Origin of the sequence: Actinomadura syzygii (assembly GCF_008085905.1) — a bacterium.
In the GTDB taxonomy this organism is placed as follows: Bacteria; Actinomycetota; Actinomycetes; order Streptosporangiales; family Streptosporangiaceae; genus Spirillospora; species Spirillospora syzygii.
On record NZ_VSFF01000003.1, the window covers coordinates 503,992 to 560,517 of the forward strand.

Annotated in this window: 55 protein-coding genes (2 of these 55 cut by a window edge); 19 read left to right on the forward strand and 36 right to left on the reverse strand. The window is 73.6% G+C overall.

Annotated features, from left to right (window positions below):
- Together FXF65_RS09525 and FXF65_RS09530 are read left to right on the forward strand one after the other, a co-directional pair.
- A protein-coding gene (locus FXF65_RS09525; RefSeq protein WP_148349329.1) for an SDR family oxidoreductase crosses the window boundary here: on the forward strand, positions 1–39 show its 3' end. 1,470 nt of this gene lie to the left of the window's left edge; 39 of the gene's 1,509 nt are visible here — the last part of the coding sequence; the start codon falls outside the window, past its left edge; its stop codon occupies positions 37–39.
- A gap of 171 nt (positions 40–210) precedes the next feature.
- Positions 211–645, forward strand: a complete 435-nt coding sequence (locus FXF65_RS09530) for a CBS domain-containing protein (RefSeq protein WP_148349330.1) — start codon at positions 211–213, stop codon at positions 643–645.
- Positions 646–692: 47 nt separating this feature from the next.
- Here FXF65_RS09530 and yczR read toward each other — a convergent pair whose 3' ends face one another.
- Positions 693–2,120 (reverse strand): MocR-like transcription factor YczR, encoded by a 1,428-nt coding sequence (gene yczR / locus FXF65_RS09535; RefSeq protein WP_148349502.1) that lies wholly within the window; start codon positions 2,118–2,120, stop codon positions 693–695.
- 143 nt (positions 2,121–2,263) lie between these two features.
- Between yczR and yczE the strand changes: the two genes are divergently transcribed.
- On the forward strand, positions 2,264–2,893 hold the full coding sequence (gene yczE, locus FXF65_RS09540; protein ID WP_148349331.1) for a membrane protein YczE: 630 nt from the start codon (positions 2,264–2,266) through the stop codon (positions 2,891–2,893).
- An 8-nt stretch (positions 2,894–2,901) separates the two neighbouring features.
- Here yczE and FXF65_RS09545 read toward each other — a convergent pair whose 3' ends face one another.
- From FXF65_RS09545 to FXF65_RS09560, 4 genes are all read right to left on the reverse strand, one after another.
- Positions 2,902–4,041 (reverse strand): glycerate kinase, encoded by a 1,140-nt coding sequence (locus FXF65_RS09545; RefSeq protein WP_148349332.1) that lies wholly within the window; start codon positions 4,039–4,041, stop codon positions 2,902–2,904.
- A 10-nt stretch (positions 4,042–4,051) separates the two neighbouring features.
- Positions 4,052–4,963, reverse strand: a complete 912-nt coding sequence (locus FXF65_RS09550; protein ID WP_148349333.1) for a DUF1444 domain-containing protein — start codon at positions 4,961–4,963, stop codon at positions 4,052–4,054.
- Positions 4,960–6,162: a S66 peptidase family protein gene (locus tag FXF65_RS09555; RefSeq protein WP_148349334.1), complete on the reverse strand. Its 1,203-nt coding sequence runs from the start codon at positions 6,160–6,162 to the stop codon at positions 4,960–4,962. Before FXF65_RS09555 ends, FXF65_RS09550 begins: the two co-directional genes overlap by 4 nt.
- A gap of 88 nt (positions 6,163–6,250) precedes the next feature.
- Positions 6,251–7,027 (reverse strand): SIR2 family NAD-dependent protein deacylase, encoded by a 777-nt coding sequence (locus FXF65_RS09560; protein ID WP_148349335.1) that lies wholly within the window; start codon positions 7,025–7,027, stop codon positions 6,251–6,253.
- A 107-nt stretch (positions 7,028–7,134) separates the two neighbouring features.
- Here FXF65_RS09560 and FXF65_RS09565 point away from each other — a divergent pair, with 107 nt between their 5' ends.
- Positions 7,135–8,064: a sulfotransferase family protein gene (locus FXF65_RS09565; protein WP_148349336.1), complete on the forward strand. Its 930-nt coding sequence runs from the start codon at positions 7,135–7,137 to the stop codon at positions 8,062–8,064.
- 45 nt (positions 8,065–8,109) lie between these two features.
- Here FXF65_RS09565 and FXF65_RS09570 read toward each other — a convergent pair whose 3' ends face one another.
- Positions 8,110–10,089 carry an ABC transporter ATP-binding protein gene (locus FXF65_RS09570; protein WP_148349503.1) on the reverse strand — a complete coding sequence of 660 codons (1,980 nt, stop codon included), beginning with the start codon at positions 10,087–10,089 and terminating at the stop codon, positions 8,110–8,112.
- A 288-nt stretch (positions 10,090–10,377) separates the two neighbouring features.
- Between FXF65_RS09570 and FXF65_RS09575 the strand changes: the two genes are divergently transcribed.
- A complete protein-coding gene (locus FXF65_RS09575) occupies positions 10,378–12,315 on the forward strand; it encodes a Xaa-Pro dipeptidyl-peptidase (RefSeq protein WP_246198451.1) in 1,938 nt (645 codons plus the stop codon).
- Positions 12,316–12,357: 42 nt separating this feature from the next.
- On the opposite strand, the gene FXF65_RS09580 is transcribed toward FXF65_RS09575, so the two are convergent.
- From FXF65_RS09580 to FXF65_RS09590, 3 genes are all read right to left on the reverse strand, one after another.
- The gene (locus tag FXF65_RS09580; protein WP_148349337.1) at positions 12,358–13,179 is read right to left on the reverse strand and encodes an enoyl-CoA hydratase/isomerase family protein; all 822 of its coding nucleotides are present in this window, start codon (positions 13,177–13,179) and stop codon (positions 12,358–12,360) included.
- Between the two features lie 150 nt (positions 13,180–13,329).
- A complete protein-coding gene (locus FXF65_RS09585; protein ID WP_067886945.1) occupies positions 13,330–13,542 on the reverse strand; it encodes a helix-turn-helix domain-containing protein in 213 nt (70 codons plus the stop codon).
- Between the two features lie 116 nt (positions 13,543–13,658).
- Positions 13,659–15,257, reverse strand: a complete 1,599-nt coding sequence (locus tag FXF65_RS09590; protein WP_148349338.1) for an ABC-F family ATP-binding cassette domain-containing protein — start codon at positions 15,255–15,257, stop codon at positions 13,659–13,661.
- A 267-nt stretch (positions 15,258–15,524) separates the two neighbouring features.
- On the opposite strand from FXF65_RS09590, the gene FXF65_RS09595 reads away from it, so the two are divergent.
- Positions 15,525–16,316 carry a VOC family protein gene (locus FXF65_RS09595; protein WP_148349339.1) on the forward strand — a complete coding sequence of 264 codons (792 nt, stop codon included), beginning with the start codon at positions 15,525–15,527 and terminating at the stop codon, positions 16,314–16,316.
- A 45-nt stretch (positions 16,317–16,361) separates the two neighbouring features.
- On the opposite strand, the gene FXF65_RS09600 is transcribed toward FXF65_RS09595, so the two are convergent.
- From FXF65_RS09600 to FXF65_RS09610, 3 genes are read right to left on the reverse strand one after another with little or no spacing between them, the layout of a single operon-like run.
- Complete coding sequence (locus tag FXF65_RS09600; RefSeq protein WP_148349340.1) at positions 16,362–17,123, reverse strand: AIM24 family protein; 762 nt, start codon at positions 17,121–17,123, stop codon at positions 16,362–16,364.
- A gap of 2 nt (positions 17,124–17,125) precedes the next feature.
- Positions 17,126–17,779: an AIM24 family protein gene (locus FXF65_RS09605; RefSeq protein ID WP_148349341.1), complete on the reverse strand. Its 654-nt coding sequence runs from the start codon at positions 17,777–17,779 to the stop codon at positions 17,126–17,128.
- Positions 17,779–18,417, reverse strand: coding sequence for an AIM24 family protein (locus tag FXF65_RS09610; RefSeq protein ID WP_246198452.1), 639 nt, complete (start codon positions 18,415–18,417; stop codon positions 17,779–17,781). The genes FXF65_RS09605 and FXF65_RS09610 overlap by 1 nt, the downstream gene beginning before the upstream one ends.
- A gap of 67 nt (positions 18,418–18,484) precedes the next feature.
- On the opposite strand from FXF65_RS09610, the gene FXF65_RS09615 reads away from it, so the two are divergent.
- On the forward strand, positions 18,485–18,880 hold the full coding sequence (locus tag FXF65_RS09615) for an ABC transporter permease (RefSeq protein ID WP_148349343.1): 396 nt from the start codon (positions 18,485–18,487) through the stop codon (positions 18,878–18,880).
- A gap of 72 nt (positions 18,881–18,952) precedes the next feature.
- On the forward strand, positions 18,953–20,089 hold the full coding sequence (locus tag FXF65_RS09620) for an EAL domain-containing protein (RefSeq protein ID WP_246198453.1): 1,137 nt from the start codon (positions 18,953–18,955) through the stop codon (positions 20,087–20,089).
- A gap of 16 nt (positions 20,090–20,105) precedes the next feature.
- Here the strand turns inward: FXF65_RS09620 and FXF65_RS09625 are convergent, their stop codons facing one another.
- Both FXF65_RS09625 and FXF65_RS09630 read right to left on the reverse strand, forming a co-directional pair.
- Positions 20,106–20,780 (reverse strand): response regulator, encoded by a 675-nt coding sequence (locus FXF65_RS09625; RefSeq protein ID WP_222868452.1) that lies wholly within the window; start codon positions 20,778–20,780, stop codon positions 20,106–20,108.
- Positions 20,781–20,853: 73 nt separating this feature from the next.
- Positions 20,854–22,050, reverse strand: a complete 1,197-nt coding sequence (locus FXF65_RS09630; RefSeq protein ID WP_246198454.1) for a sensor histidine kinase — start codon at positions 22,048–22,050, stop codon at positions 20,854–20,856.
- A 149-nt stretch (positions 22,051–22,199) separates the two neighbouring features.
- On the opposite strand from FXF65_RS09630, the gene FXF65_RS09635 reads away from it, so the two are divergent.
- Complete coding sequence (locus FXF65_RS09635) at positions 22,200–22,769, forward strand: hypothetical protein (RefSeq protein WP_148349345.1); 570 nt, start codon at positions 22,200–22,202, stop codon at positions 22,767–22,769.
- Between the two features lie 71 nt (positions 22,770–22,840).
- Here the strand turns inward: FXF65_RS09635 and FXF65_RS09640 are convergent, their stop codons facing one another.
- The 13 genes from FXF65_RS09640 to FXF65_RS09700 all read right to left on the reverse strand — a co-directional run bounded on the left by FXF65_RS09640 (position 22,841) and on the right by FXF65_RS09700 (position 35,294).
- Positions 22,841–23,167 (reverse strand): metal-sulfur cluster assembly factor, encoded by a 327-nt coding sequence (locus FXF65_RS09640; protein WP_148349346.1) that lies wholly within the window; start codon positions 23,165–23,167, stop codon positions 22,841–22,843.
- 6 nt (positions 23,168–23,173) lie between these two features.
- Positions 23,174–23,632 (reverse strand): Fe-S cluster assembly sulfur transfer protein SufU, encoded by a 459-nt coding sequence (sufU, locus tag FXF65_RS09645; RefSeq protein WP_148349347.1) that lies wholly within the window; start codon positions 23,630–23,632, stop codon positions 23,174–23,176.
- 72 nt (positions 23,633–23,704) lie between these two features.
- Positions 23,705–25,024, reverse strand: a complete 1,320-nt coding sequence (locus FXF65_RS09650) for a cysteine desulfurase (RefSeq protein ID WP_148349348.1) — start codon at positions 25,022–25,024, stop codon at positions 23,705–23,707.
- Positions 25,021–25,785, reverse strand: a complete 765-nt coding sequence (gene sufC, locus FXF65_RS09655; protein ID WP_148349349.1) for a Fe-S cluster assembly ATPase SufC — start codon at positions 25,783–25,785, stop codon at positions 25,021–25,023. The genes FXF65_RS09650 and sufC overlap by 4 nt, the downstream gene beginning before the upstream one ends.
- 28 nt (positions 25,786–25,813) lie before the next feature.
- A complete protein-coding gene (locus tag FXF65_RS09660) occupies positions 25,814–26,131 on the reverse strand; it encodes a non-heme iron oxygenase ferredoxin subunit (protein WP_148349350.1) in 318 nt (105 codons plus the stop codon).
- A 73-nt stretch (positions 26,132–26,204) separates the two neighbouring features.
- On the reverse strand, positions 26,205–27,341 hold the full coding sequence (gene sufD / locus FXF65_RS09665) for a Fe-S cluster assembly protein SufD (protein ID WP_148349351.1): 1,137 nt from the start codon (positions 27,339–27,341) through the stop codon (positions 26,205–26,207).
- Positions 27,341–28,753, reverse strand: a complete 1,413-nt coding sequence (gene sufB / locus FXF65_RS09670) for a Fe-S cluster assembly protein SufB (RefSeq protein ID WP_148349352.1) — start codon at positions 28,751–28,753, stop codon at positions 27,341–27,343. The genes sufD and sufB overlap by 1 nt, the downstream gene beginning before the upstream one ends.
- On the reverse strand, positions 28,750–29,565 hold the full coding sequence (locus FXF65_RS09675; protein WP_378231375.1) for a helix-turn-helix transcriptional regulator: 816 nt from the start codon (positions 29,563–29,565) through the stop codon (positions 28,750–28,752). The genes sufB and FXF65_RS09675 overlap by 4 nt, the downstream gene beginning before the upstream one ends.
- 71 nt (positions 29,566–29,636) lie before the next feature.
- Positions 29,637–30,578, reverse strand: coding sequence for a universal stress protein (locus tag FXF65_RS09680; RefSeq protein WP_148349354.1), 942 nt, complete (start codon positions 30,576–30,578; stop codon positions 29,637–29,639).
- Positions 30,575–32,035, reverse strand: coding sequence for an amino acid permease (locus FXF65_RS09685; RefSeq protein WP_222868453.1), 1,461 nt, complete (start codon positions 32,033–32,035; stop codon positions 30,575–30,577). The genes FXF65_RS09680 and FXF65_RS09685 overlap by 4 nt, the downstream gene beginning before the upstream one ends.
- Entirely contained in the window at positions 32,032–32,967 is a 936-nt protein-coding gene (gene arcC, locus FXF65_RS09690) for a carbamate kinase (RefSeq protein WP_148349355.1), read from the reverse strand. Before arcC ends, FXF65_RS09685 begins: the two co-directional genes overlap by 4 nt.
- A 43-nt stretch (positions 32,968–33,010) precedes the next feature.
- Positions 33,011–34,012 carry an ornithine carbamoyltransferase gene (gene argF, locus FXF65_RS09695; RefSeq protein ID WP_148349356.1) on the reverse strand — a complete coding sequence of 334 codons (1,002 nt, stop codon included), beginning with the start codon at positions 34,010–34,012 and terminating at the stop codon, positions 33,011–33,013.
- Positions 34,013–34,052: 40 nt separating this feature from the next.
- Entirely contained in the window at positions 34,053–35,294 is a 1,242-nt protein-coding gene (locus FXF65_RS09700; RefSeq protein ID WP_148349357.1) for an arginine deiminase, read from the reverse strand.
- 198 nt (positions 35,295–35,492) lie between these two features.
- On the opposite strand from FXF65_RS09700, the gene FXF65_RS09705 reads away from it, so the two are divergent.
- Genes FXF65_RS09705 through FXF65_RS09715 form a run of 3 tightly spaced genes read left to right on the forward strand, consistent with a single transcriptional unit; the run spans position 35,493 to position 38,175 of the window.
- Positions 35,493–36,431 (forward strand): ABC transporter ATP-binding protein, encoded by a 939-nt coding sequence (locus tag FXF65_RS09705; protein WP_148349358.1) that lies wholly within the window; start codon positions 35,493–35,495, stop codon positions 36,429–36,431.
- A gap of 50 nt (positions 36,432–36,481) precedes the next feature.
- Positions 36,482–37,198, forward strand: a complete 717-nt coding sequence (locus tag FXF65_RS09710; RefSeq protein WP_148349508.1) for an ABC transporter permease — start codon at positions 36,482–36,484, stop codon at positions 37,196–37,198.
- A gap of 32 nt (positions 37,199–37,230) precedes the next feature.
- A complete protein-coding gene (locus FXF65_RS09715) occupies positions 37,231–38,175 on the forward strand; it encodes an EamA family transporter (protein ID WP_148349359.1) in 945 nt (314 codons plus the stop codon).
- A gap of 34 nt (positions 38,176–38,209) precedes the next feature.
- Here the strand turns inward: FXF65_RS09715 and FXF65_RS09720 are convergent, their stop codons facing one another.
- The 6 genes from FXF65_RS09720 to FXF65_RS43600 form a co-directional block, all read right to left on the reverse strand.
- On the reverse strand, positions 38,210–38,722 hold the full coding sequence (locus FXF65_RS09720) for a S26 family signal peptidase (protein WP_148349360.1): 513 nt from the start codon (positions 38,720–38,722) through the stop codon (positions 38,210–38,212).
- On the reverse strand, positions 38,719–40,572 hold the full coding sequence (locus FXF65_RS09725) for an ABC transporter ATP-binding protein (RefSeq protein WP_148349361.1): 1,854 nt from the start codon (positions 40,570–40,572) through the stop codon (positions 38,719–38,721). Before FXF65_RS09725 ends, FXF65_RS09720 begins: the two co-directional genes overlap by 4 nt.
- On the reverse strand, positions 40,569–41,084 hold the full coding sequence (locus FXF65_RS09730; protein ID WP_148349362.1) for a thioredoxin domain-containing protein: 516 nt from the start codon (positions 41,082–41,084) through the stop codon (positions 40,569–40,571). Before FXF65_RS09730 ends, FXF65_RS09725 begins: the two co-directional genes overlap by 4 nt.
- Positions 41,084–41,593 (reverse strand): MauE/DoxX family redox-associated membrane protein, encoded by a 510-nt coding sequence (locus FXF65_RS09735; RefSeq protein ID WP_148349363.1) that lies wholly within the window; start codon positions 41,591–41,593, stop codon positions 41,084–41,086. Before FXF65_RS09735 ends, FXF65_RS09730 begins: the two co-directional genes overlap by 1 nt.
- 89 nt (positions 41,594–41,682) lie before the next feature.
- A complete protein-coding gene (locus FXF65_RS43595; protein WP_187412186.1) occupies positions 41,683–41,850 on the reverse strand; it encodes a hypothetical protein in 168 nt (55 codons plus the stop codon).
- 72 nt (positions 41,851–41,922) lie between these two features.
- Positions 41,923–42,084 carry a hypothetical protein gene (locus FXF65_RS43600; RefSeq protein ID WP_187412187.1) on the reverse strand — a complete coding sequence of 54 codons (162 nt, stop codon included), beginning with the start codon at positions 42,082–42,084 and terminating at the stop codon, positions 41,923–41,925.
- A gap of 320 nt (positions 42,085–42,404) precedes the next feature.
- On the opposite strand from FXF65_RS43600, the gene prcB reads away from it, so the two are divergent.
- Together prcB and polX are read left to right on the forward strand one after the other, a co-directional pair.
- Entirely contained in the window at positions 42,405–43,214 is an 810-nt protein-coding gene (gene prcB / locus FXF65_RS09740) for a proteasome subunit beta (protein WP_148349509.1), read from the forward strand.
- A gap of 61 nt (positions 43,215–43,275) precedes the next feature.
- Positions 43,276–44,994, forward strand: coding sequence for a DNA polymerase/3'-5' exonuclease PolX (gene polX / locus FXF65_RS09745; RefSeq protein WP_148349364.1), 1,719 nt, complete (start codon positions 43,276–43,278; stop codon positions 44,992–44,994).
- 30 nt (positions 44,995–45,024) lie between these two features.
- Here polX and FXF65_RS09750 read toward each other — a convergent pair whose 3' ends face one another.
- The 3 genes from FXF65_RS09750 to FXF65_RS09760 form a co-directional block, all read right to left on the reverse strand.
- A complete protein-coding gene (locus tag FXF65_RS09750) occupies positions 45,025–46,017 on the reverse strand; it encodes a COX15/CtaA family protein (RefSeq protein ID WP_148349365.1) in 993 nt (330 codons plus the stop codon).
- 87 nt (positions 46,018–46,104) lie between these two features.
- Positions 46,105–47,337: a PrsW family intramembrane metalloprotease gene (locus tag FXF65_RS09755; protein ID WP_148349366.1), complete on the reverse strand. Its 1,233-nt coding sequence runs from the start codon at positions 47,335–47,337 to the stop codon at positions 46,105–46,107.
- Between the two features lie 77 nt (positions 47,338–47,414).
- Positions 47,415–48,407 (reverse strand): heme o synthase, encoded by a 993-nt coding sequence (locus FXF65_RS09760; RefSeq protein WP_378231357.1) that lies wholly within the window; start codon positions 48,405–48,407, stop codon positions 47,415–47,417.
- 536 nt (positions 48,408–48,943) lie between these two features.
- On the opposite strand from FXF65_RS09760, the gene tkt reads away from it, so the two are divergent.
- The 5 genes from tkt to FXF65_RS09785 all read left to right on the forward strand — a co-directional run.
- Complete coding sequence (gene tkt / locus FXF65_RS09765; protein ID WP_246198475.1) at positions 48,944–50,995, forward strand: transketolase; 2,052 nt, start codon at positions 48,944–48,946, stop codon at positions 50,993–50,995.
- A gap of 17 nt (positions 50,996–51,012) precedes the next feature.
- Entirely contained in the window at positions 51,013–52,128 is a 1,116-nt protein-coding gene (gene tal, locus FXF65_RS09770; RefSeq protein WP_148349368.1) for a transaldolase, read from the forward strand.
- Complete coding sequence (locus FXF65_RS09775; RefSeq protein WP_148349369.1) at positions 52,125–53,798, forward strand: glucose-6-phosphate isomerase; 1,674 nt, start codon at positions 52,125–52,127, stop codon at positions 53,796–53,798. Before tal ends, FXF65_RS09775 begins: the two co-directional genes overlap by 4 nt.
- Before the next feature lie 187 nt (positions 53,799–53,985).
- Positions 53,986–55,644, forward strand: coding sequence for a phosphoheptose isomerase (locus tag FXF65_RS09780; RefSeq protein WP_187412188.1), 1,659 nt, complete (start codon positions 53,986–53,988; stop codon positions 55,642–55,644).
- Positions 55,641–56,526: the 5' portion of a glucose-6-phosphate isomerase gene (locus FXF65_RS09785; protein WP_148349370.1), read on the forward strand. 845 nt of this gene lie beyond the right edge of the window; 886 of the gene's 1,731 nt are visible here — the first part of the coding sequence; its start codon is at positions 55,641–55,643; the stop codon falls past the right edge of the window. The genes FXF65_RS09780 and FXF65_RS09785 overlap by 4 nt, the downstream gene beginning before the upstream one ends.

A 56,526-nucleotide genomic window follows, 5' to 3' on the forward strand; every position in this document is an offset into this window, starting at 1 on the left:
CGACTCGGGCGCGTCCTGGCCCGCGCCGGCTCGAACTGACCGCCCCACCGGTCCCCGTTCGGGCGTTTCGCCGGGCAGTGCCGCGGAACGGTTTACCGGCGCGGGGTTCCACCGCGGCCCGGAACATGCGACCTTGGCAGGAACAGGCCCGGGGCCAGGCCCCGGGCGGCCGTCGTCCCACCAGTCCGAACCGGCACCGGAGCGTGAGGCATGCGGATTCGCGACATCCTGCGGAGGAAGGGAGACACGGTGGCCACGGTGCGGCCCGAGGCCACCGTGCGGCAACTGCTCGCCGTCCTGGCCGAGCACAACATCGGAGCGGTGGTGGTCTCGCCGGACGGCGCGTCCATCGCCGGGATCGTGTCCGAGCGCGACGTGGTGCGGCGCATGCACGAGCGCGGCGCCGGGCTGCTCGACCGTCCCGTCTCCGAGATCATGACCGTCGAGGTGCGGAGCTGCGGCCCCGGCGACCTGGTCGAGGACCTGCGCCGCACCATGACCGAGCACCGGTTCCGCCACGTCCCCGTCGTCGAGGACGGGCGCCTGACCGGCATCGTCAGCATCGGCGACGTGGTCAAGAGCGCGATCGACGAGTTGCAGAGCGAACGCGAACACCTCGTCGGCTACATCCAGAACGTCCCCTAGATCACCGGCCGATCCCGGCCCCGCCCGCGAGCCGCGGCGACCGACGCCTAGACGTAGGCGGGGAGCGGGCGGGCGGCCGGGGCCGCCTGCACCTCGTGGAAGGCGACGGCGAGGCGTTCCGCGGCGACCCGGAGCGTGTCCGGCGGCAGGACGTACGGGAGGCGGACGTAGTCCTCCAGGACGCCGTCCACGCCGAACACCGGCCCCGCGACGACCCGGACGCCGAGCCGCTCGGCCGCCTCCGCGAGCGCCGTCGCGACCGGCGCGCCGATCCGCGCCCACAGCGACATGCCGCCGTCCGGGAGCCGGAACTCCCAGTCGGGCAGCAGCTCGCGCAGCGCGGAGGCGAGCGCGTCCCGGCCGCGCAGCAGGGTCTCGGCGCGCTCGGCGCGGACCTCGTCCACCCGCAGCAGCAGCTCCCGGACGATCAACTGGTCGAGCACCGGGCTCGCCATGTCGAACGGCTCGCGGGCGAGGACGAGCCGCCGGGCGAGCGGCGCGGTCGCGCGGATCCAGCCGATCCGCAGCCCGCCCCACAGCAGCTTGGACGCCGACCCGACCGTGACGACCCGCCCGCCGGAGTCGAACGCGGCGAGCGGCGGCACGCGCGGCGCGGCGGGGTCGTGCGCGAGGTCGGCGAACGTCTCGTCGGGGACGAGGAACGCGTCGGCGCGGCGGGCGGCGTCGACGAGCGCGGCCCGGTCGTCCGCCGACATCAGCAGCCCGGTCGGGTTCTGGAAGTCCGGGACCAGGTACGCCATCCGGGCGGCGGCCTGCCGCATCGTGCCCGCGATCAGCTCGACGTCCCAGCCCTCGTTGACGCCGACCGGCACCAGCCGCGCGCCCCGGCGGCGCAGCGCCCCGAGCGCGTGCGGATAGGTCGGCCGCTCCACCATCACCGCGTCGCCCGCCTCGACCAGGACATGGGTGAGCAGCGTGAACGCGTGCTGCGCCCCGGTGGTGACGACGATCTGGTCCGGCCGGGTCGGGACGCCGCGCGCGGTGTAGCCGTCGGCGATGACCTCCCGCAGGCCCGGCAGCCCGGCGGGCTCGTAGCCGGGGCCCGAGCTGTAGCGGGGCAGCTCCGCGACGGCGGCGGCGACGGCCGCGTCGAAGATCGCCGGGGCACCGGGGGTGGCGCAGCCCAGGTCGATGAACGACGGGTCGTCCGGGACCGGGTACACCTTGCCGTACCGCCCGCCGGGCGGCGCGGACCGCTGCTCGGCCGACGACATGCGGACGGGCGGCAGCGCCGTCCAGCTCCCCGCGCCCTGGCGGCTCTCGACGTAGCCCTCGTCGCGGAGCCGGTCGTAGGCCGCGGTGACCGTCGTGCGGCTCACGCCGAGCGCGGCGGCGAGGTCGCGCTCGGCGGGCAGCCGGGTCCGCAGGGCGAGGCGGCCGTCCAGGACGAGGGCGCGCACCGACCGGGCCAGGGAGGCGTAGACGGGGCGCTCCCGCCCGACGTCCCCGAGCATGCGGGCCAGGTTCGGGCCGCTCACATACCGTGTGCTCACCTAAGCCACTTTTCCACATTGGCCCTGTTATCACCAGTCCACTTGCCGGAGAGTGAGGCAGGTTGGTGCGTACTATCGCGTGATATTTGCTTGGAGAGCGAAAAATGGCCTTGCTCGCGCGCCGCCTGGTGCAGCTCTACCTCGGATTGGCCTTGTACGGGCTCGGGATCGCCCTCCAGGTGTCGTCCGGGCTCGGCAACGACCCGTGGGACGTCTTCCACCAGGGGCTGTCCCGGCGGTTCGGCCTGTCGATCGGCGTCTGGATCATCATCGCCGGCGCGCTCGTGATGCTCGCCTGGATCCCGCTCCGGCAGCGGCCCGGGATCGGGACGATCAGCAACGTCGTCCTCGTCGGCGTGTTCGCCGACCTGTTCCTGTGGCTGCTGCCCGCCCCGGACGCGCTCGCCGCCCGCTGGGCGTTCCTGGTCGCCGCCGTGCTCGTCGGCGGGTTCGCGACCGGCTGCTACATCGGCGCGGGGCTCGGCCCCGGCCCCCGCGACGGCCTGATGACCGGGCTCGCCGCGCGCGGCCACTCGATCCGCGTCGTGCGGACCGGCATCGAGCTGAGCGTCCTCGCCGTGGGCTGGCTGCTCGGGGGGACGGTCGGGCTCGGGACCGTCCTCTACGCGGTGGCGATCGGGCCGCTCACGCACGTCCTGCTGCCCGCGCTGACGATCAAGACGCCCGCACCGGCCGCGCGTCTGGAACCTGAGCCGGAACCCGTCCGGGGCTAGCGGGCTGATCAGCGGGCGGAGAAGAGCCGGACGGCCTGCTCGGCGAGCACCTCCAGCAGAGGCGCGGCCTCGGCCTTCAACTCGGGCAGTGCGCGAAGTCCGTCGGCGAGGCTGAACGCGGCGGTGAGGCCGAGCGCGTGCAGGTCGTCCAGGGGTCCGGCGACGCCGCCCGCCAGCGCGACGCACGGGATCCCGCGCTCCTTCGCGAGGGCGGCGACGGCCGAGACGACCTTGCCCGCCGCGCTCTGCGCGTCCACCCGCCCCTCACCGGTGATCACCAGGTCGGCGCCGGTCAGCGCGGCCGGAAGGCCGACCGCCTCCGCGACCAGCGCCGCGCCGTCCGCGGGCAGGGCGCCGAGCAGCCCGGCGAGCCCGCCGCACACGCCGCCCGCCGCGCCCGCGCGGGGCAGGTCGTGCACCCGGACGCCGGTGTGCGCGGCGACGGCGTCGGCGAACGCGGTGAGGGCGGCGTCCAGCTCGCGGACCTGCGCCGGGGACGCGCCCTTCTGCGGGCCGAACACGGCGGCGGCGCCGTCCGGCCCGACGAGCGGGTTCGTCACGTCGCACGCCACCCGGAACCGCGCGGCGCGCACCTCCGCCGGGACGGCGGAGCCGTCGATCCGCGCGAGCCGGGCCAGCGCCGCGCCGCCCGGCGGAAGCTCCGCGCCGGAGGCGTCCAGGAAGCGGAAGCCGAGCGCGCGCAGCAGCCCGGCGCCGCCGTCCGTGCTCGCGCTGCCGCCGACGCAGACGAGGACGTCGCGGGCCCCGCGCCGCACCGCGTCCATGATCAGCTCACCGGTGCCCGCGCTCCCGGCGTTCAACGGATCGGGCGGGACGTCCTCCACCAGCGGAAGCCCGGACGCGGCGGCCAGCTCCACCACCGCCGACCCGCCGTCGCCGGACAGCGCGTACCGGGCCCTGACCGGACGCCCGGCCGGGTCCGTCGCGGAGACCTCGACCGGCTGGCCGGAGCGGGCGCCGAGGAAGCAGTCGAGCGTGCCCTCACCGCCGTCCGCCATCGGCACGGCGACCACGTCGGCACTGGGCACGGCGCGCAGGACGCCCGCCTCGACGGCGGCGCACGCACCGGACGCGGACAGGCTCCCCTTGAACGAGTCGGGCGCGACGACGATCCGCGGGCCCGTCACCGTCCGGAGGTCACCGTTCGGCCGTCAGCGTGGCGAGCACGGCGGAGAACTCCTCCGGCAGCACGAGCGTCGAGCCCTCGTAGCGGGTCTCCAGGTAGGTCAGCTCACCGGCGCGCCACCAGTACAGGTGCGGGCTGAGCGACCCCGGCCCCTCCTCGTACGCGCGGTGCGCCTGGGCCTGCAGCTCGGTGGCGGCGGCGACGGCCGTGCGGTGGCGGGTCCGCGCGTCGCCCTCGGCGACGCGGAGCGGGTGCGCGACGATCAGGCTGCGGTTCGGCGCGATGACGAGCGCGCCGTGCGGGCCGATCTGGAGGTACTCCTCCAGCCAGGCCAGGTGCGTCGCGACGTAGAAGGTCCAGCCGTGCAGGACGGAGACGCGGACGCCGCCGAGGTCCTGCTCGTCCACCTGGAGGGGCCCGTCGGCGCGGACGTTCGAGCGCCCGAGCATGAACAGGGCGTCGCCGGACACCGGCCAGCCGTTCATGTCCATCGTGCTGACCGTCCGCACGGACGTCGGGGTGTCGACGACCACGACCTCGATCAGGCCGGGCGCGAACGGCCGGGACGCGAGCCCGCCGTTGTCGGCCTCGTCGGGGTAGATGCGGGTGCGGAGCAGGTGCTGGGCGAGGTCGAAGTCGTCGAGGTCGAGCGGCTCCTCCATCGACGTGACGATCGTCGTGACGTAGTCGGACACCACGGCCGGCCAGTCGGCTTGCGGGACCAGCCGGGCGAGCTGCCGCACGTCGCGCATGTTCACGGGCAGCCGGCGCGCGGTGATCGGCAGCCGGCGCGGATCCTCCAGCATCACGATCTCGCCGGGACATCGGCGGCAGGTGTAGCCGAGGCTCTCGGCCACCAGCACGAGGAGTGAGTCGAGGGTGCCGTCGTCCGAAGGGACGGGGCGGGCGTGGCGGCCGCTCATCGCGCGCCTCCCGGGAGCGTTTGGAGGGTGAGCGCGCCGGCGTCCGGCACGGCGGGGTCCTGCGGTCGGGCTTCGTGCGTTGGATCTACGTGCGGTGGAGCTTCGTGCGGTGGGGCCTCGTGCGTTGAAGCTTCGTGCGTTCGGGCTTCGTGCGGGTCCGGGACGGCGGGGACGTCCAGGACGGCGGGCGCGCCGAGCTCCAGCGTGCGCTGGCGCGGTCCATGCCCCGCGGGCACGCCCGCGAGGATCGGGACGCCGAGCGGCCCGAGCCGCGCGGCGAAGACGGCGTCGAGCTCGGCGGGGTCGCCGCAGTCGCGCCACGAGCCGAGCGCGAACCCGGCGGCGCCGTCGAGCCAGCCCGCCTGGAGCAGCTGGACGAGCATCCGGTCGATCCGGTAGGGGGCCTCGGTGACGTCCTCAAGGAAGACGACGCGGCCCCTGGCGGGCGGCGGGGCGTACGGGGTGCCGAGCAGCGCGGTGAGGAGCGAGAGGGTGCCGCCGGTCAGCGGGCCCTCGGCGTGCCCCGGCCGCAGCGCGCGGGTGCCGGGCAGCGAGACGGGGCCGCCGAACAGGGCGGCGCGCAGGCCGTCCAGCCGCTCGTCGGACGCGCCGTCCGCGGCGGCGGGGCCGAGGTCGGCGAGGACGCCCGCGGGCATCGGCCCGAAGGACGTGGTGACGCCGAGGCGCGTCCCGAACGCGACGTGCAGCGCGGTGATGTCGCTGGATCCGTGCAGGATCTTCGGCCCGCGGCCGGACGGCGCGCCGGTCGCGGCGTGCAGCGCGTCCCAGTCGAGCAGGTCGAGGACGCGGGTCGCGCCGTAGCCGCCGCGGGCGCAGACCACCGCGCGCACGCGCGGGTCGCACCAGGCTTCCTGCAGGTCGGCGGCCCGGTCGGCGTCGCTTCCGGCGAGCCGGTGCCACTCGCCGCGGACGGGTCCGGGCGCGCCGAGGTTGACACGGTCCAGCGCGTGCTTGCCGACGACGGCGTCGAGGCCGAGGTCGCGCAGCACGGCGCAGCCCGCCTCCAGCCGCGCGGGCTCGGCGGGTCCGCTCGGCGCGACCACGGCGACCCGGTCGCCGCGCCGGAGCCGCTCGTACCTGCGGCGCTCCGGCGTGCACGGCGGACCGCCCGGCGGCCGGGCTGCGGGCGCGTCGGACGGCTCCTCCGCCGCCTTCGCACGGGCGCCCCCGCTGTTCAACCCGATCCCTCCTCGCACCGCGACGGATAGAGCTTGGCAGGATCCGGACGCCAGCGGAAGGGGCGTCCGGTCACGACCCGCCAACAGATCATCTCGGTCGTCCCCCGGCGCCCAGGGCGAGCCCGGCGAGCCGGGGCAGCGTCTCGCCGATCGGCCTGCGCAGGACCGCGTCGGCGATCCCGTCGTAGGGGGTCTCCTCGGCGTTGACGATCACCAGCCGGGCGCCGTGGTCGACCGCCTCCAGGCACAGCCCGGCGGCGGGCTGCACGGTCAGCGACGTCCCCACCGCGAGGAACAGGTCGCACTCGCGGGACGCGATGATCGCCGCGTCGAGGACGTCCTGGTCGAGCGCCTGCCCGAAGGAGATCGTCGCGGACTTCTGGACGCCGCCGCAGTCCGCGCAGGGCGGGTCGTCCTCCCCCGCGGAGACCCTGGCGAGGATCTCGGGCATGGGCGTGCGCAGGCCGCAGGTCAGGCACACGGCCTCCCGCACCGAGCCGTGGATCTCGATGACCTTGGCGTCCGAGGACCCGGCGCGCTGGTGCAGGCCGTCGATGTTCTGGGTGATCAGGGCGCGCAGCCGGCCGGCCCGCTCCAGTTCGGCGAGCGCGGCGTGCGCTTCGTTGGGCTCGGCCTTCCAGACCGGGTCGTCGAGCCTCGCCCGCCAGGCGCGGCGCCGGACGTCGGGGTCGGCGACATAGGAGCCGATGGTGGACAGCGCCTCCGCCGCCGGGTCCTTCGTCCAGACGCCCTGCGGGCCGCGGAAGTCGGGGATGCCGCTGTCGGTGGAGATCCCGGCCCCGGTGAGGACGGTGATCGCCGCTGCCCCGGGCAGGAACTCGGCGAGCGTCTCGGGAGCCTCCATTCGCCCTATGGTAGATCCCGGCGGGGCCCCGCCCGGACTTCGCCGAGGCCGGCTCGGAGCGTCGCGGGCCGGAGCAGCCCGCAAAAGGTGACAAACTTGGGCCCGGTATGAGTTCGACGCCGCACATCCTGGTGGTCAACGGCACCAAGGTCCGCCGCCCGGTGTTCATCCTCGGAGCTCCGCACTCGGGTGTGGAGCCGCTGGCCCGTGCGATGAAACGGTCGCCCGGCTTCCACCTCACGACCGGCCGGCACGGCGTGCTGCGGGTGACCTACGCGTTCGCCCGGCAGCCGGCCATCGCGTCCGAGCGCGGGAAGGGCGCGGCCCGGGTGCTGCGGGACGCCTGCGCCGAGGCGTGGCTCGTGTCCGCGCGGGCCTGCGCCCAGTGCCCGGACGAGTGCCGCGACATGGCCGGGCTCTCCTCGCCCGGCGAGCCGGCCGGGCCCTGCGTCGACCCCGGGCGCATCACCCGCTTCGCCGACGCCTCCCCCGACCTGATCTACAGCGCCGACGTGCTGCTGGACGCCTTCCCCGACGCGCAGCTCGTCCAGGTGATCCGGGACGGCCGGGACGCGGTCGCCGACATGCTGGCCGACGAGCGCTGCCTCGCCTGGTTCAAGCCGGGCCTCGCCAACCTCGACACGGTGTTCCCGAACCCGTTCCTCGGCGTCGAGGACCACACCGAGCGGACCCGGTGGCCGGCCGCCGCGACCGCCGTCAAGTGCGCGCTGCGCTGGCGCGGGTCGGTGCGGCTCAGCGCGCGGCTGCGCCTCCAGGTCCCGGCCGAGCAGCTGCTCACCGTCCGCTACGAGGACCTCGTCGCCGCGCCGCGGCGGGTCGCCGCCGACCTGGCGGAGTACCTGGACACGGCGATCCCGCGGACCGTCCTGTCGGGGCTCGTCCCCGCCGGGACCAGGGACGACGGCGGCGTCGGCGGGTGGCGCGAGCGGCTCACCCCGCGGCAGCTCGCCCAGGTCGAGAAGGTCGCCGGGACGGAGCTGCGGCGGCTCGGCTACCGCCTCGGCTCCGACCGCTGACCGCTGACCGCCTGGCCGTTCCGTCCGGTCGCTGGCCGGAAGCGGCTATTCCGCGCCGAGCGGCTCGGTAGACCGCTCCTCGTCGCGCTGGTGCGCGAACTGGGTGCGGTACAGCTCGGCGTAGAGGCCGCCTTCGAGCAGCAGCTCCTCGTGCCGCCCGCGCTCGGCGACCCTGCCCTCGTCGATCACGAGGATCTGGTCGGCCTCCCGGATCGTGGACAGCCGGTGCGCGATGACCAGCGACGTCCGCCCGGCGAGGGCGGTGCGCAGCGCCCGCTGGACGGCCGCCTCCGACTCCGAGTCGAGGTGCGCGGTGGCCTCGTCCAGGACGACCACCGACGGCGCCTTGAGCAGCAGCCGCGCGATCGCGAGCCGCTGCTTCTCGCCGCCGGACAGCCGGTAGCCGCGGTCGCCGACGACGGTGTCGAGGCCCTCGGGCATGTCCGCGACCAGCGCGCCGACCTGCGCCGCCGCGAGCGCGGCAAGGATCTCCTCGCCGGACGCGTCCGGGCGGGCGTAGCGCATGTTCTCCCCGATCGTGTCGTGGAAGAGGTGCGCGTCCTGGCTGACGACGCCGATCTCGGCGCGCAGCGACTCCAGCGTCACGTCGCGGACGTCGGCGCCGCCGATCCGGACCGCGCCGCCCGACACGTCGTACAGCCGGGACACCAGGTGCGTGATCGTCGACTTGCCCGCGCCGGACGGCCCGACCAGCGCGACGAGCTGCCCCGGCGCGGCGGTGAAGTCGACGTCGTGCAGGACCTCGCGGCCCGGCGCGGTGTCGGTGCGCGCGATCGACTCCAGCGAGGCGAGCGACACCTCCTCCGCGGACGGGTAGGCGAACCGGACGTGGTCGAACTCGATCGACGGCGCCTTCAGCGGCGACTTCGACACCGGCACCGCCTCCGCCGGCGGCTTCGACAGGTCGGGCGCGGCGGACGTGCGGGCCTCGGTGAGCGGGCGGGCGCCCTCGCGGTCGCGGATCAGCGGCTTGAGGTCGAGCACCTCGAACACGCGGTCGAAGCTGACGAGCGCCGTCATCACGTCGACGTGGACGTTCGACAGCGCGGTGAGCGGCCCGTACATCCGGGTGAGCAGGGTCGCGAGCGCGACGAGCGTGCCGAGCTCGAACGTGCCGCCGACGACCAGGGAGCCGCCGACGCCGTAGACCATGGCGGTGGCGAGGGCCGCGACGAGCGTCAGCGCGGTGAAGAACACCCGGCCGTACATGGCGGCGACGACGCCGATGTCGCGGACGCGGGCGGCGCGGCCGGAGAAGTTCTCCTCCTCCTCGGCCGGGCGCCCGTACAGCTTGGCCAGCATCGCGCCCGCCACGTTGAACCGCTCGGTCATGAGCGAGCCCATCTCGGCGTCCAGCACCATCTGCTCGCGGCTGACCCGCTGCAGCCGCTTGCCGACCCACTTGGCCGGCAGGACGAAGACCGGCAGCAGCAGCAGCGCGATCAGCGTGACCTGCCAGGACAGGATCATCATGGTGACCAGCACCACGACCAGGCTGATCACATTCGACACCACCGACGACAGGGTGGTGGTGATCGCCCGCTGCGCGCCGATCACGTCGTTGTTCAGGCGGCTGACCAGCGAGCCGGTCTGGGCGCGCATGAAGAACGCGACGGGCTGCCGCTGGACGTGCGCGAACACCTGGCTGCGCAGGTCGTAGATCAGCCCCTCGCCGATGCGCGCGGAGTACCAGCGCTGCCCGAGGCCGAGCACGGCCTCGACGAGGGCGAGCCCGGCGACGGCGACCGCGAGCCAGACGACGACGTCCTGCCGCCCCGGCACGATGCCGCGGTCGATGATCCCCTTCAGCAGCAGCGGGTTGGCGACGACGATCAGCGCGGCCACCGAGTTCAGCGCGAGGAACAGCACCAGCTCGCGGACGTAGGGCCGGGCGTACCCCGCGATCCGCTTGACCGTGCCGGGCTGCAGCCTCTGCTGGGTGACGGAGCTGTCCCGGCGGAACGACGCCATCACCTGCCAGCCGTTGCCCGGCGTTCCCGGCATTCCCACTAGTGCCTCCATCGTCTGGTCGGCGTGCCGCGCGTCACCCGTCCCGATCGGCCCTTCCCGAACGACCCCGCTCCGACCGGCGCGGTCGTCCGGACGGACGGGTGACCGAGCGCGGATGATCAAGCGCGGTAATCAAGTAAGCATCTCAGTCGGAGCGGACAACGCGGCCCCGCCCGTCGGGCTTCCCGGCTCCGCTCAGGGCGTAACGGCGTCTGGACAAGCGGGCCCGCTGATGCGACTGTGATCAACACCCTCAAGGCTTCGCACCCCCCAGGAGCCCCAGTGACACGACGCCTCACAAGGGGCGGCGCCGGCGCGATCACCCTCGCCGCCGCGCTGCTCGCGCTCACCGCGTTCCCGGCCGGAGCGGCGCTGCCCCCGGCCGGCACCGAGTCGCCGGGACGCGCCGCGTCCCCGCAGGTCACCGTGCGGAACGGCGAGACGCAGCCGGTCTTCTCCCGGGCCGACGCCGTCACCCAGACCGTGATGATCGAGACCACCGCCGACAGCGACCGCGACGGCGTCCGGGACCGCGTGCAGATGCGGATCATGCGCCCGAAGGAGACCGACACCGCCGGGCTCAAGGTCCCCACGATCATGGAGGCGAGCCCGTACTGGGCGGGGACGCACAGCGTCCCGAACCACCCGGTCGACATCGGCGACCCGCAGAGCCGCGCGCTGAAGCCGGCCCCGCGCAACATGGCCGAGATCTTCCCCGGCTACTACGACAACTACTTCCTGCCGCGCGGGTACGCGATCGCGAACCTCGACAGCATCGGGACGGGCGGGTCCACCGGCTGCCCGACGTCCGGGGACCGCAGCGAGCAGGCGGGCGCGAAGGCCGCCGTGGACTGGCTGAACGGCCGCGCCCGCGGCTGGGCGCCGGACGGCTCGCCGATCAAGGCGACCTGGTCCACCGGGAACATCGGCATGATCGGCCAGTCCTACAACGGGACGCTGCCGAACATGGCCGCCGCGACCGGCGTCGAGGGGCTGAAGGCGATCGTCCCGATCGCCGGGATCTCCAGCTGGTACGACTACTACCGCGCGGGCGGCGGCGTGGTCGCGCCCGGCGCGTTCCAGGGCGAGGACCTGGACGTCCTCGCCAAGATCGTGCTGACTCGGCAGAACCCCGAGGTCTGCACCAGGATCATCGACGAGATCGAGAAGGCGCAGGACCGCGAGACCGGCGACTACAGCGACGTCTGGGCCCAGCGCGACTACGTCGGGCAGGCCCGCAAGGTGCGCGCCGCCGTCATGGTCGTGCACGGCGTGAACGACTGGAACGTCAAGGTCAAGAACTCCGTCCAGTGGTGGAACGCGCTGAAGAAGGCGGGCGTCCCGCGCAAGCTGTGGCTGCACCAGGGCAACCACTCCACGCCGTTCCGCTGGCGCGTCGAGGAGTGGCTGCGGCAGACGCACCACTGGTTCGACCGCTACCTCTACGGCATCCGCAACGGGATCGAGCGTGAGCCGAAGGTCGACGTCGAGCGCGCGGACGGTTCGTGGGAGACCGCGTCCGACTGGCCCGTCCCCGGGACGCGGACCGTCCCGGTCAGCCTGAACGCCGGGCCGTCCGGCCAGCCGGGCACGCTCGGCCTCAAGGCCAGGCACGGCGCCGCGCAGTCGTTCGTGGACGCGGGCAAGACCCGCACCGCCGAGCAGCTCCTCGCCAACGAGGGCCAGGCCGACCCGAACCGGCTCGCGTACCTGACGGGGCCGCTTGAGGAGCCCGTCCGGGTGGACGGCATCCCGTCCGCCTCGATCCAGGCGTCCCTCGACGGCCGGTCGCCGTTCCTGACCGCGCTGCTGGTCGACTACGGGACCGACACCCGCCCGACGGGCGTCCGCGACAACACCGACCAGCAGGTCTGCTTCGGGCAGAGCGTGGAGGGCGACCCCGGCTGCACGATCCGGCAGACGCTGCGGACCGAGACCGCCCCCTTCAAGATCATCACGCGCGGCTGGCTGGACGCCCGCAACCGGCACGACTTCAGCCGCACCGAGCCGATCAAGCCCGGCAAGACGTACACGTTCAAGTGGGACTTCGTGCCCACCGACTACGTCGTGAAGGCCGGTCACCGGCTCGGCGTGATCCTCCTGTCCACCGACTACGACTACACGCTGCGCTACCCGGCCGGGACCGAGGTCACGGTCCGCCCGGGGGTCAGCAAGGTGCTGCTGCCGCTCGCGCGGGGCGGCCGCGAGTCGCTCGGGTAGGCCGGCCGGCGGGCCGGGAAGCCCAGGACCCCGGCCCGCCGGTCACCCGCCGAACAGCTCGCGGAGCCGGCCGATCTGCTCCCGGCGCTCGGCGGCGCACTGCTCTTCCAGAGTGTTCTCCGCGGCCTGCCACAGCAGCCGCTTGGTCGCCACCGCCGCGCCGGGATTGACGGCGAGGAGCGCGTCCACCAGGTCGCGGACGGCGCCGTCCAGCCCGTCGCGCGGCACGACGATCTCGGCGAGCCCGATCCGGGCCGCCTCGTCGGCGGGGACCGTCCGGGCGGTCAGGCACAGCTCCAGGGCGCGTCCGATGCCGACGATCTCCACCAGCGGCTTCGTGCCGGTCAGGTCGGGGACGAGCCCGAGCGCGGGCTCCTTCATGCAGAACTTCGCGTCGTCGGCCGCCACGCGGATGTCGCAGGCCAGCGCGAGCTGGAAGCCGCCGCCGATGGCGTGGCCCTGCACCGCGGCGACGGTGACGACGTCCGGGCGGCGGAGCCAGGTGTAGCCCTCCTGGAGCTCCGCGATGAGGCGGTCGGCGGCCTCCGGGTCGGACGTGTCGGGGAAGCCCCCGCCCTCGCCGGAGAACATGCCGAGGTCGATGCCCGCCGAGAACGACGGGCCCTCGCCCCGAAGGACGACGACGCGCACGTCGGCGGGGAGGGAGCGGCCGATCGCGGCGAGCCCGCGCCAGGTCGCGAACGTCATCGCGTTGCGCCGCTCGGGACGGTTCAGGGTGATGGCGGCGACGGCGCCGGACACCTCCAGGCGCAGCCCTCCTTCAGCGAGGAGGGCCGCCTCGTCGGTGCCGGTGCCGGTGCCGGTGACCGCTTCCGGTCGCCCGGCGGTCTGCGCGTCCGCCATGGGTCCGTCCTCTCGAATGAGCGGTGCCGGGCCCGTCCCGCCGTCCACGGGACGGGACCCGTCACACCTGTCCGCCGCCGCGACCGAACCCTACTCGGTCGGCCGCGGCAACGGCTCAGGCGGTGCGCTCATCCGGGGGCCGGTGTCCGGTCAGGACTTCTTGCCCCGGGTCGCGCCACCGCGACCGCGCAGGTTGACGCCGGACTCGGTCAGAATCCGGTGGATGAAACCGTACGAGCGGCCGGTGGCGGCTGCCAGGGCGCGGATGCTCTCGCCGGAGTCGTACCTCTTCTTGAGGTCCGACGCCAGCTTGTCGCGCTCGGCACCGGTCACGCGGGTGCCCTTCTTCAGGGTCTCGGCCACGAGTACCTCCCGTAGTGATGTGGTGACCGCTGCGTTATCCCCCGCCATGATCAGTCATTCCCGGCTGTTCGGCTACCCACTCGGCCAGAAAAGATCTGCGGAAGTCGTTCCGCAGGTCACGCGAGCGCCACCAGATCGGCAAACTCGTCACTCCAGATGTCTTCCACACCATCGGGCAGCAAAATCACTCTTTCCGGGGCGAGCGCCTCGACGGCGCCCTCGTCGTGCGTGACGAGGACGATGGCCCCGGTGAAGGTCCGGAGGGCCCCGAGGATCTCCGCGCGGCTAGCCGGATCGAGGTTGTTCGTGGGCTCGTCCAGCAGCAGGACGTTCGCGCTGGACACCACGAGCATCGCCAGTGCCAGCCGGGTCTTCTCGCCGCCGGACAGGACGCCCGCGGGCTTGTCGACGTCGTCGCCGGAGAACAGGAACGAGCCGAGGATCTTGCGCACCTCGACGGGCGCGAGACCCGGCGCGGCCGACTGCATGTTCTCCAGGACGGACCGGTCGACGTCCAGGGTCTCGTGCTCCTGCGCGTAGTAGCCGACGCGGAGGCCGTGACCGGCCACGACCGCCCCGGTGTCGGGCTTGTCGACGCCCGCCAGCAGGCGCAGCAGCGTCGTCTTGCCCGCGCCGTTCAGGCCCAGGATCACGACGCGGCTGCCCCGGTCGACGGCCAGGTCGACGTCGGTGAATATCTCCAAAGATCCGTACGATTTCGACAAACCCTCCGCGGTGAGGGGGGTCCGGCCGCACGGAGCCGGTTCCGGGAAGCGGATCTTGGCGACCTTGTCGGCCCGCCGCTCCCCCTCCGCGGACGCCAGGAGCTGCCGGGCGCGGCGGTCCATCTGCTGGGCCGCCTTCGCCTTCGTGGCCTTGGCGCGCATCTTGTCGGCCTGCGACAGCAGCGCGGACGCCTGCCGCTGCGCGTTCGCCGACTCGCGCTTGCGCCGCCGCTCGTCGGTCTCGCGCTGGTCGAGGTACTTCTTCCAGCCGACGTTGTAGACGTCGATCACGCAGCGGTTGGCGTCCAGGTGGAAGACCCGGTTGACGACCGCGTCCAGCAGCTCGACGTCGTGGCTGATCACCACGAGGCCGCCCTGGTGCGTCTTCAGGAAGTCGCGGAGCCAGACGATCGAGTCGGCGTCGAGGTGGTTGGTCGGCTCGTCCAGCAGGAGGGTGTCGGCGCCGGAGAACAGGATCCGGGCGAGCTCGACCCGGCGGCGCTGGCCGCCGGACAGCGTCCCGAGCGGCTGGGTCATCACCCGGTCGGGCAGGCCCAGGCTGGACGCGATCGAGGACGCCTCCGCCTCCGCGGCGTAGCCGCCGAGCACGTGCAGCCGCTCCTCCAGACGCCCGTACCGGCGGACGGCCTTGTCGCGCTCGGCGCCGCCCGCCGTCGCCATGGCGTCCTCGGCGGCGCGCAGGTCGCGGATGACCTCGTCCAGGCCGCGGGCGGACAGGATGCGGTCGCGGGCCAGCTCGTCGAGGTCGACGTCGCGCGGGTCCTGCGGGAGGTAGCCGATGGTGCCGGACGAGGTCGCCGCCCCCTGCGCGGGCAGCCCCTCCCCCGCCAGCACCCGGGTGAGGGTGGTCTTGCCCGCGCCGTTGCGGCCGACGAGGCCCACCCGGTCGCCCGGGTTCACCCGGAACGTGGCGGCCTCGATCAGCAGCCGGGACCCGGCGCGCAGCTCGATGTCTTTCGCGATGATCACAGTGACAGGGCTCCCCTGACGGACGGCTCGGTGGACAGGCACGAGAAAGCGCGCCACGCGGTCCTGGAGACGCGGGCGCGCTGGGCGGCCTGTCAGTTCGGGAGCGGAACCATCCGTCAAGTGTACGTGACCGTGGGCCGGTCCCGGCCATACCGAAGGAACCGGGGCGATGTGTGAACCCGCCGGGAGGGGCCAGGATGGGAGGGGCGGGCGTGCGACGGGAGGACACCGGGACCGGTGGGTCCCAGCGTGAAGGAGTGAGTCCAGATGACCCAGGTCACGAGCAACGCACCCGAGGGCACCCCCAACTGGCTGGACATCGGGGTCCCCGACATCGACCGGGCCCGCGCGTTCTACGGGGCGCTCTTCGGCTGGCAGTTCGAGGACGCGGGACCCGAGGCGGGCCACTACAACATGTGCAAGGTGCGCGGCCTGCCCGTCGCCGGGATGATGCAGAACCCCGACGACCAGCCCGACACCTACTGGTGGAACGTCTACTTCGCCACGGACGACTGCGACGGCTCGGCCGAGCGGGCCGCCTCCGCGGGCGCGGAGGTGGTCGTCCCTGTGATGGACGTCATGGGCCAGGGCCGCATGGCGGTGCTCAAGGACCCGCAGGGCGCCCAGTTCGGCCTGTGGCAGGGCGAGGCGCACGTCGGGTCGGCGATCGTGAACGATCCGGGCTCGTTCGTGTGGAACGAGCTGGCGACGCCGGACGCCGGGCCCGCCCGCGAGTTCTACGGGACGCTGTTCGGCTACGAGTTCGAGCCCGTTCCCGGAATGGACTACACCGCCCTGAAGCGGCCGGACGGCCGGTACGTCGGCGGCATCCTCGGCGGGGCCGAGACGGTGCTGGGCGGAGGCGGCGAGGCCGTCCCGACCTGGCTGACGTACTTCTCGGTGGAGGACGCCGACCAGGCGGTCCGGGAGGTCCGCGCGGGCGGCGGCTCGGTCGACGCCGAGCCGCAGGACAGCCCGTACGGGCGGTCGGCGTCCGTCCGCGACCCGTTCGGCGTGCCGTTCCGCGTGATGAAGCCCGCGCCCGAGCCGGAGTCGTGATCGCACGGTCCGGGGCCTCCCGGCGGGCGGCCCCGGGACGCCGCGTCAGCTCTGGCGCTCGGACGACAGCCGCTGCGAGATCGTCCGGTGGAGGCGCTGGAGGCCGTTGGCGCCGACCAGCCCGATCTGCCCTTCGAGGTCGCGCAGCAGGACGTCCTCGTTCATCACGGTCTCGGACGACTGCAGCATCACCGTCCCCTGGCCCGTGAAGTCGAACTGGTGCTCCTCGCCGGACGACCCGCCGATCCCGAAGACCATCCGCGCGGCGCCGAACGCGCCGCGCATGTAGGAGTGGTCGTAGTGGTGGCAGGGCGACGGGCAGTCGGCCCAGCCGAGCAGCGCCTGCGGGTCGACCCGGATCGGCGGCTCCACGAAGTGGACGGGGCCGTTGGACGCGGCGACGAAGCGTCCCGTCCCGATCAGCGTCAGGAACCCGGGGATGATCGACTGCTTCAGCTCCAGGCCCGGCTCGAAGGCGAGCAGGTTCCCGGCCCGGACGGTGAGGTTGCCCTCGTCCAGGTCGTAGGAGTTGACGTCGAACCCGCGGTCGGCGAGGAGGAGCTTCCCCTGCCCCTGCGCGACGATCCAGTCCTGCGCGTACAGCGGGGAGTTGAACGTGTGCGCGACGAGCGAGTCGAGCGGCCCGGCGGAGAGCTGCTCGAACCTGATCTGCCCGTAGTAGGCGATCATCTTCCCCTTCTGCGCGAACCACTGCCCGTTGAGGTCGACGCTGAAGGCGTAGGGGTTGACGTTGTCGTTGACGGGGAGCGTCCCGGGGTTCCAGGTCTGCGTGCCGAACGTGCTCACGGTCAGATCTTCCTCTCGCTGGCCTGGACGTAGACGACCCCGGACCCGCTCAGCTCCAGCTGGAACGCCTCGCCGGAGCCGCGTCCGATCAGGTCGCGCAGCCCCACCGCCGTGGTGAGCTTGTTCTGCACCTGGCCGCGGTGGGCCACGTACGCCTGCGGGTCGACGTGCACCGGGCGCTGCGGGCCGATCGGCAGCTCCAGCACGCCGCCGTGCGACAGCACCGCGCACGAGCCGTATCCGGCGAGCGTCGAGGTGAACAGGCCCTGCCCGGTGACCGCGCCGCGCACGATCCCCCGGACGCCGCCCTGCTCGCCCATGAACATCGTCCCGACCTGGAGGGACGTGTCGTGGACGAGCAGCCGGTCGGCCTCCACGTAGAGGGTGTCGGAGCCGTTCAGGTCGATGACGGTGACGTACAGCCCGTCGTGCCCGAACATCACGCTGCCCTGCCCGGTGACGTGCATCATCGCGCTGTGCTCGCCCGCGACGGCGCGTCCGAGCGCGCCGCCGACGCCCTGCCCGGCCGTCGTGGTCGGCGCGAACGACACCGGCCCGGTGTAGGCGAGCATCGCGCCGCGCTTGCTGTAGACCTCCTGCCCCGGACCGATCGGCACCTGGAGCATCTTCGAGTTGATCGCCTGATATCCGGGCATCAGATCTCCAGAATCCCGCCTCGCTCAGCGGGCTGGACGTACACCAGCCCGTGCCCCTGGTACCGGAACTGCACGCTCTCCCCTGATCCCTGGCCGATCACCGTCCGCCAGTTGACGTCGGTGACCACGTCCTGCTGGAGCTGCCCGTGATGGCAGACGTAGGCGTGCGGGTCGACGCACAGCGGCGTCTGCGGCGTCACCTCAAGGGCGATCGCCGGGCCGTCGGAGAGGATCGCGACCGTCCCGTGGCCCTCCACCTTGGTGGTGGCGAGGCCCTGCCCGGTGCCCATCCCCCGCAGGCCGACGAACTGGACGCCGGTCTGGAGGTTGCCGTCCAGTGCCAGCAGGCTCTCCGACTCCACGAAGAGGGTGTCGCCGGTGAGCTGGACGAGCGTGACCTCCGTCGCCTCGCTCGCCAGGTACACCGTCCCGTGGCCGGTGACCTCCATGAGGGTCATGCCCTCGCCCGCGATCCTCCGCTTGAGGGCGCCCCGCAGGCCCTCGCCGCCCGTCATGCCCTGCCGCTTGAACGCCATCTGGCCCTCGTAGGCGACCATGGAGCCGTTCAGCGCCCGGACCGTCTCGCCCGCCAGGTCGACGGCGAGCATCTTCGAGCCGTTCAATCGAAATCGCGCCACGAAGCGAGAAGATACAGCCCGGCGCGTTGACGGTCCGCCGCTCCGCCGATCGGGAAGGATGAGGACCATGTGGATCGCTCCCGAACGCCGCAGCCTCAGCAGGTGGGCCGTGCCGAGCGTCGTCCTCGGCGCCGGGGTCGTGGTGGGGGCCGTGCTCGCCGCCGACGGGCGGTCCGGGACGGCCCTCGTCGCCCTCGTCGCCCTGGCCGGGTACGCGGGCTACCTGGCGTACCGGCGCAACGAGCCCGCGCTGCCGCTGAGCGAGGGGTTCGGCTCGGGCACCCGGGCCCGCGCGCACCTGCGCGCGGCGGCGATGACCGGCGACGTGCTGACCGTCGCCGTGGTCGGCGGGCTGACCGTGCAGGCGCTGCGCGGCGCCGACATCACCGCGTACGCGTGGCTGGCGGCACTCGCCGGAGCCACCTACCTGCTCTCCGCGTTCGTCGGCGGGCGGGGCCTGTGAGCAGCGCGAATTATGCGTTAACTTCTCCTGACGTATCTAGTTTCGGGGGTTGACGGGCGACATGATGCCGTTGTGTCCGCCGTCGAAGCGATTGACGCCCTCCTTCCGGCGCGCGCGGTGTTCCATCCGGTGGTCGATCTCGGCACCGGCACCGTCGTCGCCGTGGAGGCGCATGCCGCGCCGGTCGGCCCGACCCGCGTCCCGATGCGGGCGGATCCGGCCTCTGAGGACGTGCGGCGCGCGGTCGAGGCCGCCCGCGCCGGCGCCGACCTCGGCAGCCCGCTGCCGATCCAGATCGGCCTCCGGGCCGAGACCCTCTGCCAGGGCGAGAACGTCCTCGCCGGCCTGCACCGCGGGCTGGCCGAGACCGGCCGCCGCCCCCAGGAGATCATCCTCTGCGTGTCCGGGGGCTTCCCGCCCGCGGTGCGCCCTCCGCTGACCGCCGCGCTCGGCGGGCTGCGCAGGGCCGGCTACCTGGTCGGCTTCGCGGGCCTCGGCGCCGCGCACGCGCCGCTCGACCTGCTCGTCGACGGTGCCTGCTACCTGCTGAAACTCGATCCCGACCTGGCCCGCAGGGCGATGTCGGAGCCGCGCCGGGCATCGCTCGTGGACAGCCTCGTCCAGCTGGCGCACCGGCTGGAGACGCACGTCCTCGCGCCGCGGATGACGACCCGCGAGCAGGTGCTGCGGATGCGGGACGCGGGGGTGCGGCTCGTCCAGGGCCCCGCGCTCGCCCCGCCGGAGTGGCGGCCCGGGATGCCGATCCACATCCCGGTCGCGGCGCCCGGCGAGCCCGCCCGGCACGACCTCGGGCTCGGCCCGCGCGTCTCGGAGTTCACGCTGCCCGCGGTGACGATGCCGCACACGGCGACCGCCGGGGAGGTGCTCACCGCGCTGAACACCGAGACCGGCATCACCAGCATCGTGCTCGTGGACGAGCGGCAGCGGCCCCGCTGCACCGTCGACCGGACGCGGTTCCTGCTGCGGCTGTCGGGCGCGTACGGGCACGCGCTGCACGCCCGGCGCCCAGCCGCGCGGCTCTCCGACCCGCCCCGCCTGGTGCCGCGCACCGTGCCCGCCGTCGCGGCGCTGCGGGCCGCCGGGCGGGAGGACGACCGCGTCTACGACGACCTCGTCGTGGTGGACGAGCTCGGCCGGTGCTTCGGCATCGTCCGCGTCGCCGACCTGATCCGCAGCCTGTCGGGCTGAGATCGTTCCTACGGGGTCAGCTCGTCCCGGGTGATCCCTTATGGGGGTCCGGCCCGGAAAGTCCGGAGGCGGCCGTCTCCTGCGCGCGGATGGCCGCCTGGACGCGGCTGGCCAGCCCCAGCTTCTGCAGGATCCGGCTGACGTGGGTCTTGGTGGTCGTCTCGGCCATGTCCAGGCGGGCGGCGATCTGCCCGTTGGACAGGCCCTCGCCGAGGCAGGCGAACACCTCCCGCTCGCGCGGGGTCAGCTCGTCCAGGGCCGGCGGCGCGGACGGCGCGGGAGCGGCGGAGAACGCCTCGATGAGCCGCCGGGTCACCCGGGGCGCGATGATCCCCTCGCCCGCGGCGACCGTCCGCACCGCCTCCACCAGCCGGTCGGCGTCGACGTCCTTGAGCAGGAACCCGGACGCGCCCGCCCGCAGCGCGCCGAACACGTACTCGTCCATGTCGAACGTCGTGAGCACCAGCACGTCGGTGAACCCGGCGATCTCGCGGGTCGCGGCGATGCCGTCGAGGCGGGGCATGCGGACGTCCATCAGCACCACGTGCGGGCGCAGTTCCCTGGCCAGTTCCACGGCCCGCCGCCCGTCGGCCGCCTCGCCGACCACCCGGACGCCCGCCGCCGCCCCGAGGATCAGCACCAGCCCCGCCCGGACCGCCGCCTGATCATCCGCCACCAGCACATCGATCACGACGTCCCGCCCTTCTGGGGGGCGATCCCCAGGCCCCCGGACGGCGGTCGCCATGATCCTCGCTCCGCTCCGGTCATGACGTCCGCCCACCATTCACATGGTTCACGTTCACCTGGTCGAGGGGGAGTTCGGCGTGGACGCGCCAGCGTTCGCCGGCCGGGCCCGCGTCGAACTCGCCGTCGAGCATCACGGCGCGCTCGCGCATCCCGACCAGGCCGCTGCCGGTGCCCGGCAGCCGGGAGCCGTCCAGGCCGAGCGGGCTCAGCACGTCGATCACCACGCGCCGCCGCGCGTAGGCGACCCGCACGTCGGCGCGGCCGGGACCGGCGTGCTTCAGGGCGTTCGTCAGCGCCTCCTGGACGATCCGGTAGGCCGCCAGCTCCACCGCCGCGGGCAGCTCCGGCGGCTCCCCGCTGACCTCCAGGTTCGCCGACAGGTCGGACCGCGCGGTGTGCCGGACGAGCCGGTCGAGCTCCGCCAGCCGCGGCCGGGCGGCCGGGTCGTCGCCGTCGCCCTCCCGCAGCAGCCCGATCATCCGGCGCATCTCCGCGAGCCCCTGCACGCTGTTCTCCCGGATGACCTCCATCGCGCGGTCGACGCCGTCCCGGTCCAGGTCGCGGACCTTCAGGACGGCCGAGGAGTGCAGCGCCACCGCGCTCAGGTGGTTGGCGATCACGTCGTGCAGCTCCCGGGCCATCCGGGCGCGCTCGGCGGTCACGGCGGCGCGCCGGTCCAGCTCGGCGAGCCGCGCGACCTGCTCGGCGCGCGCCCGCTCCGCCTCCGCCCGGAACCGGTGCTCCCGGACGGCCATCGCGGTCAGCACCGGCGCGACCCACACCAGCCCGGCGACCGCGCCGCCGACCACCCCGGGCGCGACGCCGCGCAGCCCGACCGCGGCGCCCACGGCGACCCCGAGCGCGGCGAGGACGGTCGCGCCGAGCAGCCATTCGGCCGTCCGGCGCCGCCCGTACAGGCTCGCCGCGTACAGCGCGTCGCCGTAGATCATCGCGGTGGCGATGCTCGGCCCGAACGCCACGTCGGCGAAGTTGAACGGCGTCGCCAGCGCGAGGGCGGTGAGGGGCGCCGCGCGGCGCAGCAGCATGGCCGAGCACAGCCCGAGCAGCGGGACGAGCCGCACCCAGAGCGAGGGGTCCCAGTCCTCCGACCAGGTGGAGTAGCCGTGCGCGGCGAGCATCGTCAGCCCGCCGGCCAGCGCCGCCACGACGATCAGCGCGTCCTGGCGGGTGGTCAGGCGTCGGATGCGGTGCACCGTCCCATCTCAGCATCTCCGGCGCCGTGGCTCGTCCGTCCGGGTGAGGATGCCCCGTACATCCTTCGGACGACCCTCGGAACCCGCACAGCGGACGACGATTCCCGCCCTCCTACCCCGGACCATGGAACCGACGGAAAGGGGTCCACGTGCTCATCGCGGTCATCGCCGGTTGCGAGATCGGCTTCTGGGTCGTCCTCGCGGCCGGGCTCGCCGCCCGCTATCCGCTGCGGCTGCGGCGGACCGGCGCGGCGCTGCTGCTCTGCGTGCCGCTGGTCGACCTGGTGCTGCTGGTCGCGACGGCGGCAGACCTGCGCGGCGGGGCGACCGCCGGGTTCGCGCACGGCCTCGCCGCCGCCTACCTCGGCTACTCGGTCGCGTTCGGGCACGGCATGGTCCGCTGGGCGGACGAGCGGTTCGCGCACCGCTTCGCGGGCGGCCCGCCCCCGCGCGGCAAGCCCGGGTACGGCGCCGCCCGGACCCGCTACGAGTGGCGCGAGTTCGGCAAGGCCGTGCTCGCCACCGCGATCGGCTGCGCCCTGCTCCTGGCCATGATCGCCTGGGTCGGCGACGCCGACCGCACCGAGGCCCTCCTCGGCTGGACGGCCCGCCTCGGCCTCGTCCTGGCGATCTGGTCCCTGTGGCCCATCACCCACACCCTCTGGCCCGCGAAACCCAAGAACGCCCGGAAGCCCGCCGACCCCGCGCGCCAGGACTGACGACCGGCACCGCGAAGACACGTGAGGCCGCGACCCCGGCGAGCGGGGCGCGGCCTTACGGGTTGGGCGGGTCAGACGTTGAAGCCGAGGGCGCGGAGCTGGTCGCGGCCCTCGTCGGTGATCTTGTCGGGGCCCCATGGCGGCAGCCAGACCCAGTTGATCTTGACGTCCTTGACCAGGCCCTCCAGGGCGCTGTGCGCCTGGTCCTCGATCACGTCGGTGAGCGGGCAGGCGGCGCTGGTGAGCGTCATGTCCAGGACGGCGACCTCATCGGCGATGTTCACGCCGTACACCAGGCCGAGGTCGACGACGTTGATGCCGAGCTCGGGGTCGACGACGTCCTTGAGGGCTTCGAGGATCTCCTCGTCGGGGACGGCCGTGCCGGTCGGTTCGGTCATGGTGCCCTACCTTGTCTCTCCGAGTGCGCGGGCGGTCGCGTCCTTCCACGCCATCCAGGCGAGCAGGGCGCATTTGATCCGGGCGGGGTACTTGGAGACCCCGGCGAAGGCGATGGCGTCCTCAAGGAGGTCCTCGTCGGGGTGCACGTCCTGGCCGCGCGACTGCATCAGGGTCAGGAACTCGTCGCCGACCGCCATCGCCTCCTTGACGGACTTCCCGATGATCAGGTCGGACATCACCGAGGCGCTGGCCTGGCTGATGGAGCAGCCCATCGCGTCGTAGGACACGTCGGCGACCGTGGCGGCCTGGCCCTCGCCGTCCAGGTGGACGCGCAGCGTCACCTCGTCGCCGCACGTCGGGTTGACGTGGTGCGCCTCGCCCTCGAACGGCTCCCGCAACCCCTTGTGGTGGGGGTTGCGGTAATGGTCCAGGATGACCTCCTGGTACATCGCCTCCAGTTGCATGTCGTCCTTTCCAAGCCTTTCTCACTGCAACAGGGCGGGCGGTGGGCGTGTTCCGGGCGGGTCGGACCCGGGTCAGACCGTCCCGAAGAACCGCTGCGCCTGCCGTACCCCGTCGGCGAGCGCGTCGATGTCGCCGAGGGTGTTGTAGATGTAGAACGTCGCGCGGGTGGTGGCCGGGATGCCGAAACGGCGGCAGATCGGCCACGCGCAGTGGTGGCCGACGCGGACCTCGACGCCGAGGTCGTCCAGCACCTGCCCGACGTCGTGCGGGTGGATGCCGTCGACGGTGAACGCCACGGCGCCGCCGCGCGCCTCGGTGGTGCCGGGCCCGACGATCCGGACGCCGGGGATCTCGGTGAGCCGCTCCAGCGAGTAGCCGATGAGGGCCTCCTCGTGGGCGTGCACCCGGTCCATGCCGATCTCGGCGAGGTACTCGCACGCCACGCCGAGGCCGATGGCCTGCGCGGTCATCGGCACGCCCGCCTCGAACCGCTGCGGCGGCGGCATGAACGTGGTGCCCTCCATCCGGACGACCTCGATCATGGAGCCGCCGGTGATGAACGGCGGCATGGCCTCCAGCAGCTCGCTCCGCCCCCACAGGACGCCGATGCCGGTCGGGCCGAGCATCTTGTGCCCGGAGAAGGCGAGGAAGTCGACGTTCAGCCGGGTGACGTCCACCGGCTGGTGCGGGACGGACTGCGCCGCGTCCAGCAGGACCAGCGCGCCGACCGCGTGCGCGCGGGCGGCGATCAGCTCGATCGGCGGGACGGTGCCGAGCACGTTCGACTGGTGCGTCAGCGCGACGATCTTCGTCCGCTCGTTGACCAGCTCGTCGAGGTGCTCGAGGTCGAGCCGCCCGTCGTCGGTGATGCCGAACCAGCGCAGGGTCGCGCCCGTCCGGCGGCACAGCTCCTGCCACGGGACGAGGTTCGCGTGGTGCTCCATCTCCGACACCACGACCTCGTCGCCGGGGCCGACCCTGAACCGCTCCGCCTCAGGGCCCGCGGTCGCCGCGTTGCTCATCGCGTACGCGATGAGGTTGATGCCCTCGGTGGCGTTCTTCGTGAACACGATCTCGGCGGGCGTCGCGCCGATGAACCGGGCGATGGACGCGCGCGCGTTCTCGTACGCCTCCGTCGCCTCCTCGGCGAGCAGGTGCGCGCCGCGGTGCGGTGCCGCGTTGTGCCGCTCGTAGAAGTCGCGCTCGGCGTCCAGCACCCGGAGGGGCTTCTGCGACGTCGCGCCCGAGTCGAGGTACACCAGCGGGTGCCCGCCGCGCACCGTGCGCTGCAGGAGCGGGAAGTCCTTCTTCAGCTCCTCCGGCAGGAGGTTCCCGGCGCCTTCCGGCGACGCGGCCTCCCACGCCGCCCGGTTCGCCTCGCTCAGGCTCATAGCGACGCGCCCGCCTTCAGGTACTTCTCGTAGCCCTCTTCCTCGAGCTCGTCGGCCAGCTCGGGCCCGCCCTCGGCGACGACCCGGCCGCCCGCGAACACGTGCACGAAGTCGGGCTTCACGTAGCGGAGGATGCGGGTGTAGTGGGTGATCAGCAGCACGCCGGTGTCGCCGGACGCGAACCGGTTCACCCCCTCGGAGACGACCTTGAGCGCGTCGACGTCGAGGCCGGAGTCGGTCTCGTCCAGGACGGCGACCTTCGGCTTCAGCATCTCCAGCTGCAGGATCTCGTGCCGCTTCTTCTCGCCGCCGGAGAAGCCCTCGTTCAGGCTGCGCTGCGCGAACGCCGGGTCGATGGACAGGTCGTCCATCGCCTGCTTCATCTCCTTGGAGAACTCGCGGAGCTTCGGCGCCTCGCCGCGGACGGCGGTCACCGCCGAGCGCAGGAAGTTCGAGACCGACACCCCCGGCACCTCGACCGGGTACTGCATCGCGAGGAACAGCCCGGCGCGGGCGCGCTCGTCGACCGACATGGCGAGGACGTCCTCGCCGTCGAGCGTCACCGTGCCGGACGTCACCTCGTACTTCGGGTGCCCGGCGACCGCGTACGCGAGGGTGGACTTGCCGGAGCCGTTCGGCCCCATGATCGCGTGGGTCTCGCCGGCCTGCACGGTCAGGTCGACCCCGCGGAGGATCTCCTTCGACCCGTCGGAGCCGTCGCCGACGGAGACGTGGAGGTCGCGGATCTCAAGCGTGGCCATAGTGCGTCGTTGTCCTTATCGTGGGGCCCTAGTCGTCGGCGGCGAGCGAGACGTAGACGTCGCCGTCCTCGACCTTGACCTTGTAGGTGGCGACCGGCTGCGTGGCCGGCGGGTTGGTGGGCTTGCCGCTGCGCAGGTCGAAGCAGGACCCGTGCAGCCAGCACTCGATCGTGCCGTCGTACACCTCGCCCTCCGAGAGCGAGACCTCGGCGTGCGAGCAGATGTCGTTGACGGCGAACACGTCCTCGCCGCTCCGCGCGATCGCGATGGGCGTGTCGTCGACCTCGACGGCGATCGCCCCGTCCGCCGGGACGTCGCCGAGCGCGCACACCTTCACGAACGTCACTTCGACCTGCCCTTCTGGGGGGCGACCCCCAGACCCCCGAGGCCGGCGCCCGATGATCCTCGCTTCGCTCCGGTCATCGGGACGCCCCCTGGTCCAGCTCCGCCTCGATCGCCTCGCGGACCTTCTCGCGGACGTCGGGGACCTCGATCCGCTCGACGAGCTGGCCGAGGAACCCGCGGACGACCATGCGGCGCGCGTCGTCGAAGGTGATGCCGCGCGCCTGGAGGTAGAACAGGTGCTCGTCGTCGAGCCGTCCGGACGCCGAGGCGTGCCCCGCGCCCGCGACCTCGCCGGTGAGGATCTCCAGGTTCGGGACGGAGTCGACCCGCGTCCCGTCGGTGAGGACGAGGTTGCGGTTCAGCTCGTAGGTGTCGGTGCCCTCGGCCTCGGCGCGGATGATGACGTCGCCGATCCACACGGCGTGCGCGTCCTGGTCTTGGAGCGCGCCGCGGTAGTCGACGCGGCTGCGGCAGTTCGGGACGGCGTGGTCGACGAGCAGCCGGTGCTCCAGGTGCTGGCCGCCGTCCACGAAGTACACCCCGTACAGCTCGGCGTCGCCGCCGGGTCCGTCGTAGGACACCGACGGCGAGATCCGCACGACGTCGCCGCCGAGCGACACGTTGTGCGAGACGAACCGGGCGTCGCGGCCGAGGCGGGCGTGCTGGTGGGAGACGTGCACGCTGCCGTCGGCCCAGTCCTGGAGGCTGATCACCGACAGCCGGGCGCCGTCGCCGACGACGAACTCGACGTTGTCGGCGTAGGTCGCGACGCCGCGGTGCGCGAGCACGACGGTCGCCTCCGCGAACGGCTCGACGATCACCGTCGTGTGCCGGTAGGCGGCGGCCGAGGCGTCCTCGCCGTGCAGCCGCAGCACGGTCGGCGCGGACGCGACGGTCTCCTTCGGGACGGTCACGACCACGGCCTCGGTGAACGAGTTCCACGCCTGCGCGCTGACCCGGTCGACGGGGACGTACGCCTTGCCGAGGCGGGCGTCGTCGCGGCCGACGGTCTCGACCGTGACCTCCGGCGCCGCCTCCGCCTCGACCAGGACCTTGCCGCCCTCCTCGGCGGTGCCGTTGTGCAGGCCGCGCAGGCGGCGCAGCGGGGTGAACCGCCACTCCTCCTCGCGGCCCGTCGGCACGTCGAAGTCGGCGACCTCGTACGACGCCTTGTCGTGCAGCGTCGACAGAGGCTTCTGCTCCAGCCCCATCAGCCGACGGCTCCTTCCATCTGAAGCTCGATGAGCCGGTTCAGCTCCAGGGCGTACTCCATCGGCAGCTCGCGCGCGATGGGCTCGACGAACCCGCGCACGATCATCGCCATCGCCTCGTCCTCGGTGAGGCCGCGGCTCATCAGGTAGAACAGCTGCTGCTCCGACACCTTGGAGACGGTCGCCTCGTGGCCCATCTCGACGTCGTCCTCGCGGACGTCGACGTACGGATAGGTGTCGGACCGGCTGATCTGGTCGACGAGCAGCGCGTCGCACTTCACGGTGGACTTGCTGTGCTCGGCGCCCTCCTGGATCTGCACGAGGCCCCGGTAGGACGTCCGCCCGCCGCCGCGCGCGACCGACTTGGAGATGATGCTGGACGAGGTGTTCGGCGCGGCGTGCACCATCTTGGCGCCCGCGTCCTGGTGCTGGTCCTCGCCCGCGAACGCGATGGACAGCGTCTCGCCCTTGGCGTGCTCGCCGAGCAGGTAGACGGCCGGGTACTTCATGGTGACCTTGGAGCCGATGTTGCCGTCGACCCACTCCATGGTGGCGCCCTCGTAGGCGACGGCGCGCTTGGTCACCAGGTTGTAGACGTTGTTCGACCAGTTCTGGATCGTGGTGTAGCGGACGCGGGCGTCCTTCTTCACGACGATCTCCACGACGGCGGAGTGCAGCGAGTCCGACTTGTAGATCGGAGCGGTACAACCCTCGACGTAGTGGACGTACGACCCCTCGTCGGCGATGATCAGCGTCCGCTCGAACTGGCCCATGTTCTCGGTGTTGATCCGGAAGTAGGCCTGGAGCGGGATCTCGACGTGCACGCCCGGCGGGACGTAGATGAACGAGCCGCCCGACCAGACGGCGGTGTTCAGCGCGGCGAACTTGTTGTCGCCGACCGGGATCACCGAGCCGAAGTACTCCTGGAAGATCTCGGAGTGCTCGCGCAGGCCGGTGTCGGTGTCGACGAAGATGACGCCCTTCTCCTCAAGGTCCTCGCGGATCTTGTGGTAGACGACCTCCGACTCGTACTGCGCGGCGACGCCCGCGATCAGGCGCTGCTTCTCGGCCTCGGGGATGCCGAGCTTGTCGTAGGTGTTCTTGATGTCCTCGGGGAGCTCCTCCCAGGACGCCGCCTGCTGCTCGGTCGACTTGACGAAGTACTTGATGTTGTCGAAGTCGATGTCCGACAGGTCGGAGCCCCAGGTCGGCATGGGCTTCTTGCTGAACAGCCGCAGCCCCTTGAGGCGCAGGTCGAGCATCCACTCGGGCTCGCCCTTCTTGCCCGAGATGTCGCGGACGACGTCCTCGTTCAGGCCGCGCCGCGCCGAGGCCCCGGCCTCGTCGGAGTCGGCCCAGCCGAACTTGTACCTGTCGAGCCCCTCCAGTTCGGGGTGGGCTGCCGTAGTCATAGGGAGGTCCCTCCGGACTCCTCGTCACTGGTCAGTTCTTCGCTCGCGGCGGCGTCGCCGCCGCTCCGGCCGCTCTCGCCGGGCCCGCAGAGCGAGTGCGGGCTGACGTGGGTGGTGCAGATCCCGTCGCCGTGGGCGATCGTGGCCAGCCGCTGCACGGGCGTCCCGAGCAGCCGGCTGAACGCCTCGGTCTCGGCCTCGCACAGCTCCGGGAACTCCGCGGCGACGTGCGCGACCGGGCAGTGGTGCTGGCAGAGCTGCTCTCCGCCGCCCGGTTGCGGCGCCTTGGCCGCGGCGGCCGCGTAGCCGTCGCCGGACAGCGCCTCGGCCAGCGTGCGGACCCGCTGGTGGAGCGGCGCGTCCTGCACGACGGGCCGGTAGCGGCGCTCCAGGTCGGCGATCTGCCGCCGGGCGAACTCGGCGACCGCGCGCTCCCCGGCGGTCTCGGCGAGGAAGCGCAGCGCGCTGGTCGCGAGGTCGTCGTAGGCGTGCACGAACGCGTTGCGCCCGGCGTCGGTGATGGCGAACCACTTGGCGGGACGCCCCCGGCCGCGCCGGGTCTGCGGCGTCCGCGCCTTGCGGACCTCGATCATGCCCTCGGCCAGCAGGGCGTCCAGGTGCCTGCGGACCGCGGCGGGCGTGAGGCCGACGCGCTCCCCGAGCGTGGACGCCGTGACCGGTCCGTGTTCGAGGATCAGCCGGGCCACCCGGGCGCGGGTGTCGCGCTCGGTGCGGCCGGGCGCGGACGGCACGCCGGCGGACCGCGTACCTGCGGTCTCCGTGCTCGCCCGATCCTCGCTCACGTTTTTCACAACATCAGTGTGCCGTAATTCCTTCCCGGCAAACACCGGAACGCCGATGTCGTACCTCACGCAGGTAAGCCTTACCTAACATGCGGCTTCGCGGTCGGCTTCGCGTCCGGTGCCGCGGCGGCGCGCCGGGCGGGGCCGCGCGGCAGCACCAGCACCGGGCAGGGCGCGGCCCGGACGATCTTGCCGGAGCTCTCCCCGAGGAAAACTTTACGGAGCGGCCCGTCATGGCTGGACAGGCAGGCCAGCACCTCGCCCGGCAGCATATCGACCGCGCCGAGCGCCTTGGCGACGCCCGTCCCGGCGGCGGTCTCGCGCTCGACGCGCGGGGCGGCGCCGAGGAGCCCGGCGGCGTCCCGCAGGTCGTCCTCCGCCTGGATCCGCTGGCGCTCCATCAGCTCGTCCGCGTCGCGGAACCTGGCGGCGAGGCCGGGCGGCCGGAGCACGAGCGTGAGCAGCCGCAACGGCACCCCGAGCGACGCGGCGAACGCGGCGGCGCTCGCCAGCGGGCCGCCCGCGCCCGGACGCCGCCAGTACGCGACGGTCATGCGCGCCAGCCGGCCCGGCGGATCGGCGGCGTAGCCGCGCGGGGCGAGCAGGACCGGCACCGGCGAGCCGTGCAGGAGCTGGTCGGCGGTGCTGCCGATGGCGATCCGGCCGCGCCGCCCGCGCGGCGCGGAGCCGATGACGACCAGGTCGGCGGCGGTGTCGCGGGCGATCTCGATGAGGCCGCGGCCGCTGCCCCGGTGGGCGTGGACGCGCCACGTCGGCTCCGGCGCGCCCGTCCCGGCGAGCCGCGCCGCCGCCCGGTCCAGCGCCGACCGCGACTCCTCCCTGAGGTAGGCGACCCACTCCGCGTCCACCGAGCCGGGGCCGCGCGCGGGCCAGGGCGGCGGGTGGACGTTCGCGACCACCAGCGACCCGCCCGCCGACCGGACGACCAGCGCCGCCAGCGCGAGCGCGTCGTCGCCGCGATCGTCCGGCGAGTAGCCGAGGAGGACGCGCGGCCCGTTCACGGGGCGCTCCGTCCGGACGGCCCACCCGCCAGGCGCGAATGGCGGCGGCCGTAGAGGAAGTAGGCGGCGAGGCCCACGAGGCTCCACAGCGCGAAGACCGTCCAGGTCACGCCGCCGAGGCCGACCATCAGGTAGACGCAGAACCCGACGCCCGCGAGCGGGGTCAGCGGGTAGAGCGGGGTGCGGAAGCTGCGCGGCAGGTCGGGGCGCGTCCGCCGCAGCACGATCACGCCCACGCTGACCAGCGCGAACGCGAACAGCGTGCCGATGCTCGTGGCGTCCACCAGCCGGCCGAGCGGGACGACGGCGCCGAGCGTCCCGATGAACGCGGCCACGATGACGGTGTTGGCGACCGGGACGCGCCGCCGCGGGCTGACCTTCTGGAACACGTCGGGGACGAGCCCGTCCCGCGACATCGCGAACAGGATGCGTGTCTGCCCGTACATGACGGTGAGGACGACGCTGGCGATCGCGATCACCGCGCCGAGCGAGAGGATCATCGACGGCCAGGTGCGTCCGGTCGCCACGTTCAGCACCTCGGCGAGCGACGCCTCCGAGCCGCTGAGGCTGAACCTCGTCCAGTGCATGGCGGCGACGGCCGCGAGCCCGACCAGCACGTACACGGTCGTGACGATCGCCAGCGACAGGACGATCGCGAGCGGCAGGTCGCGGCGCGGGTTCTTCGCCTCCTCGCCCGCCGTGGACGCGGCGTCGAAGCCGATGTAGGAGAAGAACACCTTGGACCCGGCCGCGCTGATGCCCGCCCAGCCCATCGGCGCGAACGGGCTCAGGTTCCCCGACCTGAACGCGGTGAAGGCGACCGCGCAGAAGAACAGCAGCACGCCGATCTTGAGGAACACCATGATCGTGTTGGCGGTGGCGCTCTCCGACGTCCCGCGCAGGAGCAGGAACATCGCGAGCAGCACCACGACCACCGCCGGGACGTTGACCACGCCGCCCTCCCCCGGCGGCCCGGCCAGCGCCGCCGGGATCGTGAAGCCCGCCGCGTCGTCGAAGAACGCGCTCAGGTAGGCGCCCCAGCCGACCGCGACGGCCGACACCGACACGGCGTACTCCAGCAGCAGGCACCAGCCGCAGACCCACGCGACCAGTTCCCCGAGCGTCGCGTACGAGTAGGAGTAGGACGAGCCGGACACGGGGATCGTCCCGGCCAGCTCCGCGTACGACAGGGCCGAGAACAGCGCGGTGACGGCGGCGAGGACGAACGACAGCACGACGGCGGGCCCGGCCAGCGGCACCGCCTCGCCCAGCACGACGAAGATCCCGGTGCCGAGCGTCGCGCCGACGCTGAACAGGGTGAGCTGGAGCAGGCCCATCGTCCGCCTGAGCTCGCCGCCCTCGCCCTGGCCGCCCTCGGCGACGATCCGGTCGACCGGCTTCGTCCGCAGCAGGCTCCGCGCGAACGAGACGGGGGCGGGCTTCGTCCCGGCGGTCACAGCGTGCTCGCCAGCGGCCAGGTCGCGTTGGGGGTGACGATCGTGCCGGCCGTCCCGTCGAGGATCTCCACGCACTGGTCGAGGAGCCCGATCGCCGCCATGTCGCCGGTCCGCTCGACGAAGCTCGCCGCCGCCTCGACCTTCGGGCCCATGGACCCGGCGGGGAACTCCTCGGCGCGCAGCTCGTGCGGCGTGGTGTGGACGATCTCCTCCTGGCGCGGCGTCCCGTAGTGGCGCATGACGCGGGGCACGTCGGTGAGGATCAGGAGGGCGTCCGCGTCCATGCTCTCGGCCAGGACGCACGCGGTGAGGTCCTTGTCGATCACCGCCTCGACGCCCTCCAGCCGCCCGACGTCGTTGCGGAACACCGGGATGCCGCCGCCGCCCGCGCACACCACCACCGTGCCGAGCCGGACCAGCTCCCTGATCAGCCGCGTCTCGATCACCCGCTGCGGGCGCGGGGACGGCACCACGCGGCGCCACAGCTCCCCGTCCCGGCGGATCGTCCAGCCGTACTCGGCGGCGAGCTTCTCCGCCTCCTCCCGCTCGTAGACTTGCCCGACGAACTTGGTCGGGTTCTCGAACGCGGGGTCCACCGCGGACACCAGCGTCTGGTTGATCATGGCCATGACCTGGCGGCCGGGCAGCGCGTTCTGCAGCGCCTGCAGCATCCAGTAGCCGATCATGCCCTGGGTCTCGGCGCCGATCGTGTCCAGCGGGTACGGCCGGGACAGGTTCGGGTCGTTGACGCTCTCCAGCGCCAGCACCCCGACCTGCGGGCCGTTCCCGTGCGTGACGATCAGCTCGTGCCGCTCGGCGAGCGGCGCCAGCGCCCGCACCGCCCGGTCGACGTTGGCGCGCTGGAGGTCGGCGTCGGGCGTGTCGCCCCGCTCCACCAGCGCGTTCCCACCGAGCGCGACGACGACGCGCATCCTGCCCCCTTCCACGCTCCGGCCCCGCTCGGCCGGGCGTCTCTCAGCCGAGCGTCGCGACCATGACCGCCTTGATGGTGTGCATCCTGTTCTCCGCCTCGTCGAAGACGATGGAGGCGTCCGACTCGAACACCTCCTCGGTGACCTCCAGCGCGTCGAGGCCGGTCTTCTGGAAGATCTGCTCCCCCACGACCGTGTCCCGGTTGTGGAAGGCGGGGAGGCAGTGCATGAACTTCGCGTCCGGGTTGCCGGTCGCGCGCATGACCTCGGCGTTGACCTGGTACGGGCGGAGCAGCGCGATCCGGTCGTCCCACCGCGCGGCGGGCTCGCCCATCGACACCCACACGTCGGTGATCACGAAGTCGGCGCCGCGGACGCCCACGGCGACGTCCTCGGTGAAGCGGAGGTCGGCGCCGGTCGCGGCGGCGACCGCGGCGGACGGCTTGACGACGGTCTCCTCGTCCGGCCAGAGGACGCGCGGCGCGACGACGCGGACGTTCATGCCCGCCAGCGCGCCCGCCGCCACGTAGCTGTGGCCCATGTTGTTGCGGGCGTCGCCCAGGTAGGCGAACGTGACGCCGGCGAGGGGCCCGCCGCTGTGCTCGCGCATGGTGAGGAGGTCGGCGAGCATCTGCGTGGGGTGCCATTCGTCCGTCAGGCCGTTCCACACCGGGACACCCGCGTACGCCGCCAGTTCCTCCACCAGCTTCTGGCTCGAACCCCGGTACTCGATGCCGTCGTACATGCGTCCGAGGACGCGGGCCGTGTCCTTCATCGACTCCTTGTGGCCGATCTGCGAGCCGCTCGGGTCGAGGTAGGTGACGTGGGCGCCCTGGTCGTGCGCGGCGACCTCGAACGCGCAGCGCGTCCGGGTGGACGACTTCTCGAAGATCAGCGCGATGTTCCGGCCGGTCAGCTCCGGGATCTCGGTGCCGTCGCGCTTCGCGGCCTTCAGGTCGGCGGCGAGGTCGAGCAGGGACCCGAACTCCTCAGGCGTGAAGTCGAGCTCCCTGATGAAGCTGCGCCCGCGAAGGTCGAACGCCATCGTCCACTCCTTGATCGTTCTGCGGGGGCCGTCCGGCGGGTCAGGCGTCCCGTTCGAGCGGGCAGGTCATGCAGCGGGGGCCGCCGCGCCCGCGGCCGAGCTCGCTGCCGCGGATGGTGATCACCTCGATCCCGTTGCGGGTCAGGTGGTCGATGCTGGTCGCGTTGCGCTCGTAGGCGACGACCACGCCGGGCGAGACGGCGAGGACGTTGGCGCCGTCGTCCCACTGCTCGCGCTCGGCGGAGAACACGTCCTGCGTCGGGACGAGCACCTTGACGTCGTCCAGGCCGAGGGCCGCCGCGATGACGCGGTGCATGTCCTCCGGCGGATGGTCGGTGATCTTGAGTTCCTTCTCGGTGTCGCCCGGCTCGACGGTGTGCGAGGGCAGCATCCCCATCCCCGCGTACTTGGTGAACACGCCGTGGTCGACCATGGTCATCACGGTGTCGAGGTGCATGAACGCCCGCTTCTGCGGCATCCGCAGCGCGACGATCCGCCGGCAGGACCCGGCGGCGAACAGCGACTGGGCGAGCATCTCGACCGCCTGCGGCTGCGTCCGCTCGCTCATCCCGACCAGGACGGCCCCGTTCCCGATCACCAGGACGTCGCCGCCCTCCAGCGTCGCCGGGGCCATCGCCGTCCCGCTGTTCCACACGTGGAACCCGTCCTCCTCCGGCCTGCCGTAGCCGGACGCGAACAGCGGGTGCCAGCGGTAGATCGCCTCCATGTTCACGGTCTCGCGCATCCGCGCCTTCATGCGCATCGTGTTGATCGAGACGCCGTCGTAGATCCAGCAGGACGTGTCCCGCGTGAACAGGTGGTTGGGCAGCGGGGTCAGGACGAACCCGTCCGTCCCGATGGAGTGGAACGCGATGGACGCGGGCTCCTCCATCCGCTCCAGCATCTCCCGCTTGGTGATGCCGCCGATGAGGAACGCGGCCAGCTCGTCGACCTCCATGGCGTCGAAGCAGTTGCGGATCGCGTCGGTGGCGAGCGGCCCGTACCAGTGCGGGTCGACGACCGCGTCGAGGACGTGCTTGCGCGCCTCCGGGATCCCGATCGTCTCGCGCAGCAGGTCGAGCAGCAGGTACGTGCGGACGCCCTGCGACCGCAGGACGTCCTCGAACTCCTCGTGCTCCTCCACCGCCCGCCGCACCCACAGCACGTCGTCGAACAGCAGACCGGCGGCGTTGGACGGGGTGAGCCGCTTCAGCGACAGCTCGGGCCGGTGGACCAGGACGCCCCGCAGCCGCCCGACCTCCGAACCGACATGGAACGGCATCCCCCACCTCCTCCGGCGCGGCCACGGCGCCGCGCCCACCCCGGCCGCCGGGAGGGCCCGGCGACACGGCGGGAATTCCCCCCGCTCAGGCGGGCGAAACTAGATCGACTTCAGCCCCGCGGCTTTGCCCGACCTTTCCCGGCCGCGGCGGCGGGACCGGGCGCGGAGCGCGCCCGTCCCGGATCTAGACTCGTCGGCATGACACCCCCCGGAGACGGCGCCGTCGAGCTGCACCGGCTCGTGAAGCGCTACGCCGCGGCGGGCGGCGAACGCCGGGCCGTGGACGGCCTCTCGCTGAGCGCCGCCCGGGGCGCGGTCACCGCGCTGCTCGGCCCGAACGGCGCGGGCAAGACGACCACGATCGAGATCTGCGAGGGGTTCCGGCGGGCCGACTCGGGGACGGTCCGCGTCCTCGGCCTCGACCCCGCCGCCGACGGGCCCGCGCTCAAGCCGCGGGTCGGCGTGATGCCGCAGTCCGGGGGCGTGCCCGGCACGGCCCGCGCGGGCGAGTTCCTCCGGCTCGTCGCCTCCTTCCACGCCACCCCGCTCGACCCGGCCGCGCTGCTGGAGCGGCTCGGGCTCACCGAGCACGCCCGCACCCCGTACCGGCGCATGTCGGGCGGGCAGCAGCAGCGCCTGTCGCTCGCCGTCGCCGTGGTCGGACGCCCCGAGCTGGTCTTCCTCGACGAGCCCACCACCGGCCTCGACCCGCAGGCCCGGCACGCCACCTGGGAGCTGGTCGAGGAGCTGCGCGCCGCCGGGGCGTCGGTGGTGCTGACCACGCACAACATGGACGAGGCCGAGCGGCTGTCCGACCACGTGGTGATCGTCGACCACGGCAAGGTCGTCGCCGAGGGAGCGCCCGAGGAGCTGACGGGCGCGGAGCGGCAGCTGCGGTTCCGGGCGCGTCCCGGGCTCGGCCTGGAGGAGCTGCTGTCCGCGCTGCCCGCAGGGAGCGCGGCGAAGGAGTCGCCCGCCGGGCACTACCTCATCGAGGCCGACGTCGACCCCGGCCTCCTCGCCACCGTCACCGCCTGGTGCGCCTCCCACGGCGTCCTCACCGAGGACCTGCGGATCGAACGCCGCACCCTGGAGGACGTCTTCCTCGAACTGACCGGACGGGAGCTGCGCCCGTGACCGCCCCGCTCGACCTGTCCCCCGCGCCGGGGGCCGCGCCGCTGCCGCGGATGATCCTGTCCCAGGCCGCCTACGAGGTGCGCGCGGTACTGCGCAACGGCGAGCAGCTGCTGCTGACGCTGATCATCCCGGTGGTGCTGCTCACCCTGTTCAGCGCCACGTCGCTGCTCGACCTCGGGCCCGGCGACCGGGTCGACTTCCTCACGCCGGGCGTCCTCGCGCTCGCGGTGATGTCCACGGCGTTCACCGGGCAGGCGATCGGGACGGGCTTCGAGCGCCGGTACGGCGTCCTGAAACGGCTCGGCGCGACGCCGCTGCCGCGCGGCGGGCTGATCGCCGCGAAGACGCTGAGCGTGGTCGCCGTCGAGGCGGTGCAGGCCGTGGTGATCTTCGCGGTCGCGCTGGCGCTCGGCTGGCGCCCGCACGGCGACCCGGGGTCGGTGCTGCTCCTGCTGCTGCTCGGGACGGCCGCGTTCAGCGGGTTCGGGCTGCTGATGGCGGGCACGCTCCGCGCCGAGGCGACCCTCGCCGCCGCCAACCTCGTCTATATCCTGCTGCTCGCGGTGGGCGGCGTCGTCTTCCCGCTGGACGAGTTCCCCGGCGGGGTGCGGGACGCCCTGGAGCTGCTGCCCATCTCGGCGCTGGCCGAGGGGCTGCGGGACGTCCTCCAGGACGGCGCGGCCCTGCCGGGCACGCCGATGATCGTCCTCGCGGTGTGGGCCGTCGCGGGCCTCGCGCTCGCCGCCAAGTTCTTCGAATGGGAGTGACCGGGTTCGGATGGGAGTGACGGGGGTGGGGGATGGCTTCCGCTGAGGCGCCGGGCTCGTACGGGGGCGCGTCCCGGGCGGCGGGCCGCGCAGGCGTCCGCACGCTGTCGCTCGGGTCGGTGCCGCCGCCCGCGCTGATCCTGCTCGGCATCATCTCGCTGCAGGTCGGGGCGGGCCTCGCCAAGCACCTGTTCGACCGGCTGCCGCCGAGCGCCATCGTCACGATGCGGCTGCTGACCTCGGCGGTCGTCCTCGGGTTCCTGGCCCGGCGGGCGCTGCGGACGGTGCTGCGCGACCACTCGCGCTCCAGCCTCGCCATCGCCGCCGGGTTCGGGCTGGCGCTGGCGCTGATGAACTTCTCGATCTACCAGTCGTTCGCGCGGATCCCGCTGGGCGTCGCGGTGACGATCGAGTTCCTCGGGCCGCTGACGGTGTCGATCGTCGCGTCCCGGCGGCCGCGGGACGCGCTGTGGGTCGTCCTCGCCGGGGCGGGCGTCGTCATGCTGGCGCGCGGCGGCTCCGGCGGCCTCGACCCGGTCGGCATCGCGTTCGCGCTCCTCGCCGGGACGTGCTGGGCCGGGTACATCCTGCTCACCGCCGCGACCGGCAAGCGGTTCTCCGGCTCCACCGGCCTCGCGGTCGCGAGCATCGTCGGAACGTTCGCGATCCTGCCGCTCGGGGTCGCGTCCGCCGGGACCGCGCTGCTCGACCCGCGGCTGGTGCTGGTCGGCGTCGGCGTCGGGCTGCTGTCGTCGGTGATCCCGTACTCGCTGGAGCTGGAGGCGCTGCGCCGGATGCCCGCGCGGGTGTTCGGCGTCCTGATGAGCCTGGAGCCCGCCATCGCGGCGCTGGTCGGGCTGGCGCTGCTCGGCGAGGTCCTCACCGGGCGGCAGTGGATCGCGATCTGCCTCGTCATCGTCGCCTGCGCCGGGGCGACCCGCAGCCAGAAGAACCCGCCGGAGGCCCCCGAGGCGTGACGCCCCGGGGTGCGGTGGCCCCCGGCGGGTGGTCTCAGAGCCTCATCCGGCGGATCGCGACGCCCACGCACTCCCCCGGCCGGACGTAGCCGAACTCGCGCGAGTCCCAGCTCAGCGGCGGGTTGTCGCCCAGCACGACCAGCGCTCCCGGGGGCACGACCTTCTCCGGGACGTCGCGCAGCGCCGGGCACGCCTCGCGCGGCACCGGGTCGCCGCCGACCGCCGCCACGCGCTTGACGAGCAGCAGGCCGTACGTCGCGTGCGACTCCAGCTCCGCCGCCGAGGGCTCCACCATGACGGCGGTGTCCGCCTCCGGCGGCCGCCCGGCCAGCAGCGGGACGCGCGCCCGCACCACGACGATCTGCCCCCTGCGGGCCCGCGGCGTCCGCCGGACCAGCAGCCGGTCGCCGGACCGCAGCGCGGGCTCCATGCTCCGCCCCGACACCGTCGCCACCAGCAGGCCCCTCCGGATCCCGAGGGCCGCGAGGCCGACCGCGGCCGCCGTCCCGGACGCCGCACCCAGCACCGCCCACCCGGTCGTCCTCATCCCGCCGCCACCTCCGGCGCCTGGTAACCGGCGGCTTGGAGGCGGAATAGGCGGGCGTACGGACCGTCCGCCGCGAGCAACTCGTCGTGGGCGCCGCGCTCGGCGATCCGCCCGTCCTGGAGGACGACGACGAGGTCGGCGTCCCGCACGGTGTTGAGCCGGTGGGAGATCAGCAGGCTGGTCCGGCCGTCCCGGTGGGCGCGCATCTCGGCGTGCACCCGGTGCTCGGCCTCCGGGTCGAGGCCGGAGCTGGGCTCGTCCAGGATCATCAGGTCGCGGCCCTCCCGGACGAACGCGCGGGCGAGCGCGAGCCGCTGCCACTGGCCGCCCGAGAGGACCACCCCCGTCTCGGGGTCGGTCTTGTCGGCCTCGGAGAAGAACATCCTGGTCAGCAGCGTGTCGTAGCCGCGCGGCAGGCCCGCGACCTCGTCGTGGACGCCCGCGCGGACGGCGGCGGCCCGCAGCCGCTCCGGATCGTCCAGGGCGGGAAGGTCGCCGAGCCCGATGTTCTCGGCGGCGGTCATGTCGTAGTGCATGTGCTCCTGGAAGACGGCGCTGATCCGGTCCCGCAGCCGGTCGGGCGGGATGTCCCGGAGGTCGACGCCGTCCCAGAGGACGGCCCCGCGGGTCGGGTCGTACATGCGGCACAGCAGCTTGACGAGGGTGCTCTTGCCCGCGCCGTTCAGCCCGACCAACGCCACGGCCTGCCCCGCCGGGATCAGCAGGTCCACCCCGCACAGGACCCAGGGATGGTCGTCGCTGTAGCGGAACCACACGTCCCGCAGCCGGATGCCCTCGCGCAGCGGCGGCGCGTCGCCGTCGTCCACGCGCGGCAGGTCGGGCTCGGCGCGGACGACGGCCGCGAAGTGCGTGAAGGCGAGCAGCCGCGCGTGGACGACGGCCACCGACATGACGGCGGAGTCCAGCGCCGACTGGACCCCGGCGACGGCCGCGACGAACATGGCGACGTCCCCGACACTGAGGTCGCCGCGCCGCGCGGCGGTGACGGCCCACAGCAGCCCGCCGCCCGCGACGACCGCGCTCAGCGTGGTGAGACCGCCCTGCGTGGCGAGCTCGCGCAGGTCCATCCGGCGGTCGGCGCGGTTCACACGGAGGCGTTCGGCCATCATCCGGGAGCGCAGGAACGCGCCGATGCCGAACAGCCGGATCTCCGTCGCCGCCCGCACGCCGGTGAGCAGGCCGTTGTAGAAGAACTCGCGCCGGTGCGCCATCTCGTTCCCCCACTGGACGGCCGCCCGCCGCCGCGCCAGCAGCAGCTCCGCGACCAGCACCGGCACGGCGGCCAGCAGGACGACCCCGGTCATCACAGGCCTGAGGACGAGGAGCGCCCCGACGAACCCGGCCAGCGACAGCGCCCCGCGGAGCGTCCCGGCGACGCCCTCGACGAGTTGGCCGACGCCCGCCGCGCCGTCCTGGGCGAGCCGCAGCCGGTCGAGGAAGGCCGGATCCTCGAAGCGGCGCAGGCCCACCTGCCTCTCGGTGGCGGCGAAGAGCCGGTCGGTCGCGACGACGGACGCCGCCCGGCCGGTCTGCGCGCTCAGGTACCGGACGAGCGGCGGCGTCGCGGCGGTCGCGAGCCCCGCCCCGACCAGCGCGACAGCGACCCCGCCGACCGCGCCCTGCGGCGCGGCCAGCCGGTCGATCACGACCTTGGTCAGCCAGGCGGTCGCGACGGGCGCGCCCGCCGCGGACACGGTCAGCAGCAGATGCCCGGCGGCCCCGCGCGGCGCGGCGCGCACGACCAGCGGCACGGCCGTCGCGGCGGCGGTGGCGGCGTCCCGCAGGCCGAACCGCGGTGCCTCGGCGGACGTCGGGACGAGCGCGGTCATCCGCGGGCCGGGAGGGGGAGGTCGGTCAGACGGCCACCCGTCGCGAGGACGGTCCGGTCGTCGCCCATCAGGTAGAGCGCGGGCGTCCACTCGTTCTGGAACGCCGCCGAGACCGGGCCCGCCTGGTCCTCCTCCACGACCAGCCGGACGTCGGGCGCGAGGGTCACGACCAGCTCCGGGTCGTCCCCGGCGATCACCGCGAGGACGTTCTCCCGGCCGGCCGCGCGGGCGTGCTCGGCGACGCTGGGCGCCTGGGCGTGGCACGGACCGCAGCCCGCCGAGAAGAACGCGACCAGGGCGGGGAGCGTCGCGTCGGTCACGGGCTCGCCGTCGGTGGTGCTGGAAGCGAACGCGGCGGGCCGCGAGCCGGGACGCAGGACCACCGGGGGGCCGGAGTGCGTGGTCCCGGCGGCGCCCGGCTCCTTCAGCCGCCGCGCGAGCGCGAGGGTGAGCAGCAGGTTGAGGACGGCGATCAGGCCGACGAGGACGACGGCCGCGGCGAGGTAGGGCATCAGGAGCCTCCCGTGAGCAGGTGGGCGAGGTCGTCGAGCGACACGATGAGGACGGCGGCGAGGGCGCCCGCCGCCGCGGCGACGACGGCGCCCGCGACCGGGGTGGGCCCGGAGGCCGTGAGCCCGAGCAGGCAGGCGGCCAGCAGCACCCCGTTGCGGACGAGGTGCCGGGCCCCGAGCGGGGCGCTCCGCGTGCCGAAGCAGCGGCACGACACCCGGGGACCGCCGCCCGCGACGACCCGTCCGATGGCGGCGCCGAACGCGGCGAGGAGCCCGCCCGCCAGGCAGAGCGCGTACGGCCGGGTCGCAGGCGAGACGGACCCGCCGGCCGCGAGCGCTTCGAGCGCGACCACGAGTACGGCGAGGGGCATGGTCCACCGCCCCGGCAGGCCCGGGACGAGACCGGGCACCGACGCGGCGAAACCGCGCAGATCCCGGAGCTTGGACACGACCCCCACGAGGAAGACGAGCCCGACCAGGCTCACGCACCCCACATGCAGGTACCCCACACCTTCCTCCCCGTCGAGAGCGGTTCTTCTAGGGCGGGCTCATGGGGGACGGGCGACGGCGCCCCGCCGCCCGCGCCCCTACGACCGGCTCACCAGTTGCAGATGTCACCGGTGCGACGCAACTCGCGGCCCTGGCCCGGGCAGCACTTGTAGATGTAGATGTGGTTGTAGTGGCAGTAGGTGGTCGTGTTGCAGACCGCTTCGGCGGTGGCCTTGCCAGCGATGCGCACAAGCAGCCTGTCGGCGATGCCGGACATGGCGGTGTCTCCCCTCCGGCCCATGGAGCGTGGGCGGCGGCACGCCACCGCCCACGGTCTACGAACGGGGCTCTAGCACTTGCCGGAGGCGGGCGCGTCCTGGCAGCCCTCGTTCAGGCAGCACGTGCGGTAGTACGGCTGACCGCCTCGGCAGTACCTGTAGGTGGTGCAGCCGGCGTCGGCGGTGGCGTTGCCCGTGATGCGGGCGAGCAGCCTGTCGGCGATACGCGACATGGTGGCGTCTCCTCTCCGGCCGGGTTTCGGCCGATCGGTTGGAGCGATCATGGAACGGTCCGCAATTTCGGCACAAGACTCATGATCGTTTTTCCGTGGAACGTGCCATCGACGCAGGACGGCGCAATATCGGCACTGCGTCATATCAACTTAAATTGACCGAAACCTATCCCCTTGATGTTGATAGATCAATCACCAGGGCGTTCGCGGGGGGCGGACGGGCGTGGTGGCGGGGGTCCGGCGGGGCGTGGAAGGATCGGAGGCGTAGTGATCGTCCAGCGAGGGGAGCAGCCGTGGTCGGCCGGAACGAGGAGCAGGGGATGCCGCCCGAGTTCTTCGAGGCGGGGTCGCCGTCGTTCGTCGACCTGCTGCGCGTCCACTCCCCCGAACTGCTGCCGGTGAACCGGGTGCCGGACGGCGACCTGCCCGAGCTGCCGCACGGGACGACCGTCCTCGCGCTGACGTTCCCCGGCGGCGTCATGATGGCGGGCGACCGGCGCGCCACGCAGGGCAACCGCATCGCCTACCGCGAGCTCGACAAGGTGCAGCGCGGCGACGAGTACTCCGCCGTCGCGTTCGCCGGGACGGTCGGGCTGGCGCTGGAGATGGTCCGGCTGTTCCAGGTGGAGCTGGAGCACTACGAGAAGATGGAGACCGTCCCGCTGTCGCTGCCGGGCAAGGCCCGCAGGCTCGGCGCCGTCATCCAGGCCAACCTGGCGCAGGCGCTGCAGGGGCTCGCGGTCGTCCCGCTGCTCGCCGGATACGACCCCGACGCCGACGAGGGACGCATCTACACCTACGACATCATCGGCGCCCCGCAGGAGGCCCGGCACTTCCACGCGGACGGCTCCGGCTCTCCGTACGCGACGGGCGCGCTGAAGAAGCTCTACCGCACCGACCTGTCCCTGCAGGACGCGGCGACGGTCTGCGTCCAGGCCCTGTACGACGCGGCCGACGACGACACCGCCACGGGCGGCCCCGACCAGGCGCGCCGCATCTACCCGACGGTCGCGGTCGTCACGGCCGACGGCTACCGGCGGCTGCCCGAGGAGCAGGTGTCCGCGATCGCCGACGAGGTCCTGCGGGCCCGCATGGACGCCCCGAACGGCCCGGTCGCGCCGCTGCGCTGAGCCCGCGCCGGGGCCGGTGCGGGCCCGGGAAACGTCGTACCCGGCTTCTAGACTCGAAGGCATGGCACGGGCGAACGACGAGGCTGCGGCCCTCATCCAGGAACTGGCGGACCTGCTGTCCATCACCGGCGGCGACGCTTTCAAGATCAGGGCGTACGAGAAGGCCGCGCGGGCGATCGCGGGCCATCCCGGCGACGTCTCCGAGCTCGACCTGGCCGGGCTGCGCAAGATCCCCACGGTGGGCGAGGCGATCGCGAAGAAGGTCCTCGACTACACGACCACCGGGACGATCCGCCAGGTCGAGGAGCTGCGCACGCAGATCCCGTCCGGGGTGCGGGCGCTGACCGCCATCCCCACCCTCGGCCCGAAGAAGGCCCTCACCGTCTACGAGGAGCTCGGCATCTCGTCCGTGGACGACCTCGCCGCCGCGATCAAGGAGGGGCGGCTGCGCGGCCTCAAGGGCTTCGGCGCCAAGACCGAGGAGAACATCCTCCACGGCATCGAGCTGATGCGCAGCTCGGGCGAGCGCGTCCTGCTCGACGCCGCCGCGAGCGTCGCCGACGAGGTCGTCGCCGTGCTCTCCGGGCTCCCGGAGGTCGAGCGGTGCGAGCACGCGGGCTCGCTGCGCCGGATGCGGGAGACGATCGGCGACGTGGACGTCCTCGCCGCGTCCCGCGACCCGAAGCCGATCATGGCGGCGTTCACCGCGCTGCCGTTCGTCGCGGAGGTCGTCGCGAGCGGTGAGAAGAAGACGTCGATCCGCACCGCGAAGGGGCTGCAGGTCGACCTGCGGGTCGTCCCGCCGGAGTCGTGGGGCGCCGCGCTGCAGTACTTCACCGGCTCGCAGGCGCACAACATCCGCACCCGGGAGATCGCGGTGAAGGCGGGGCTCAAGCTGTCCGAGTACGGACTGTTCGACGCCGAGTCGGACGAGCTGATCGTCTCCGCGACCGAGGAGGAGGTCTACGAGCGGCTCGGCCTGCCCTGGGTCCACCCGGCCCTCCGCGAGGACACCGGCGAGATCGAGGCCGCGCTCAAGGACGACCTGCCCCGCCTCGTCACCGTCGACGACCTGCGCGGCGACCTGCACAGCCACACCGACCTCACCGACGGCGTCGCCTCCCTCGCGGACATGGTCGCCGCCGCGCACGCCCGCGGCCTGGAGTACTACGCGATCACCGACCACGCGCCCGACCTCGTGATGCAGCGCATGACGGACGAGAAGATGCTCGCCCAGCGCGCCGAGGTCGCCGAGCTGCAGAAGGAGTACCGCGACCTGACGCTCCTGCACGGCACGGAGCTGAACATCGGCCCGGAGGGCGGCGTCGACTGGGACGCCGACTTCCTTTCGGGCTTCGACGTGTGCGTCGCCTCGATCCACTCGCACTTCACGCAGGACCAGGAGACCATGACGCGGCGGCTCGTCCGCGCGTGCGAGAACCCGCACGTCCACGTCATCGGGCATCCGACGGCACGCAGCATCGGCCGCCGCCCGCCGGTCGACGCCGACTGGGACGAGGTGTTCCGCGCCGCCGCGCGCACCGGCACCGCCATGGAGATCGACTCGTTCCCCGACCGGCTCGACCTGCCCGCCGACCTGATCCGCCGCGCGAAGCGCTTCGGCGTGAGGTTCTCGGTCGACACCGACGCGCACTCGCTCGGGCACCACCGCAACATCCGCTACGGCATCGGCACCGCGCAGCGCGGCTGGCTCACCCCGGACGACGTGATCAACACCTGGCCGCTCGACCGGCTCCGCGCGTTCCTGAAGAAGCGCTGAGCGCGGGCCGTCAGGCGGGCTGCGGGGCCGTCAGGCGGGCTGCGGGGCCTGCGCCTGCGCGGGCTCCGCGACGGGCGCGGCGACCGGCACCGGCCCCCGGTCGCGCAGGGCGAAGAAGAGCCGGAACGCCGTGATCCACATCAGTACCGCGCCGAGCATGTGCAGCAGTACGAGCCCCTCGGGGACCCCCAGCGCGTACTGGACGTAGCCGATCGCGCCCTGGACCGCGATGATCCCGGCCAGCTCGTGCGCGCGGCGCCGCGCCGCCGCCGGGGCGCCGGTCCGGTGCAGGACGAGGATCATGACCAGCGTCAGCCCGATCGTGACCCAGGCCAGCTCGCCGTGAACGCGGGCGACGTCGGTGATGTCGAAGCCGTACCGGCGGGACTCGGCGTCCCCCGCGTGCGGCCCGGTGCCGGTGACGACGGTGCCCGCGACGAGCACGGCCGCGCACGACACGAGCAGCGCGGCGGCGAGGCGGCGCGTCCACGGCCCGGCGAGCGGGCGCGGCGGCGCGTCGCCCTCACCGGCGCGGACCCACAGCGCCACGCAGAAGACCAGCAGCGCGGGCGAGACCAGGAAGTGCAGCGACACGGCCGCCGGGTGCAGCTTCGTCAGGACGACGATCCCGCCGATGACCGCCTGCGCGACCACGCTCATCGGCTGCGCGAGCGCCCACCGCACGAGGTCCTTGCGGCGGGGCCGCAGCCGCAGCGCGGCGACGAACACGAGCACCCCGACGCCCAGCACCACGAACGTGATCAGCCGGTTGCCGAACTCGATCGACATGTTGAGCCAGTGGTGCTCGGGGTCGTGCGTCGGGACGAGGCTGTCGCCGGAGCAGCGCGGCCAGTCGGGGCAGCCGAGCCCGGACTTCGTCACCCGCACGGCGCCGCCGCTGACGACGATCACCACGTTGCCGAGGACGCCGAGGAGCGCGAGCAGCCGCAGCGACCCGGCGGTCGGGCGCCACACGGCGTCCCGGGTCCGGGTCAGGAGGGAGGAGGTCCGACGCTCTGCCACGGCACCAATCGTATGGCCGCCCCACCGTGTCCTCGCCCCGCCCCCCGGTAAGCGCCCGGCCCGACCCGCAGCGGCCTCCGGCCTTGATCAGTAACGGGGGGCCGGTGGGCCTCCGTAGGGGCCCTGCGGGGTGAAGCCCGATGGTCCCGGCCCCGCCCATGGCGGGCCGCCGAGGCGGCTCGCGCCGGGACGCGGCGGCGTCCGCAGGAACGCCTGCCGGGCCAGCGACATCAGGTTCAGCAGCGAGTCGCGGCGGGTGACGAACCAGGCGGGCTCGGCCACGCCGCGGTCGGCGCGCTTGTGCAGCAGCGCCAGCTCGGTCGCGGCGAGCTGGTAGTCGGTCATGGCGCGGGCGGCGGGCGGCCCGCCGACGGCGCGGGCCCACCGGCGGGCGGCGCGGCGGGACGGCAGCGAGCGCAGCATCCGGACGTCCTGCGGCGTGACGAGCCCCGTCCCCGCGTACATGGGCAGGTACGCCTCGATGCGCCGGACGGTCCCCCGCCGCTCCACCAGCACGATGGCCATCAGGACGACCAGGACGCAGAAGTCCAGCAGGTAGACGACGCCGAGCCCGCCGAGCCCGGCCGACGCGGCGCCGTTCCACAGCCCGTGCAGGACCATCGCGCCGAGCAGCCCGGCCAGCGGGGCGAGGATCTGCCAGCGCCGGTGCGTGGCGGCGTAGGCGACGCCGAGCCCGGTCATCGAGGTGAACAGCGGGTGGCTGAGCGGCGCGACGAGCCCGCGCAGGATGAACACGGCCTGGAGCTGCTGGGCCCCGCCCTCCTCGAAGGCCCGCATGTAGTAGGTGATGTTCTCCATCATGGCGAACCCGAGGCCGACCATCGCGGCGTAGATGATCCCGTCGGCGAACCCGTCGATCTCGTTGCGGCGGAACCACAGCAGCCCGAACAGGACGGCGCCCTTCAGCGTCTCCTCGATCACCGGCGCGCCGAAGGTGGCGCTGACGAAGTGGCCCTCCGTCTCGCCGAAGACGGGGACGGTCACGTACAGCAGCCCGAGGGTGTTGAGGACGAGCGCGCCGAGCACCGCGATCCCCGCGCCCCACAGGAAGGAGAAGGCGAGGGCGCGCGGCGGCTCCGGCTCCAGCCGGTCGAGGGTGAGCGCGAGGGCGACCAGCACCGGGATGGGCAGGATGGCGAGGACGACCCCGACCCAGAAGCCCGCTCCCCCGAGGGCGACGTCCGCGCCGAGCGCGATCAGGACGCACAGCCCGGAGACGGTCATACCGATGATCATGCCGACCGGGGGCCGGCCGGGAACCCGGCCCTCCAGCACCGCCTTGGGGTCAAGTTGCGCCATGCCGCCGAGCGTAACCGCCGGTCGGCCGGAGCGCTAAGCCCGGACCGACACGGACGGTGACCGCCCGGCGACCCGGCTCAGCGCAGGATCGGGTCGACGGCGACGGCCGTGAACAGCAGCGCGAGGTACACGTTCGACAGGTGGAAGAACCGCATCGGGCGCAGGTGGACGCCCGTCACCCCGGCCAGCACCGCGCGCAGCAGCCGGTGCCCCTCGGCGAGGAACACGAGGCCGAGGACGACGGCGACCGCCCCGTACATCGGTCCCATCCCGGCCACCGGCCACAGCAGCAGCGAGCACGCGACGGTGGCGTAGGTGTAGACGAGGCTCTCGGTGACGACGCGGCGCTCGCTCGCGACGACCGGCAGCATCGGGACCTTGGCGACCGCGTAGTCGTCGCGGTAGCGCATCGCGAGCGTCCACGTGTGCGGCGGCGTCCAGAGGAACACGACGCCGAACAGGACGAGCGGCGTCCAGGCGACGCCGCCGGTGATCGCGGCCCAGCCGATGAGGACGGGCATGCACCCGGCGATCCCGCCCCACACGACGTTCTGCGAGGTGCGGCGCTTGAGGAGCAGCGAGTACACGAAGACGTAGAACAGGATCGCGAACAGCGACCCGGCGGCGGCGACCGGGTTGACGGCGACCAGGAACCCGGCGGTGGACAGCGCCGCGAGCGTGATCCCGAAGATCAGGGCGCGGGCCGGGGTGACCTGGTGGCGGGCCAGCGGGCGGCGCCGGGTGCGGCGCATCTTCGCGTCGATGTCGCGGTCGATGTAGCAGTTGATCGCGTTCGCGGCGCCCGCGGACATGGTGCCGAACGCCAGCGTCAGCAGCACGGTGGACAGCGGCGGGACGCCCCCGTCCGCCAGGAACATCACCGGGATGGTGGTGATCAGCAGCAGCTCGATCACCCGCGGCTTGGTCAGCGCCACGTACGCGCGCAGCCGCGCGCCGAGGGTCCGCGCCTCCGCCGGCTCGGCGGCGGCCACCGGCACGAGCGGCGCAGGCGCCGGCGCCTGCGAGTCGAGGTCGATCTCGACCCCGCGCTTGTTACTGAGCACCGTCACAATCGGGTCCACGTCCAACTAGGGATGGGGAAATCGCGTACCAGTCCGGCGGCGCCCCCGCGATCCGGGCCGGCCTCGGCTGGGATTCGATCTCGCTTCGTTTCCTGCCGCGGCCGCTGTCGTCAACCGCGCAATCACTGTAGTCCGCCCCCTCCGCGACCCTTGCACCGGGTCGCGCCGACGCGCCCCCGCGCGTCCCCTGCGGACCCGTCCCGGATCCCTGGCGCGGTGGTTAGCGCGCGGGCCGTTCGGGCAAGGGTGGTGCGGCCCGTCCGCGCGATAGGCTCGCCACCGGGGGCGCGGCGTGATCTTCGCGGCCGCGAACGGGGTCGTCACGGGGCGCCGTGAGGCCGGGGAGGCGCGGCGCGTCGCCGGACGTCACCGCCCGTGCGGCGGACGGGCGCGGCGCACAACATCACAGTGTGGATCTTCACATCGGTTCGAGAGGAGCCTGGCGTTCCGTGAGCAGGAACAACAGCACGTTTGAGTGGTCCGACCAGGACCGGCGGGCCGTGGACGTGGTCCGCGCCCTCGCCATGGACGCGGTCGAGGAGGCGGGCTCCGGCCACCCGGGGACGGCGATGAGCCTCGCGCCCGCCGCCTACCTTCTGTTCCAGCGGTTCCTCCGGCACGACCCGACGGACCCGCACTGGCCCGGCCGGGACAGGTTCGTGTTGTCCTGCGGCCACTCCAGCCTGACCCTCTACATCCAGCTCTACCTGTCCGGCTACCCGATGACGCTGGACGACCTGAAGTCGCTCCGCAAGTGGGGCAGCCTCACCCCCGGCCACCCCGAGCACGGCCACACGGCGGGCGTCGAGACGACGACGGGGCCGCTCGGCCAGGGCATCGCGAACGCGGTCGGGATGGCGATGGCGGCGCGCCGCGAGCGCGGCCTGTTCGACCCGGACGCGCCGGAGGGAGAGTCCCCCTTCGACCACACGATCTGGGCGTTCGCGTCCGACGGGGACATCGAGGAGGGCATCAGCCACGAGGCGAGCTCCCTCGCGGGCCACCAGCGCCTCGGCAACCTGGTCCTGCTCTACGACGACAACCACATCTCGATCGAGGACGACACCGCGATCGCGCTGTCGGAGGACGTCCGGGCCCGGTACGCCGCGTACGGCTGGGACGTCCACCACGTCGACTGGACGGAGAACGGCGACTACGAGGAGAACGTCGCCGCGCTGGCCTCCGCGTTCGCCGCCGCGAAGGCCGAGACGTCCCGCCCGTCGTTCATCGCGCTGCGCACGATCATCGGCTGGCCCGCGCCGAACAAGAAGAACACCGGCAAGATCCACGGCTCGGCGCTCGGCGCCGACGAGGTCGCCGCGACCAAGCGGATCCTCAGCATGGACCCCGCCGAGACGTTCGTCGTCCCGGACGACGTCCTCGCGCACGCCCGCGAGGTGAGCGACCGGGGACGCGCCGAGCACGCGACGTGGAACGAGGCGTTCGAGGCGTGGCGGGCGGCGAACCCCGTCCGCGCCGCCGAGTACGACCGGATCTCGACCCGCACCCTGCCCCCCGGCTGGGACACCGCGCTGCCGCGGTTCGAGGCGGGCAAGGCCCTCGCGACCCGGGCCGCGTCCGGCGAGGTGCTGGCGGCGCTGGCGCCGGTGCTGCCGGAGCTGTGGGGCGGCTCGGCCGACCTGGCCGAGAGCAACAACACGACGATGAAGGGCCAGCCGTCCTTCATCCCCGAGGAGTTCCAGACCAAGGAGTTCCCCGGCGACCGGTACGGCCGCACGCTGCACTTCGGCGTCCGCGAGCACGCGATGGGCGCGATCTGCAACGGCATCGCGCTGCACGGCGGCACCCGCCCGTACGGCGGCACGTTCCTGATCTTCAGCGACTACATGCGCCCGGCCGTGCGGCTGGCCGCGCTGATGAAGCTGCCGGTCACGTTCGTGTGGACGCACGACTCGATCGGCCTCGGCGAGGACGGCCCGACCCACCAGCCGGTCGAGCACCTGTGGGCGCTGCGCGCGATCCCCGGGCTGGACGTCGTCCGCCCGGCGGACGCGAACGAGACGGCGGTCGCGTGGCGGACCGTGCTCGGGCACACCGACCGGCCCGCCGGGCTGGCGCTGACCCGGCAGAAGCTGCCGACCCTCGACCGGAGCGGCGGCCTCGCGTCCGCGGAGGGCGTCGCGAAGGGCGGCTACGTGCTCGCCGACGCCGACGGCGGGCAGCCCGACGTGATCATCATCGCGACCGGCAGCGAGGTGGAGCTCGCCCTGGAGGCGCGCGACACGCTGCAGGCCGAGGGCACCCCCACCCGGGTCGTGTCGATGCCGTGCGTGGAGTGGTTCGAGGCGCAGACCGACGCCTACCGGCAGGAGGTCCTCCCGCCCGGGGTGAAGGCCCGCGTGTCGGTCGAGGCCGGGATCGCGCTCGGCTGGCGCGCCTACGTCGGCGACGCCGGCGAGTCGGTGAGCCTGGAGCACTTCGGCGCGTCGGCCGACTACAAGACCCTGTTCCTGCAGTTCGGCATCACCTCCGAGCGGGTCGTCGCGGCGGCGAAGGCCAGCCTGATCAAGGCGTCCGTGAAGCACGCGGGACGCGGCGAGACCACCGGCAACTAGGACCGAGGAGCAAGGCGATGAGCGACATCCTGAAGCGGCTCTCGGACGAGGGCGTCTCGATCTGGCTGGACGACATCAGCCGCGACCGGCTGCGCACCGGCAACCTGGCGGCGCTGGTCAAGGACCGGCACGTCGTCGGCGTCACGTCCAACCCGACGATCTTCGCCAAGGCGCTGAGCAAGGGCACGGCCTACGACGACCAGGTCCGCGACCTCGCGGTGCGCGGCGTGGACGTCGAGGAGGCGTCCCGCGCGATCACCACCTACGACATCCGCTGGGGCTGCGACGTGCTGCGCCCCGTCTACGACCGGACTGACGGCCTCGACGGCCGCGTGTCCATCGAGGTCGACCCCCGGCTCGCCCGCGACACCCGCAGGACGGCCGCCGAGGCGCGCGCGCTGTGGTGGCTGGTCGACCGGCCGAACCTGTTCATCAAGATCCCCGCGACGAAGGAGGGCCTCGCCGCGATCACGTCGACGCTCGCCGAGGGCATCAGCGTGAACGTGACGCTGATCTTCTCGCTGGAGCGGTACGGCGAGGTCATCGACGCGTTCTTCGCCGGCCTGGAGCAGGCGCGGCAGAACGGCCACGACCTGTCCGGGATCGCGTCGGTGGCGTCGTTCTTCGTCAGCCGGGTCGACACCGAGATCGACAAGCGGCTCGACAAGATCGGGTCCGACGAGGCGAAGGCGCTGCGCTCCAAGGCGGGCCTCGCCAACGCGCGGCTCGCGTACGCGCTGTACGAGGAGAAGTTCGGCACCGACCGGTGGAAGGCGCTGAAGGACGCGGGGGCGCGCCCGCAGCGTCCGCTGTGGGCGTCGACCGGCGTGAAGGACCCGGACCTCAAGGACACCCTCTACGTCGACGAGCTGGTCGCGCCCGGCGTGGTCAACACCATGCCGGAGGCGACGCTGGACGCCGAGGCCGACCACGGCGACGTGCGCGGCGACACCGTCCGCGGCTCCTACGACGAGGCGCGGGCGCACATGGCGGCGCTGAAGGACGCGGGCGTCGACTACGACGACGTCGTCCGCGTCCTGGAGGACGAGGGCGTCGAGAAGTTCGCCGCGTCCTGGAAGCAGATGCTCGACTCCATCACCGGCGAGCTGGACGCCAAGAGGGCCGGCGCGTGACCTCGGTGGTGACCGCCGGGGGGATCTCGGTCACCATCCGCGGCGCCGTCGTCGACGAGAGCGAGACGGTCCTCGACCGTCTCGTCTCCGACGGCGTGCCGGGCTCGCTGACGTCCGGCAACGCCAAGCTGTGGGGGCCGGACGCGGCCCCGCTCGCCGCCCGCCGGCTCGGCTGGCTGGACCTGCCGGAGACCGCGCGGCCCGTGGCGGCCCGGCTGGCCGAGGCGGCGGAGGACGCCCGCGACGCCGGGCTCGACCGGATCGTGCTCGCCGGGGCGGGCGGCCCCGCCCTCGCCGCCGAGGCGATGTTCCGCACGGCGGGCGGGCGCGACGCCACGGGCGCCGACCTGGTCGTCCTCGACACGGCCGACCCGCACGAGGTGGGCGGCGTCCTCGCCGCCGGGGTCGACCGGACGATCGTGGTCGTCGTCGGCGAGAGCCCCGAGGCCGACGCCCTGCACCGCGTCTTCGCCCACGCGTTCGGCGGCACCGGGCTGAGCGCGGCCGAGCAGGCGCTGCGGTTCGTCGTCGTGGCCGACGACGGCTCCGAGCTGGAGCGGACGGCCCGCGCGGCGGGCCACCACATCGTCGTCGCCGAGCCGGACACCGACGGGCGCTTCGGCGCGCTCGGGGCGCGCGGGCTCGTCCCGGCGGCGCTCGCGGGCGTCGACGTGGACGGGCTGCTCGACGAGGCGTCCCGGCTGGCGGGCGTGCTCCGCCAGCCGTACGACAACCCGGCGCTGGCGCTCGGCGCGGTGCTCGCCTCGTCCGCGCTCGGCGCCCGCGACAAGCTGGTGATCGCCGACCACGGCTCCGGGCTGCACGGCCTGCCCGGGTGGGCGGAGCAGCTCGTCGCCGGGGCGCTGGGCAAGGACGGCAAGGGCCTGCTGCCCGTGGTCGTGGAGAGCGTCGACGCGCCCGGCTTCGAGCTGACCGGCGCCCTCCGCCGGGTCATCCTCGGCCGCCGTCCGGACGAGCCCGGTCCAGGGCGCGAGGCCGGGGTGAGCGTCGCGGGCCCGCTCGGAGCGCAGTTCCTGCTCTGGGAGTACGCCGTCGCGGTGGCGTCCCGGGTGGTCGGCGTGAACCCGTTCGACGAGCCGGACGCGGACGCCTCCAGGCAGGCCGCGGCCGCGCTGCTCCGCTCGGAGGACGGCGCCGCGCCCACGGTCGTGACCCGTCCGCCCGAGCTGGTGTCGGGCGCGGTGGAGGTGCACGCCCCGGAGGGCGCGCTGCGCGGCGCGCGGACGCTCACCGAGGCGCTCGACGCGGTCCTGGACGACGTCCCCGACGGCGGCTACCTCGCCGTGCAGGCGTTCCTCGACCGGACCGGCGACGCGGCGGCGGCCGGGCTGCGGCCGCTGCTCGCCGCGCGCGGCGGCAAGCTGCGCCGGGATCCGGCGCCGGTGACGTTCGGCTGGGGCTCGCGGTCCCTGCACGCGGCGGGCCAGTACCACAAGGGCGGCCCGGCGAACGGGGCGTTCCTCCAGATCACCGGCGCCGTGGTGGACGACGTCCCGGTCCCCGGACGGCCCTACACGCTCGGCGAACTGGAGCTGGCGCAGGCGTTCGGCGACCTGCGGACGGTGCGGTCGCTGGGGCGTCCGGCCGTCCGGCTGCACCTGCGCGACCGGGTGGAGGGCCTCGCCCAGCTCACCGAGGCGCTCGCCTGACCCCCTGCGCAGCGACCCGCCGCCCGGCGACCCACGGCGAACCGCCGCTCGACGACCCGGACGACCCGGGACGGAACGGGCGGGACGCAGGGCGATCGCCCGAACCCGAATCGCGACGAAGAAGATCGACGGAGATGGTCGCCAATGCCCTTTCTCTCCTGAAACGATGGGGGCCGGGAGGGGAACGGTGTCCGGATTCGACGTACTGACGCGGGGCGAGGTGCTCGACTCGGCGCTGCAGGCGAGGGACTACCTCGTGAGCTGCGGCGTCCCGGCCGCGCTGGCCGCGAAGGACCCCAAGCTGTGGGGCAGCCGCGCGGTCGACCACAGCAGGCTCGGCTGGCTCGACCTGCCCTTCGCCTCCCGCGGCCTGCTGAGCCAGGTGGACGCGCTCGTCGCGGAGGCGCGCTACTCGGGGCTCGACCACATAGTGCTGATCGGCGTCGGCGCGGAGACGCTCGCCGCGCAGGCGATCGTGGAGTCGCACGTGCCCGCCGCCGGGGGCGACCGCCCGGCGGGCGGGCTCACCGTGCTGGACGGCAGCGACACCGCCGCGCTCGCGTTCGCACTGGAGCGCCTCGACCGTACGCTCGTCGTGCTGGCCAGCAAGGCGGGCGTGTCGCTGGAGGGCGACGCCTACCGGCGGATCTTCGCCGCGGCGTTCCGGGAGCGCGGCCTGTCGGAGCGGGAGATCGCGTCCCGGTTCCTGGTGATCACCGATCACGGCAGCCCGCTGCACGACTTCGCCCGGCAGTGCGGCTACCGGATCGGGCTGACCGACCCGTACCTGCCCGGCCACTACGGCGCGCTGTCGGCGTACGGGCTCGTCCCGGCGGTGCTCGCGGGCGCGGACGCCGAGCGGCTGCTCGCGGAGGCGGCGTCGCTCGTCCCGTCGCTCGGCAAGGACGAGGACAACCCGGGCCTGCTGCTCGGCGCGGTCCTCGGCGGCTGCGCGCAGCAGACCCCGGGCGGCCTCGCCCGCGACAAGGTGCTGCTGCGCGGGCCCGGCGCGCTGACCGCGTGGATCTCCCAGCTCCTCGCGGTCGGCACCGGCAAGCGGGGCCGCGGCGTGCTGGTGTTCGAGCCGCCGGGCGGGCGCGGCGACTTCCCCGACGTGCACGGCGTGTCGATCAACCCGCGGTCGGCGGCCGACGAGGACGCCGACACCTCGGTGTGGGCGCCGCTCGGCGCGCAGTTCCTGCTGTGGGAGTACGCGACGGCGGTCGCCGGGTGGCTGCTCGGGGTGAACCCGTTCGAGGCGGGCAGCGCGGTCGTGCAAGAGGCGGAGGACGACGCCGCCGCGCTGCTGCGCACGCCGGGCGGGACGGCGCTGACCGCCGAGCGCCCGGTGTACGTGGAGGACGGCATCGAGGTGCACGCCGACTTCCCGTGGCCGCCGGGCGCGGAGCTGATGACCGTCCTCGGCGGGCTGGTCGCGTCGGTCCCGTCGGACGGGTATCTATCCGTCATGTCGTATCTGTCGGGCGACTTCTCGGGGCGCTACCTCGCGCCGTCGCTGGCCCGCGCGTCGGGCCGCCCGGTCGTCTACGGGCCGGGGCCCGCCTTCCCGCACGCGACGGGACCGGTGCACAAGGACGGCCCCGGCAACGGCGCGTTCCTCATCATCACCGGCGACCCGGCGCCCGGCGACGCGCTCGCCGCGCACCCCGTCCCCGGCCGCCCGTACAGCCTGGCGGAGCTGCAGGTGGCGCGGGCCCTCGGCGAGCTGCGGGCGCTGCGCGAGCGGCGGCTCCCGGTGATCAGGCTGCACCTGCGCGATCCGGTCGAGGGCGCCGGACGGCTCACCGAGGCGGTACGGGCGGTCGCGGGGGCGCGCAGGCCGTGACGTTCACCGCCGTCGTCTCGGGGGAGACGGCCATCACCGCCCGCGGACCGCTGCGGGCGGCCGCCGAGCGGGTGCTCGGCCGGTTGTGGATCGACCAGGTGCCGGTCCGGCTCGCCTCGGAGGACGCGTCGCTGTGGCCGTCCGCCGACGCCGCCGCCCTGGAGGGCCGGGACTTGTGCTGGCCCGGCCAGCCGGGGCCGGGGCGCGCCGTCCTGGACCGTGCCGGGGAGCTGCGCGACCGGGCCCGCGCGGACGGGCTGACCGAGGTCGTGCTGCTCGGCGACGGCGCCCCGGCCCGCGCCGCCGAGCTGATCGTCGCGTCCCAGCGCCACGCGGTGCCCGACGGCGCCGGGCCCGACGACCCCGACGAGGAGGCCGCCGCCTTCGACGTCCCGGCGCTCACGCTGCTCGACGGCCCCGAGCCGGGCCCGCTGCTCCGCCTCCAGGACGACCCCGGCCGCCTCGCCCGGACGCTGGTCGTGGTGACCGGCGACGACCCCGCCGTCGGCGCGCTCCGCGAGGTCCTCGGCGGGATGCTCGGCGGCCTCGGCCTCTCCCCCGCCGACGTCGCGCGGCGGATCGTCACCGTCGCCGAGCCGGGCGCGGCGGCCGCCAAGCTCGCCGCCGAGGCGGGGCGCCCGCTGGTCGAGGCGCCCGCGCCGACCGCGTTCGGCGCGCTGTCCCCGTACGCGCTGGTGCCCGCCGCGCTCGCCGGGGCGGACGTCGGCGCGCTGCTCGGCGACGCGACCGCCGTGCTGCCGTCGCTGACCCGGCCGGAGCACAACCCGGGGCTCGTCCTCGGCGCGATCCTCGGCGGCGCCGCCCGCGCCGGGCGCCGCACCGCCGTGCTCGGCGGCTACTCGGCCGCGCCGCCCGGCCTCG

Coding starts and splice junctions, on each gene's coding strand:
- yczE (WP_148349331.1), top strand. CDS start 2,264: ATGGCCTTGCTCGCGCGCCGCCTGGTGCAGCTCTACCTCGGATTGGCC.
- prcB (WP_148349509.1), top strand. CDS start 42,405: ATGCCGCCCGAGTTCTTCGAGGCGGGGTCGCCGTCGTTCGTCGACCTG.
- arcC (WP_148349355.1), bottom strand. CDS start 32,967: ATGCGCGTCGTCGTCGCGCTCGGTGGGAACGCGCTGGTGGAGCGGGGC.
- sufD (WP_148349351.1), bottom strand. CDS start 27,341: ATGGGGCTGGAGCAGAAGCCTCTGTCGACGCTGCACGACAAGGCGTCG.
- FXF65_RS09570 (WP_148349503.1), bottom strand. CDS start 10,089: ATGCCGGGAACGCCGGGCAACGGCTGGCAGGTGATGGCGTCGTTCCGC.
- FXF65_RS09720 (WP_148349360.1), bottom strand. CDS start 38,722: ATGAGGACGACCGGGTGGGCGGTGCTGGGTGCGGCGTCCGGGACGGCG.
- FXF65_RS09705 (WP_148349358.1), top strand. CDS start 35,493: ATGACACCCCCCGGAGACGGCGCCGTCGAGCTGCACCGGCTCGTGAAG.
- FXF65_RS09530 (WP_148349330.1), top strand. CDS start 211: ATGCGGATTCGCGACATCCTGCGGAGGAAGGGAGACACGGTGGCCACG.
- FXF65_RS43600 (WP_187412187.1), bottom strand. CDS start 42,084: ATGTCGCGTATCGCCGACAGGCTGCTCGCCCGCATCACGGGCAACGCC.
- argF (WP_148349356.1), bottom strand. CDS start 34,012: ATGGCGTTCGACCTTCGCGGGCGCAGCTTCATCAGGGAGCTCGACTTC.
- FXF65_RS09715 (WP_148349359.1), top strand. CDS start 37,231: ATGGCTTCCGCTGAGGCGCCGGGCTCGTACGGGGGCGCGTCCCGGGCG.
- FXF65_RS09560 (WP_148349335.1), bottom strand. CDS start 7,027: ATGGAGGCTCCCGAGACGCTCGCCGAGTTCCTGCCCGGGGCAGCGGCG.
- tkt (WP_246198475.1), top strand. CDS start 48,944: ATGGACGCGGTCGAGGAGGCGGGCTCCGGCCACCCGGGGACGGCGATG.
- FXF65_RS09605 (WP_148349341.1), bottom strand. CDS start 17,779: ATGCCCGGATATCAGGCGATCAACTCGAAGATGCTCCAGGTGCCGATC.
- FXF65_RS09565 (WP_148349336.1), top strand. CDS start 7,135: ATGAGTTCGACGCCGCACATCCTGGTGGTCAACGGCACCAAGGTCCGC.
- yczR (WP_148349502.1), bottom strand. CDS start 2,120: ATGCTCGGGGACGTCGGGCGGGAGCGCCCCGTCTACGCCTCCCTGGCC.
- sufU (WP_148349347.1), bottom strand. CDS start 23,632: ATGCAACTGGAGGCGATGTACCAGGAGGTCATCCTGGACCATTACCGC.
- FXF65_RS09580 (WP_148349337.1), bottom strand. CDS start 13,179: ATGGCGGACGCGCAGACCGCCGGGCGACCGGAAGCGGTCACCGGCACC.
- FXF65_RS09640 (WP_148349346.1), bottom strand. CDS start 23,167: ATGACCGAACCGACCGGCACGGCCGTCCCCGACGAGGAGATCCTCGAA.
- FXF65_RS09730 (WP_148349362.1), bottom strand. CDS start 41,084: ATGCCCTACCTCGCCGCGGCCGTCGTCCTCGTCGGCCTGATCGCCGTC.
- FXF65_RS09550 (WP_148349333.1), bottom strand. CDS start 4,963: ATGAGCGGCCGCCACGCCCGCCCCGTCCCTTCGGACGACGGCACCCTC.
- FXF65_RS09700 (WP_148349357.1), bottom strand. CDS start 35,294: ATGCCGTTCCATGTCGGTTCGGAGGTCGGGCGGCTGCGGGGCGTCCTG.
- FXF65_RS09595 (WP_148349339.1), top strand. CDS start 15,525: ATGACCCAGGTCACGAGCAACGCACCCGAGGGCACCCCCAACTGGCTG.
- polX (WP_148349364.1), top strand. CDS start 43,276: ATGGCACGGGCGAACGACGAGGCTGCGGCCCTCATCCAGGAACTGGCG.
- FXF65_RS09725 (WP_148349361.1), bottom strand. CDS start 40,572: ATGACCGCGCTCGTCCCGACGTCCGCCGAGGCACCGCGGTTCGGCCTG.
- sufC (WP_148349349.1), bottom strand. CDS start 25,785: ATGGCCACGCTTGAGATCCGCGACCTCCACGTCTCCGTCGGCGACGGC.
- FXF65_RS09755 (WP_148349366.1), bottom strand. CDS start 47,337: ATGGCGCAACTTGACCCCAAGGCGGTGCTGGAGGGCCGGGTTCCCGGC.
- FXF65_RS43595 (WP_187412186.1), bottom strand. CDS start 41,850: ATGTCCGGCATCGCCGACAGGCTGCTTGTGCGCATCGCTGGCAAGGCC.
- FXF65_RS09710 (WP_148349508.1), top strand. CDS start 36,482: ATGATCCTGTCCCAGGCCGCCTACGAGGTGCGCGCGGTACTGCGCAAC.
- sufB (WP_148349352.1), bottom strand. CDS start 28,753: ATGACTACGGCAGCCCACCCCGAACTGGAGGGGCTCGACAGGTACAAG.
- FXF65_RS09615 (WP_148349343.1), top strand. CDS start 18,485: ATGTGGATCGCTCCCGAACGCCGCAGCCTCAGCAGGTGGGCCGTGCCG.
- FXF65_RS09650 (WP_148349348.1), bottom strand. CDS start 25,024: ATGAGCCTGAGCGAGGCGAACCGGGCGGCGTGGGAGGCCGCGTCGCCG.
- tal (WP_148349368.1), top strand. CDS start 51,013: ATGAGCGACATCCTGAAGCGGCTCTCGGACGAGGGCGTCTCGATCTGG.